The organism is Halorubellus salinus (genome assembly GCF_020567525.1).
GTDB lineage: Archaea > Halobacteriota > Halobacteria > Halobacteriales > Natrialbaceae > Halorubellus > Halorubellus salinus.
On record NZ_JAJCVI010000004.1, the window covers coordinates 496,959 to 553,321 of the forward strand.

Here is a 56,363-nt window from a genome sequence, read left to right on the forward strand (position 1 = left end):
CTCGTCGAGGTCCCGATAGCGCTCGGGTAGTTGCTCCAGGTTGTCGTACTTGAAGAGGCTCAACTCCGTCTCGAACGTCGCGGACTCCATCTGTGGCACTATCGACTCACCTGTCGTTACTAGCCGCTCGGAAGCCCATATTGAAGAACTTTTCTCTACAAAGAGCGATACCGGTGAGGTACCACCACCGAATAGCGCATCGAAGCGACAGCGAGTTGTGTGTCGGCCGTCCGCCGGTGAAGGATACCGACGATGCGCTACCGTCGACGAACCGTCGAACAGAGCGGTCGACTGGCAGGTTCAGCGGTCCTCGGACCAGGTCGCTCGCCGCCACGGCGCCGTCGGTTCCTCGTCGTCACCGCCAGCGCCGTCGCCATAGCCGCCGTCCCCGGGCGCATCGCCCGCCGGGAGGTACCTCGACTGCTCCGCGAGCGTCACCGACGCCAACAGCAGCCCGAACGCGAGCGCGGTTACCGCGACCGACGGGAGCGACGCTCCCTCGTCAGTGAGGCCAGCCGTGGGCACGACGACGGCCATCGTCCTGAGGAACCGCCGACCCCCCGGGACGTCGACCGGAACCCGCCCGTAGTGCGTGCGGTAGTACGCGAACGGCCCGAGGGAGAACAACACGAGCCACGGGACGACGTCGGGGACGGCGGGGAGTTCGCCGACGGTCAGGAACCCGGCGACGCCCGCAATCACACCGAGACACCGTGCAACCGTCCGGTTCGACCGGAGCACCGACGCCGCCCACGTCCACGCCTCGCGAGCGTGCCGCGCCGGCCACGACCGCGTGGTCCACCGCCGCAGCGAGTCCTGGCGGACCGCGAACGCCCTCGCTCGCGCCGTCGGGTCGTCGCCCTCCCCCGTCACCTCGCGCGCCGTCTCCTCCGGTTCGCGGTCCCGTCCCGCGCGAACGTCGAGGTGCGCCATCGTCGTCACCGCGATGCCCACGCCCGCGAACGAAATGACGGTCACGCCGACGGCCATCCACCCGGCGTCCCCTGGGATGAGGAAGAACACGAGGAACGGCCAGACGCTCGCGACGTCCCACGGCCGGGACTCGTCGGAGAGCACGTCCGGATGATGCGTGAGGTAGTACGTCCCCGGTCCGACGCCACCCACGAACAGGAGCGGGACGTAGTCGGGCGCGACGACGAACCGCTCGACGAGCACGCCGCCAGCGACGCCCACCAGCGCCCCCAGCCACCACGCCACCGCGGAACTCGACCGGAGCAACCCCGTGGTTCGTGCGAGGGGTGCGAACCGCTCAGTCGGCATCGACTGCGCTGGCGGTGCTCGGGCGGTTCGCGTCCTCGACGCCGTGGTCACCGTCGCCCGCGTCGTCGTCGCCGTCCGCATCGACGACGTCGACGACTGCGGTGAGGACTGCGAGGAAGATGACTCCGTACGCGGTCATGAACGAGAGGAGGTACTCGGAGAGGGGGGCGTCGTCGGAGACGAACATCATCGGGACGGAGACGATGGCGAAGTTCCGGAGGAACCCACGGACCATCGCGTCCTGCTCCCAGTCGGTCAGGTCGTAGTGTGCGAGGTAGTACGCGCTGCCGCCGACGCCGAGCGGGAGCAGGAGGTACTCGTAGAGCGAGGGGTGGGCGTAGTAATCCACCGCGAACAGCGCTGCTGCGCCGACAGCGAGGCCGGCGAGGAGTGCGAGGGCGCGGCTGGCTCGGAGTGCCCGAACCGGAGCAGCGAGCCAGCTGCGAAGGGAGGGGACCATGCGCGACAATCCTGATTCTCGACGTATATTTCTTGTGACGTGACGGGGCTACGAATCGAGTTCGGCGAGCGAGTGTCAGCGCGCGTCGTGGACGACGTCGCCGTCGACGACGGTCATCGCGACGTCGACGTCCCGGAGTCCTTCGGTGTCGACGCTCCAGGGGTCGTCGTCGAGGACGACGAGGTCGGCGTGTTTCCCGCGCTCGACGGTGCCCATGCGGTCCTCGTCGAACCCGGCGTAGGCGCCGCCGAGCGTGTACGCGCGCAGCGCCTCGGTGACGGTGAGGCGCTGGCCTTCGGCGGGTGCGTTCACGGCGTGATGCACGCCGAGCATCGGGTCCATCGGCATCACGTCCGAGGAGAACGCGAGGTCGACGCCCGCGTCGAGGAGGTCGCGGTATCGGTTCGACTGCTCGCGGCGGGTCTCGCCGAGGCGCTGGTCGTAGAGCCCGCCGGGCTGAGCCCACTGGAGGAAGTTCGGTTGGCACGACGCGACGACGCCCAGTTCGGCGAAGCGCTCGATCTGCTCGTCGGTGACGAGCTCGACGTGCTCGACGCGATGCCGGGACTCGCCGGGGGCGTCCGTGCGCTCGTACGCGTCGAGGACCGCGTCGATGGCCTCGTCGCCGATGGCGTGCGTCGTGAACTGAAGCCCGAGGTCGTCCGCGCGGTCGACGAACCCCTGGAGTTCGTCGGGGTCGACCACCCACTCGCCGCGACCGTCGCTCTCGGGGTCCGCGTCGTCCGCGTCCGCGTCCGCGTACGGCTCGCTGACCTTCGCGGTGCGGCCGCCGAACGACCCGTCCGTGAACGACTTCACCGCGCCGACCTGGACGTACTCGCTCCCGTGGTTCGACGCGAGGCCGGCGTCCTCGAGCGAATCGAGGTGGTCGGTCCAGTAGTTGATGCGGACGCGGAGGTCGAGCGCGTCGGCGAGGTCGAGCTCGCGGTACACCTTCGGCGCGGGCGACTCGCGGACCATGTCGTGCACGGCAGTGACGCCGTGGGCGTGCGCGTAGTCGCGCGCCGCGCCGAGGAGTTCGTGGGCTTCCTCGCGGTCGACCTCGGTGGCGTCCCAGAGCGGGTCGACGGCCTCCTCGACGAGGACGCCCGTCGGCTCGCCGCCCTCGGTGCGGACGTTCGAGTCAGTGGGGTCGACGTCGAGGACGTCCAGCGCGACGGAGTTCACCGCCGCGGTGTGCATGTCCACGCGCAGGGCGGCGACGGGCTGGTCGGTGCTGACGGCGTCGAGGTCCTCGCGCGTGAGGTAGCGGCCGTCGGGCCACGCCGATTCGTCCCAGCCGAACCCGAGAAGCCACTCGCGGTCGCGTGGCGCGTCCGCGTCGAGCGTCGCGACCGCGTCCTCGACGCTCTCGGCGTCGGAGAGGTCGGCGTACACCTGGTACTGGCCGAGCTGGAGCATGTGCGTGTGCGCGTCGACGAACCCGGGGAGGAGGGTGCGGCCGCCGCAGTCGACGACGTCCGTCTCCGCGCCGACGAGGAAGTCGACCTCGTACGCGCTGTCGACGCGGACGATGCGGCCGTCGCGGACGGCGACGGCCTCGTGCGTTGCGTCTGGCTCGGCGAGCGTGTGGACGTCCGCGTTCGTGAACACGCGGTCCGCAGGCGTCGTCATACCGGAATGCGACGCCCCGCGTCAGGAAAACCCTACTGCTCGTGGCGAGCGAGCGCCATCGCGTCGACCGCTCTCGCCGCGGGTTGGCGCGGTCGTTCTCACGCACCGAGCGAGCCGGCCCCATGACGAGCGTCGTCACGGCGCCCAGGACGAGCGTCGTCACGCTGCGCGGCACCGCGTCCGCGTGCCGGACGGCGATTTCCAATCCTTCCGGAGTTACTGTCAGTTACCTAATCTCCCGATGTCTGTAAATACACGACCTCTCGACGCATATTTCTCCCAACAACAGCGGTAGATTTAACATCTATTCGCCCAAACATCCGTGAAAACAGGCGTCATCATGAGTAACACAGCCAATCACAACCAACGCGACGACCGAGGCGTCTCCGAACTCGTCGGCGTCGTCCTGCTGTTCGGCATCGTCATCGCCGGGTCGGCGATGATATTCGTGTCCGGTACAGCAGTCACCGACGACGTCCGCGCGGAGGGACGCGTCGACGCCGCATCGTCAGCGATCGTCGAGATGGACAGCAGCGTCCAGTCGCTCGCACAACGCCGCGGCAACGACCAGGAGGCGGTCTCCATGGGCGCCGTCGACCCGAACAAGGCGGAGATCCGCGACACCGGCGAGTTGCAGATACAGATCAACGAAGGGCCGGAGGCGTGCAGCGCGACCATGGACCTGTCCGCGCTCGAGTACGCCGACGACGGCGGCACCACCATCGCCTACGAGGGCGGCGCCATCTGGAAGCGCACCGACGCCGGCCTCGTCACCCGGAAAGCGCCCGAGATCGGCTTCCGGGACGGCGCCCTCCAGCTTCAGGTCGTCCGCATCGACGGAGCAGTCGAGGACGACGAGATGAACATCGACTACGACCGCGCGGAATCGGTCTCCGAGACCGAAGCGATGCGCGAGGACCTGTTCGCGACCTCTAGCTGCCGTCGACCCACCGAACTCAGCGTCACCGTCAGCGACACCAGCTACTACGAGGGGTGGGCCGACCACTTCGAGGACGAGTTCGGCGCGTCGAACGTGACCGTCGACCACGACGCGCAGACGGTCACCGCCGAAGCCGAACTCGACGTGGAGTACGACGTCGTCGACTTCCCCGGCTCCGGCCCCGGCGAGATAATCGACCCGGCGACGGGCGACGACACGCTCTGGCCCGGCGGCCCTTCGCCGCTGTACGCCGGTGCGACCGCCGTCGACACGAACGAGTACCGCGGGACGGTCACGTTCCTCGGCAGCATGAACGCGAACCTCCACTCGTACACGAGCGAGGCGACGACGTGGGACAACGAGACGGTCGTCGACGACGTCACCCTCTGGAGTAACGAGAGCGTTCGGCTGTCGCTGGACGGCAGCGTCGAGTTCCAGGTGAACGACATGGAGTTCTACTGGGACAACCGCACGAAGACCGTCTGGAACAACACGACCGTCCGCAAGCGCGTGAACGGCACGCCGCCCCTCGAGGTCTCGTTCGTGCTCGACGAGTCCGGCTCGATGCAGTGGGACGGGAAGATGACGAAGGCCAAGAACGCGACCCGCGAGTTCCTGTCCGTGATGAAGGACGGCCAGGGACACCGCGTGAACGTCGTCGGGTACGACTACTGCAGCCAGGAAGTGTACTCCGAGTGGTACGACCGGTGGACGTGCTCGCGGTGGGCGACCGAACTCGACGTGAACACGTACCAGGAGTTCACGACCGACCAGAGCGCGGCGAGCGACGCCCTCTCCGAGTTCCAGGTCGGTGGTGGGACGCCCATCCCGCAGGCCATCGAGCACGCGTCCGACGAGTTCCGCGCGGACGGCAACGCGTCGAACAACCAGGTGCTCATCCTCCTGACCGACGGGAAGGACGAGGACGGCGCACCGCATCCGTACGAGACCGCGCAGGAGGAGATCCCGGACACGGTCACGGTGTACACGATCGGCGTCGGCGACGACGTGAACGAGGACGTCCTCGAGAACGTCGCGACCACCGGGAACGGCGAGGGCGAGTACATTCCGGTGACCGACGCGGACGAACTCGACTCGGTGTTCTCGGCGATCGCGCGCAACGAGACGACGGAGCTCGTTCACATCAACAAGTCGAAGAACGTCACGGTGCCCGTGAAGAAGGAGCGGACGGACCGACAGAACGTCACGATAGACCTCGACGAGGGGAGCGTGCGGCGGGACGTGAACGTCTCGCGGGACCTCGCGAACCCCGAGGACTACGAGGTCGGCGATACCGTGTGGGTGAACGGGACGCGGACCGTCGAAGCGGGCGAGACGGTGTCGGTCCAGGAGACGCTGAACCGCACGATCGAGTACGCGAACGGGACGGTCGTCACGGAGCCCGTGGTCTTCTCGACGACGGTCGAGCTCGAGTCGTCGCGGACGGTGACGGTGAACGAGTCGGTCGTGCTCGGCGAGGAACACACGCGCTGGGAGAACGAGTCGACGACGACGGAGACGACGCACAACCTCGTGCTGCGGCGGCCGATGACGCTCGAGGCGACGTACAACGGCTCCAGTCACCCGCCCTTCTGGGATGGAGGGAACGTGAACGCGTTCCGCGGTGGCGTCGAGCGCGGCGATTACGCGAACGTCGTCGTCGAGGAGGGGAAGCCGATGAAGTTCGAGCCGTCCGCGCACGAGTGCGCGACGAACACGACCCACGACGAGCAGGTGGCGATCGGTGGGGTCGACCACAACCTGACGACGTGTACGTCGAGGGGGAGCGAGACGAGTCTGAACCACGAGGTGGAGATGTACGCGAACGGGACGACGCTGCCGTCGGCGGATGCGCCGGGGTGGCAGACGAGCCTGACGGAGATGTTGACGGTGGACGGGCGCCAGTACTACGAGCGTCAGGGTGGCGACCTCGTGGCGGCGAACCTGTCGTCGAACCAGGTCATCGTCGTCGTCGAAGCGGACGACGCCGCTGGTCGCGACCGCAACAACGTGGTGTTGCTCGTCGAACTCGGCGAGTCGAAGGCGAGTGCGAGCGGGAAGCACCTCGTGAACGTCGAGGTGACTGCGGTGTCGGCCCAGAGCGGTGACGTGGACGAGGACGACGACTGACCGCGGCGAGGACGACTGACCGCGGCGAGGACGACTGACCGCGGCGACTAGAAGGGCTTTTTTCGTGCGGGTCTGTCGGTTCGTGTATGACTGACGCCGAATCTCTGGTGGCGCGAGTGCGCGACGGCGACCTGCGATTGCACGAACTGGAGGAGCACGCGGACGCTGAGACGGCGGCGACCGCGCGTCGGCTGTACGTCGAGGCGGAGGCGGGTGCGGACCTGTCGGTGACGGGCGAGTACGCGCTCGACGCGGAGCAGGCGTCGGCGTCGGCGATCGAGAACATGATCGGGGCGACGCAGGTGCCGGTGGGTGTCGCGGGGCCGGTCGTGGTCGACGGTGGGGACGCCGACGGCGAGTTCTTCCTGCCGTTGGCGACGACGGAGGGCGCGCTCCTGGCGAGCGTGAACCGCGGGCTGTCGGTGATCCGGTCGGCTGGTGGGGCGAGTGCGCGCGTGACGAAGGAGGGGATGACGCGAGCGCCGGTGTTCCGCGTGGACGGCGTCGTGGAGGCCGCGGAGACCGTGGAGTGGGTGCGCGAGCACGTCGACGACCTGCGCGAGGTGGCGGAGTCGACGACGAGTCACGGCGAGCTGTTGGACGTGACGCCGTACGTCGTCGGTGATTCGGTGTTCCTCCGGTTCCGGTACGATACGAAGGATGCGATGGGGATGAACATGGCGACGATCGCGACCGAGGAGGCGTGTGGTGTCGTCGAGGCGGAGACGCCGGCGAGTCTCGTCGCGCTGTCGGGGAACATGTGTACGGACAAGAAGCCGGCGGCGATCAACGCGGTGGAGGGTCGTGGGCGGTCGGTGACGGCGGACGTCGAGATTCCGGGCGAGGTCGTCGAGGAGCGCTTGCATACGACGGCGTCTGCGGTCGCGGAGGCGAACACGCGAAAGAACCTCGTGGGGAGTGCGAAGGCGGGGAGTCTCGGGTTCAACGCGCAGGCGGCGAACGTGGTGGCGGCGGCGTTCCTGGCGACGGGCCAGGACGAGGCCCAGGTCGTGGAGGGCGCGAACGCGATCACGACGGTGGAGGAGCGCGACGGCGACCTGTACGCGTCGGTGTCGCTCGCGAGCCTGGAGGTCGGGACGGTCGGCGGTGGGACGAAGCTGTCGACGCAGGCGGAGGCCCTGGAGGTGCTCGGGTTCGCTGGTGGTGGTGATCCGCCGGGGTCGAACGCGCGGGCGCTCGCGGAGGTCATCGCGGTCGGTGCGCTGGCGGGCGAGCTCTCCCTGCTCGCGGCGCTGGCGTCGAATCATCTGGCGTCGGCGCACGAGGACCTCGGTCGTTGACGTCGGTCGCGTCAGCGGCCGAGGACTGTGCGGACGCGGTCGAGGTCGACGCGGAGGCGCGCGCTGAGGAGGGCGACGGCGCCGGCGGCCGCGAGTGCGAGCGGGTGGGCGGTGGTGAGGGCGAGTGCGGCGGCGACGCCGAGGCCGAGTTCGCCGACGGCGGCGCTCGGGTCGACGTGGTCGGCGGTGCGGAGTGCGCCGAGGGCGGCACCGACGACGACGAGGCCGGCGCCGAGCGCGGTCGGTGGGAGGACGATGCCGGCGACTGCGACGGGGTCGGCGGTGCTCTTCGTGGCGACGAGGACGAGTGCGAGGCTGACGACGACGAGTTCACCGGCGAGCAGTGCGAGTCCGTCGCGGCGGTCGGTCACGGGTGCTGATGCGTTCGGCGTGGACAAGTAGGGTGCGTCGAGTTCGGGCGTCGTTTCGAGTACTGAGTCGGACGTGTAGAGTCACCAACCGTTTTGTGTGTGTTGGGTTCATCCAGGAGCGTATGAATAAATCGTACGTCTTCGACTTCGTCGGGACCGCCGTCGTACACGCCGTCGTCGGTGGCGCGGTGCTCGCGCCCGTCGCCGTCGTCGGTACCTCGGCGGCGTTCGACCTCGCCCGACAGTCGGTGCTGTTCTTCGTCACGTTGGGCGCGAGCGCGCTCGGCATGCTCGCGCTCTCGGTGGGCAACATGAACCTGCGAACGGGCAGCGAGTGGCGGGGCTGGGTGGTCGACGCCGACGACCCGAACCGGTTCTTCAACGATGCGAGTGCGCCCTACGGGTTCCGGATCGGGTTCGCGTTCTTCGGTGCGGGCGCGTACGCCGCGGCCGCGTTCTTCCTCCTGTAACCACGGAAGTTATCACCAGAACGACCCTCCTTCTGGTTGGATTGCTAACTGCTCGTATGGGGGTCCTCCACGCGCCAGCTCGTGACCGCGCACCTCCTCCGGCATACGCTCGTCGCCGGCATCCCCGCGTACTCGCTACTCGCGTTCGCCACCCTCACCGTCGCCTGACGACGCGGCGAACACACCGACCGACGCCGCGACGGCGGCTCAGAGCCGCCGGTACGTGCCACCGGACCGCGACACCTCTCCGGCCCGTTCGAGCTTCTCCAGCGCGCGCTCGACGTACTCGCGCTCGACGCCGTGCTCGGCGGCGTACGCGGCGACCTCGTCGAGCGTCGGCTCCTCTATCGCGCGCAGCGCCTCGAGGACTGCCTCGCGCTTGTTCGGCCCGCTCGAACTCGCACGGCCCGTGTCCGCGCGGTCCGCGGCCTCCTGCGCTGCGTCGGCGTCCACGCCACTGCGTTCGAGGAACTCGTCGTCGTCGACGACGCCCTCCGCGACGTCGGCCTCCATGTCCGCGAACGAGGCCACGTTCGCGAAGGCCTCCCCCTCGCCCTGGCGGTTCGCGAGCATCGACGCCCGCACCTCCCGCGCGTGGTCGACGTCCTCGGTCGACACGAACCGCTTGAGCTTCGAGAACTGCTTGCTCGCCCCGCAGCGCGTACAGGAACTGCGCTCCGGTCGCCCCTCGACGATGCGGAGCGCACTGCACTCGCTGCACCCGACGACGTGATACATGTCGACCCCTTCGAGCGCGTTCGCACCTAACGGTTCGGGTCGCGTCCGACCGACGAACCCGAAAGACGGTGCCGTCGTCCGGTACGCTCATACAACCTGCGTTCGTAGGACTCGTATGACCTCGCGGACGTGGTGCAGTCGATGACGACGGGCCCCGATACGTCGGACGGTACCGCCGAGGATACGGTGGACGAGGTGGATATCGCCGCGCTCGTCCCAGCGACGGACGCGTTCGACGTGCGAGCTTTCGCCGCCGAACGCGGCTGCAACGTCGTCCACGCGGGCGACCCCGACTACTCGGAGGCGGCGCGCGTCGCCGCGACCGCTGCGACGGTCATCGTGCTCGTCCCGGACCCCGAGGGTCCGAGCGCGCTCGCGGTCCTGGACGCGCTCCGCGAGCGCTCGACGCTCCCGGTCGTCCTCTACGCGGACACCGTCGCGACCGACGAGCTAGCGGCGTTCCTCGACGCGGAAGCGACCGATTACGTCCGCAAACACCCCGAGGGGAGCGAGCTCGTGCTCGAGAAGCGCCTGCGTACGGCTGCCGAGCACGCGACGCTCGTCGAATCGCACGGCCTCCTCGAGCGCGCGGTCGATCAGGCGGACATCGGCATCACCATCGCGGACACCCGCACGGACGACGAACCGCTCATCTACGTGAACGAGGGGTTCGCGCGCATGACGGGCTACCCGGTGGACGAAGCAGTCGGCCGGAACTGTCGGTTCCTCCAGGGCGAGGAGACGGACCCGGAGACGGTCGCGACGCTGCGCGCTGCCATCGAGAACGAGGAATCGGCGTCGGTCGACATCAGGAACTACCGCAAGGACGGCACGCCGTTCTGGAACCACCTCGACATCTCGCCGATATTCGACGACGACGAGCTCACGCACTACTTCGGGTTCCAGCGCGACGTCACGGAACGCAAGCGCCTCCAGGACGAGCTCCACGAGCAGAACGAGCGCCTGTCGGACTTCGCGAGCGTCCTGAGTCACGACCTCCGGAACCCGCTCGCGGTCGCGCAGGGACAACTGGATGCGGTCGACGACGCGGACGTGGCGGCGGCCGAGGAGGCGCTGGCGCGCATGGATTCGCTCATCACGGACGTCCTCGCGCTCGCGCGCGAGGGTGAGGTCGTGGAGGCGACCGAGCGCGTCTCCCTCGGTGAGGTCGGGACGTACGCGTGGTCGATGGTCGAGATCGACGGCCTCGAACTCGACGTCCCGGCGGACGTCGTCGTGCAGGCCGACCGGGAGCGACTCGTCTCCGTGCTCGAGAACCTGTTCCGGAACGTGGCCGAACACGCGCACGGCGCGTCGACGGTCACGGTGACGGCGGTCGAGGACGGGTTCGTCGTCGCGGACGACGGCCCCGGTATCCCCGAGGGGGAACGCGACAGCGCGTTCGACCGCGGGCACACGACGGACCCCGACGGCACCGGGTTCGGACTCGCCATCGTCGCCGCCATCGCCGACGCGCACGACTGGACGGTCTCGGTCGAGGAGAGCGCGGACGGCGGTGCCGCGTTCGCGTTCCACGGCGTCGACGTCGAACGGTGATCCCGACGAGCGCGCGTCGTCGACGTCGAACGGTCAACGTGAACGCTTAACCGGTTGGATGTATGCCATGCTTGCATGGCAACTGTCGACGAATCAGGGGGAACCGGTATCGTGGGGATGGCCGAGCGCGCGAACCCGGCGTTCGCCGCCGGTGCCGTCACCGTCCCGATACTCGCACTGGCGGTCGCGCTCGCGACCGGGAACGTCCGCTATCTCTTCTACGTACACGTCATGGCCGGCGCGCTCTGGACGGGCGTCGACGTCTTCATGGGCGCGGTCCTCGGGCCCGTCCTCGGCGGCCTCGACGTCGACGAACGCGCGAGCGTCTTCGAGCGGTTCACCCCGAAGATGACGTTCCTCATGCCCGTGCTCGCCGCCGTCACCATCACCGCCGGCGTCGAACTCGCCGTCACGCTCGATGGCGGCCTCGGCGCGTTCTGGATACAGGTCGCGCTCGGCGTCGCCGTCCTCCTCTCGATCATCGGGTTCGGCGTCATCCTTCCGGGCGAGGTCGCCATCTACCGCGAGCTCGTCTCCGGCGACCCCGACAAGGAACGCATCAGCACCATCGGGATGCGGAACGCGAAGCTCGGCGGCCTCCAGGGACTCCTCCAGCTCGGCATCATCTTCGTGATGATGCAACTCCGGTTCCTCTGACGGCGCCGCAGCACGAGTCGGTGTCCCACGGCGACCCCCGGCGAGCGCGACGCCGACGCGTCGTCGACGCCGACGACCGGAACTGGCACGCTCAAGTACGCCCGGCGCCTCTAGCCGTCCGTGAAAACGCGCGCCGTCGGCTTCGACCTCGACCACACGCTCGCGGTCCCCGACCGGGACCGCCACCGCATCCTCGCCGCGGCCGTCGACGACGTCGGCGCGCCGGAGATCACGCGCGAGGCCTACCTCAGCGCGCACCGGGCGGACCACGCCGCCGTCACGCGCTCGCCGATCTTCGAGAGCGTGCTCCCCGACGACGCCGGCGTCTCGCCGGACGCGCTCGCGAGCGCGTACCGCCGACGGATCGCCGAGGCCGTCGCGCCCGTCGACGGCGCACGCGACCTCCTCTCCGCGCTCCGCGCGGACTACCCGGTCGGGCTCCTGACGAACGGCCCCGTGAAGGCCCAGGGCGACAAGCTCGACGAACTCGGCTGGTGGACGGCGTTCGACGCGACGCTCGTCACCGGCCAGCTCCCCGCGGGCAAACCAGACCGGCGGGCGTTCGACGCGCTCGCTGGCGCGCTCGGCGTCGCCGTCGAGGACCTCGTGTACGTCGGCGACGAACCGGTCGCGGACGTCGAGGGGGCGACGAACGCCGGCGCACGCGCTATCCAGGTCGTGTGGCCCGACGGTCCCGACCCGCACCCGGCCGCGGCCGCGGTCGTCGACCGCGAGCACCTCGCTCGCGACCTCGGCGACGTCATCCGCGACCTCGACTGAGCGGGAGCGACGGGGAGAGGAGGCGGCTACGAGTCCTCGAGTAACGCAGTGACGACGGTGCTCGCGACGTCCACGGCGTCCTTGACGGCGGCGCCGGATTCGACGAACGCGAGCGTCCGCGGTGGCGTCGTCGCCTTCGGCCGGACGCGGAGGCGCGTCCCCTCGGCCGCCTCGACGGCGACGTCGACGCCGGCGTGGAACTCGATGCGCGCACGGTCCGGGTGGACGAACACGGACGCGAGGCGTTCCCCGTCGGCCTCGCCGACGTCGACCTCGAGGACCGCGACGTCCTGCTCGGGTTCGTCGACGAGCGCCTCGGGCGACCAGACCACGTCGTACGCCCGCACTCCCTCCGCGGTCGGCGTCACGTCCGCGACCGCGTCCGTCACCGCGACGTGCGCGAGCACGCCGTCCGTTCGGCCGTGTAGCTCCGAGGACAGCAACTCGGCGATGCGGACGCCGTCAGTGACGCGACGCTCCGTCATTGCTCGCCCCCACGATGGCGCCGCGGGCTACGCATCATTCCTCGTCGCCCTCCAGTTCCGTCATCGCTCTCGTCGCCGCGTCCGCGACGTCGACGCCCTCGCGGCGACCGTAGACGACCGCTGCCGCCGCGACCGTCACGCCCAGGCGCTGCTGGAGTTCGTTGATCGATGCGACCGCCTCGTGCTTCTCGGCACCAGCGTCCACGAGCGCGTCCAGCACGCGCTCGAACGTCGACCGCTCCCTGAGGACGTCGTCGTCGGGCACGAACCCGTCTGGGACTTCGACGCCGCTCGTGTCGAACGACGGCGACAGCCCACCGTCGTCGACGCGCTCCAGGAGACCCTCGCCGGTCGCGACGTCCACGAGACGTTTGGCCTGGTCGGGCGAGAACCAGTCCCGGTCCAGGGACAACGCCACGACGAACTCGCTCTCGGCGAGCGTATCGGTGCCGCGCTGGCGGAACGGCGCGGCGACGGCGACGCGTAGACTCACGCCGAACCGTCGCCCGCGACGGCGCGTAAAGACTACGATTCACGGTCGCTCGGGGCGCGCTCGCCGACGGTGCAGCGACCGCTCGACGCATCGGCGTCCACGGGCGGCAAGGGCCGCGAGCGACCGCCAGACCGCCGTCGGGGCGTTCCGAGCCTTTCAAGTAGTTGCTGGGGCTTCTTCGAGGTATGCAAGACCAGGGTCCGTCGCCGCGCAAGCGTACCGGCGGTCGACGCCGTCGCCAGAACAAGCGAAAGAAGCACCAGCTCGGTCGCCTCCCGACCGAGACCCAGCTCGGCGAGCCGCGGTTCCGCGTCATCGAGACGCGCGGGAACACCCAGAAGACGCGTGCGCTCGCGACGAACGTCGCGAGCGTCGCTGACGGCGGCGACACCGTCGAGGCCGAGATCGAGGACGTCGTCGAGAACCCCGCGAACCCGAACTACGTTCGCCGGAACATCATCACGAAGGGCGCGCTCGTCGAGACGAGCGAGGGCACGGCTCGCGTCACCTCCCGTCCGGGGCAGACCGGACAGGTGAACGCGGTCCTCGTCGAGTAACCACGCGATTCCTTCTCGCGTTCGCTATCCCGTCAGCGACCGCGTTCGCGGTCGTTCGTCCGCGCATCGCTCGGCGTCGTATGAACGGATTGACGTCTTCTGGGGAGTTGGCCCGTGTCGCGGCCGCGAACGGCGGTTTTAACTCGTGTATGTTTAAGTGCAAACCGCCACGATATGACGTGTATGAGGACACTCCTAGGCGTGCTCGTCGTCGCGGTCTGCCTGGCACCGGTCGCTGGAGCCGCTCCGGTCGCGTCCGGAGCGGCACCAGGGCCGAGCGAGGCCGGCGCGACGGCGTCCGGGTCGACGGCGCAAGCGGTGACGATCACGGTGAGCGTGGTCGACGCGGACGGACAAGCTGTCGGCGGCGCGAACGTCACCGTCACGTACGACGGCGAGACGAAGACCGGTGAGACGTTCGCGAACGGCAAGGCGTTCTTCGACGTCCCCGAGGGCGCGGACGTCTCCGTCGACGTCTCGGCGCCGGACCTGGCGTTGAACCGCCCGAAGACCGTGTCGAACGTCGACGCGGAGACGACGGTGAACGTCACGATGTATCCGGCGGCGACCGCGCTGGTGACGGTGCGGACGCCGAGCGGACAGGCCGTCGAGGGCGCGCAGGTTCGCTTGCGGAAGGCCGGCGCGGTCCTGACGTCGGTGTCCGGTGAGACGCCGTCGAACGGGACGTTCGTCGCGAGCGACGTCGAGCGCGGGAACTACACGACGACGGTGACGGCGGACGGCTACTACTCGACGTCGTCGTCGTTCGTCGTCGCGAACCGCGCCGGGAAGACGGTCACGCTGGAACCGGGGACGGTGGCGGTGGAGTTCGCGACGGTCGACGGGCACTTCGCGGACGACCGGCCGGTAACGGCGACCGTCGAACTGTACGACGGCAACCAGTTCGTGTCGAACATCTCGACTGGTGAGTCCGGCCTGCGGACGGTGAGTCTCGACGTGAACACCCAGTATCGCGTCGTCGTGAAGAAGAACGGCTATCAGCGCGCGAACCAGGTGTTGTCGGTCAGCGAGTCGGACGTCTCGGTGCAGTACGCGATCAATCGGACGCCGTCGCTGTCGGTGACGGCGGCGAACACGCAGGTCGTCACCGGGCAGACGGTCCGGGTGTCGGTGACGGACGAGTACGACGAGGCGGTCTCGAACGCGTCGGTCCGCGTCGGCGGGGAGGCGGTCGCGGAGACGGACGCGGCCGGTGAGGCAGTCGTGCCGATAGAGACCGCTGGGACCGTGGAGATCGTGGCGACGAAAGGCGACCTGTCGTCGACGACGACCGTCGAGGGCGTGTCGCCGTCGACGGAGCCGGCGACGACGACGGCGACGACGACGGCGGCGACGACGGCGGGGACGACTGCGGCGACGACGGCGACGATGTCGGCGACGCCGACGTCCCAGAACGAACTCGACGGGCTGCCGACGCCGGGCTTCGGTGGGCTCGCGGGACTGCTGGCGGTCGTGCTCTCGGTGGTCGTCCTCGTCCGCCGCCAGAAATGATACGCTAACGGACACCGAATCACTCGCGTCTATCGTTCCCAGATTTCTCGCCCTCAGCGTCTCTAACCCGGAGAAACGTGCAAAGCTTTAGGTGTAGTTGATGCGTATACATAAATATCTATTAATGAGTAACCAAGGCCAACCAACTGACCCTAACTCCAGCGGGACGGACGACATCTTCACCGACGGCCCCAGCGGCGACTCTGGAGACGTCCTGGACGTCGCAACCGACGGACCGACCGACGTCGACCGCGTCTCCTTCGCCGACGCCACCCGCGACCACGCGACCGAGACCGACGTCTTCACCGCCGACGAATTCGACCCCGCAGACGAACCCGCCAGCGACGACGCCGACACGACCAGCACCGACGAACTCGCCAGCGACGACGCCGACACGACCAGCACCGACGAACTCGCCAGCGACGACGCCGACACGACCAGCACCGACGAACTCGCCAGCGACGACGCCGACACGACCGGCACAGACGGCGGACAACCCACCAGTTCGAACTCGTCGATGTCCACGAATGAGCTCGTCCGACGCATCGAGAGCCGCGACGACGACGAGGTCGTCGACGTCCTCGACACCGTTCTCGACGCGAGTGACGCCGGGACCGCGGTCAGCGAGGAGCTCGTCCGTCGCGACCCCGACGCCGACACCGAAGACGTCGACGCAACCGACGTCGACGAACTCGGCGAGGACGACCTCGTCCTCTGGGTCGAAGCCCAGGAGACGCCCGAACCCGAGGACGTCCGCGACGCCATCATCCGCGAGGTGAAAGAGTACTACGACAGCGTCGACCTCGACGTGGAGTTCGCCGAACGCCCCAGCGACGAGTTCATCGAGACCCGCTGGTTCGACTTCTCGTACCTCGACGACGTCGTACAGATCGAGCGACACTGGGTGAACCGGCCGTACGCGTACGTCTCCATCCTCTTCGACACGAAGGCCAAGGAGTTCCGGTACCACGTCAACGAGGTCACGCTCGACGGGTTCGAATCGTACGTCCGCGAGGACCTGACGCGGATCCTCCGGAACAGCCTCATGTACCAGGACATCGACGCGGACGCCGGCCGCGAGGTCGTGTTCGAGGAGCGCTCCAAGGAGGAGATCGCCGAGCACGCCGCGACCGTCGAGGACGGCTCGATCTACAAGCTCCTCTACTACCTGCTCCGGGACTTCCTCGCGTTCGGGAAGATAGACCCCCTCATGCGCGACGAAGCGCTCGAGGACATCTCCTGTGACGGCATCGACGTTCCCGTGTTCGTCTACCATCGCGCGTACCGCGACCTGCGGTCGAACGTCGTCTTCCCGAGCGACATGCTCGCGTCGTTCGTCGTCCAGCTCGCGCAACGTGCGGGCAAGCACATCTCCGTGAGCGACCCGCTCGTCGACGCGAGCCTCCCGGACGGCTCCCGTATCCAGCTGACGCTCGGCGGCGAGATCGCCACCCGCGGGTCGAACTTCACGGTCCGCAAGTTCGCGGACGTGCCGTACACGCCCGTCGACCTCATCAAGTGGAACACGTTCGACGTCGACCAGATGGCGTACTTCTGGCTCGCGATCGAGAACAACAAGAGCCTCGTGTTCGCCGGCGGTACCGGGAGTGGGAAGACGACGTCGATGAACGCCATCGGGTTCTTCATCCCGCACAACTCGAAGGTCGTCTCCATCGAGGACACTCGCGAGATGACGCTCCCCCACGACAACTGGATCCAGAGCGTGACGCGCGAATCCGTCATGGAGGGTGGCCGCGGCGAGGTCTCGATGTACGAGCTCCTGCAGGCCGCACTCCGCCAGCGCCCCGAGTACCTCCTCGTCGGCGAGGTCCGAACCGAGCAACGCGTCGGGTTGACGTTCTTCAACGCGATCGCGACCGGGCACACGAGCTACACGACCATCCACGCCGACAGCGTCGACGGGGCGCTCGGCCGGCTCGCGAACCCGCCGCTGTCGATCCCCGCACAGCTCGTGCAGGACCTCGACGTCATCGCCATCCAGAAGCAGATCTTCCAGGACGACGAACGCGTCCGCCGGAACCAGGAGATCGCGGAGATCCTCCCGACCGAGGACTTCAGTGACGTCTCCTACCAGACGGTGTTCGACTGGGACCCCCGCGAGGACGTCTACGTGCAGGTGAACGACTCGCACCTCCTCGCGGAGATCGCGGAGGAACGCGGCTGGAGTACCGACGGCGTGCAGGCGGAACTGGCGGCGCGCCGCGACGTCCTCGCAGCGCTCGTCGACGCCGACGTCACCGACTACGACGACGTGACGACGATCATCCACGACTTCGCGAAGGACCGCGACGCGGTCCTCGACGCGGTCGACACGGACGGTCTCGACGCGTACCTCGGGAACGAGTCGGACGTCGAGGACCGCTTCGACGACGCGGTCGAAGCGAACGCGACCACGAGCGACGCTGACGACGCCGACAACGCAGACGTCGACGACGCTGACGTCGACGACGCTGACGTCGACGACGCTGACGTCGACGACGGCGTGGAGACGACCACGGCCGACGCCGACGACAGCGTCGATTCGGAGGCGCGATGAGCACGCCCGGGGCCACGGGCGAGACGACGTCGACGCCGATGCCGGACTACGAAGTGAGCCAGTACTTCCCGCGGTCGCGGGACATGACGCCCGAGGAACGGCGCGAACTCCGCGAGCAGTACGGCGTCACTCGCGCGTACTTCAAGGCTCGCCCCGAGGAGTACCGCGACGTCCAGCGATGGCTGAACCAGGCGCGCATCGGGACGACGTACGACATCTACCTGTCCCGAAGCGTCATCCTCGCGCTCGTCGCGGGCGTCCTCGCCGCACTGCTCGGCGTGGTACTGTCCGTCGTCCTCTCGAACGTCGGGGTGCTCGGCGGCCTCCAGTCGCCGTTCTCGTTCCCCGCGGGCATCGCCGGGTACATCGAAGCGAACAAACTGCTGTTCACCGGCGGGGCACTGACGCTCGGACTCGGTATCGCCGCGGCCGCGACCACGTGGTTCGTCCGGTACTACTACCCGCGGAACATCGTCGACACGCGCGAACGCGCTATCAACGTCATGCTGCCCCACGCCATCACGTACATGTACGCGATGAGTTACGGTGGCACGAACCTCGTCGAGGTGTTCCGGTCGCTCTCGCAAGCCGAGGACACGTACGGCGAGGTCGCCGCCGAGTTCGACATGATCGTCCGCGACATGGAGCTGTTCGGGAACGACATGTTCACCGCGCTCCGGAACGCGCGGAACCTCACGCCGAGCGGGAACCTCGAGCGGTTCCTCGACGACCTCGTGAGCGTCGTCGACTCCGGCGGGGACGTCACGACGTTCTTCGAGGACCAGGCCGCACGGTACGCCGAAACCGCGAACGAGGAGCAAGAGGACTTCCTCGAGACGCTCAGCGTGCTCTCCGAGATCTTCATCGTCGGGTTCGTCGCCGCGCCGTTGTTCCTCATCGTGACCCTGATGGTCATCTCGTTCCTCGGCGGGTCGACGGTCAACCAGATGGCCGTCCTCGTCTACGCGGGCCTGCCCCTCGGGATGCTCGGGTTCCTGGTGTTCCTCGACGTCCTCTCGGCACCGTTCGTCCAGCCGGCAGCGGACGAACTCGAAGACGGTCGCTCGGCACCGCTGACGCCCGACGACGTCGACGACGACGACGAGCGGTTCGAGGCGTACGCGAAGGACCGACAGTACGAGCGCTACTACGCGATCGCTCGCGACCCGCTCGCCGCGGTCCGCGACCACCCGCTGTACACGCTCGGCGTGACGGTCCCCCTCGCGGTCGTGTACCTGGCGGTCGTCAGCGCACTCCAGGTGGTGCCCCTGTCGTTCGCGGCGTTCACGACGACGCCCGTGATGACGACGACCGTCGCGGTCGTCGCACCGCTCCTGCTCGTGCTCGTGCCGTTGTCGTACTTCCACGAGGGGAAGCGTCGCCGGGAGAACGCGATGGTCCGCCGGTTCCCCGAGGTCCTCAACGTGTTGTCCTCGGCGAACTACATGGGTATCCCGTTCGTTGACGCACTCGGCCTGGTGTCGCGGTGGTCGAAGGGCGCGCTCGCGGAGGACCTGCGCGCGCTCCGGAACGACATCGAGTGGAACTACGACGTCACCGCGGCGCTGCTCGCGTTCGGGAACCGCATGCACGTCCCGTACCTCACGCGGACGGTCAAGCTCATCGCGGAAGGTGGACGGACGAGCGGCGACATGTCCCGTATCCTCGCCATCGCGGCGGAGGACACGCGCGCTCGCTACCGCATCGAGCGGGCGCGACGTCGCGCGATGGGGTCGTACATCGCCATCGTCGTCATCGGGTACCTCGTGTACCTGATGGTTATCGTGCTGGTGGCGGCGAGCTTCCTCGGCCCGATCGCCGAGGCGGCGAGCGCGCCGACGGCGTCGAACGTCCCCCAGAGCGGGCTACCGGTGTCGTTCACGAACATCCCCCTGGACACGTACCGGGCGTTGTTCTACCACTCGGTGCTCGTGATGGCGGTCGGCAGTGGCCTGCTCGCGGGGAAGCTCGCGGACAACTCGACGCTGTCGGGCCTGAAGTACAGCATCCTCATGATCGTCCTCGGCGTCGCGGCGTTCATGCTCGTCTGAACGCGCGGGCGTCACACCGGGGGCGGGTCGAGACCGAGATGGCCATCGCGGCCACCGCCACTCCCGAACGATTCTCGCACTGGTAGGTGGGTACTTGCCGTTTGGGGCCGTTCTACAGCCGTATACTCACAGATAAGTACTTATACTCGCTCATCGTATTATCTGTATGACATTCTTCGCCGAGGAGAGGGCAGTCTCCCCCGTCCTGGGAGGCATCCTGATGTTCGGGCTCGCGATGAGCCTCCTCATCCTCACCCAGGTCAGCGTCGTCCCGGCCGCCAACCAACAGCTCGAGTTCGAGCACAACCAGGGCGTCCAGAAGGACTTCGAGCGCTTCGGCAGCTCCACGACGCGCGTCGCCGGAAGCGGCGCGACCGAGACCGTCGACGTCGACCTCGGCGTCCGCTACCCGAACCGGTTCTTCCTCGTGAATCCCGGCCCGGCGAGCGGATCGCTGTCCACTGACGCCGCGACGTTCGCAATCGAGAACGTCACCAGCACGACCCCCGAGACCGCCGAGTACTACGACTCGCTCGGGAACGACGTCACGTACCAGACCACGCGCCTCGTCTACGACCCCACCTACCGCCAGTACGCGAACGCACCGCGGACGTTCTACGAGAACGGCGTCGTCTTCAACGAGTACGACGGCGACGTCACGCTCGTCACCTCCCGAACCCCCATCGTGAGCGACGGCGACATCACCCTCGTCCTCTTCGACGGCAACGTCCAAGAGCAGACGACCGGCACGACGAGCCTCACGCTCCAGGCCGCGAGCGCACCCGCCAAACGCATCGCGGTCACGGACGACGGCGAACCCATCACGCTCCGGATCGCGACGCTCGTCCCCGAGAGCGACTGGCAGGAGTACGCCGACGGCGAGAGCGCCGTCACGCTCCACACGTACGTGGACGCGGACGCCGACCCGCGGACGCCCAACGAGGTCGTGCTCCGGCTCGACGACACGCGCGACTACACGCTCCGCGTCGCTCGCGTCACCCTCAACGGCAACGCGATAACCGACCTTCCCGCGTACGTCACGACCGTCGGCTCGTACGCGAGCTCCGTGCCCGCGAACACCTCGATGACGTACACCGCCGAGGTCCGCGACGCCCAGAACAACCCCATCAGTGGCGGTGAAGTCACCGCGACCATCGACGGGCCCGCCAAGTTCTCGAACGGGAACAAGGCGATCAACGCGAGCGTCGACGAGGACGGCCGTGCATCCGTCACCGTCACCGGGAACACGGACGCACTCGGGACCATCACGGTCGACGTCGGCCGCGACAGCGACGCTGACGACGACCTCTCGGACGAAGACGGCCACAAGTACGTCACGTACAGCTTCGAGCTCGTGACGACCGACGTCACGAAGGTCGAGCGCGACGCCGACATCGGGAACGTGATCAACCCCGGGAACGCGACCGCTGGCGACCTCAGCCTCGAATCCGTCGGGGCAGACCAGGTCCAGTTCAAGAACCTCGGAACGGTGCCGAAGTCCATCGAACAGGTTCGCGTCAACTTCGTGAAGGCAGACGGCCAGGGGAGTGCGCCGGTGTATCAGGTCACGTCGGTCGACCTCACGGCGCTGCGAGTTGCCGGGACGTCGACCGGTGGGAGTTTCGACACGCAGTACGCGACTACGTTCACCGTCGGCGGGAACTACGAATCGATCACGAACGGGCCAGTCGTCGTCGGCGACGGCGAGTACGTAACGTTCGCGCTCGAGTTCGACGGCGCGAAGCAGGACGAACTCAGTCCGGGTGACTTCTACGTCATCTCGATCCGGTTTGCGGACGGGACTTCGGCGACGTACTTCGCCGGCGTCGTGTAAGCCGACACTGGCTCAGATCCGGGTACCGACGTCGCGGCCGTTCTCGAACGCTCGATGCACGCGGCCTTCGCCGACGACCCAGTCGCCAGCGCAGTAGAGTCCAGCGGCTTCGCCGGCCTGCACGTCGTCATCGACGGCGCCATTCTCCGGAAGTGCGTACCGCCAGCCCTGGCTGTCGACCCAGTCGGGGTTCGCGTAGCGGTCGTCGTCGAGGAGGTCGGCGACGAGCGCGGCGGCGTCGCTGGCGGCGGACTTGGTCTCTTCGTCGTAGCGTTCGACGGACCACTCCGGGCTCATCTGGGCGACGAGGAGGCTCTCGCCGTCGGGGACGTGCCCCGGTTTGCACTCCTCGCGAGCGAGCCACCCGACGGGATGGGCCTGCTCGGGGTCGAGGAGCGCGTACCACGGGTGGTCCTCGCGGAAGTCGTAGTGGAGGACGATGGTGCGGATGGTGCGGTAGTCGACTGCTGCCGCCGCGCTCTCGACGCGCTCGCGTCGCTCGTCCTCCCAGTCGGTCGCCGCGAGAAGTTCCGTGGTCTGGGGCGCCGGTGGCGTGAGCACCACGGCGTCGAACCCGTCGTACGTCGTGCCGTCGACGTCGACGAGCGACCACGGTTGGTCGTTGCCGTCCTCGCGCTCGAGCCGCTCGATGTGCGTCTCCAGGGTGACCGTGGCGTCGGTCGCGTCGAGCACGCGCTTGGCGAACTGCGTGATGCCGGCCTCGTACGTCCACTTGTGCTCGTCGCTGTCGCGGCCCTCCTGGACGTGGCCGTCGGCGTCGTGCACCCAGATGGGTTCCTCGATGTCGTGCATGCCGTCGTCGCCGAACGACTCGAGGACCTCGCTGAACCGGTCGTCGTCGCCGGGTTTGACGTAGTTCGCGCCGTGGTCGTACCGACAGTCGTGCTTGCGGCGCGTCGCGGCGCGGCCGCTGACGCCGCGGGCCTTGTCGAACAGCGTCACCTGGCGGTCCGTGTCGTCGAGCACGTCGGCGACGCCGCACGCTGCCGCGCCGGTGCCGACGATCGCGACTCGGTCGGTCATACGCGACGCTACCCGCGGGAGGAGTAAGTACGGCTAGGTCGCGGCACCCGAACGAGACGCTCCCGGTCGTCGCCGTGGCCCCCGTGGCGTGATGGTTGAGGGAGCGTTCGTGGCGTGATGGTTGAGGGAGCGTTCGTGGCGTGGTGGCGAGCAGGGAGCGCGTGCCGCGGCTGGGACGTCGGCGCGCTCCGCTCCGGCCTGGACCGACGCCCCCTGGGTGTGGGGGAATCGTCGACCGTGGCCGCGGCTTCCCTGAAGAACCCTCGGCTACGTGGGCGTGGTTCGTGCGTCGGCGCGTCGACGTTCGCAGATGGCGGCGGCCATCCCGCAGCTGCGGGCGAGGGCCTCAAGGTGCTCGCCGACGTCGGGATTCCGGAAGTGCGCGTCCTCTCGAAGGCCCTGGACGAGCGTCCCGGCGGTCTCGAAGGCGTCGGCGGCGTCCGCGTGTCGGTTCGCCGCGAGCGCGCTCCGTGCGGTCTCGAGGTCGTCGGCCACGACGAACCCGCCGCCGGCGAGCTTCTCCCGGAGGAATCGGACGGCGACGAACCGTCGGCCCGCACCGACGACGTAGAGGCCGGCTCCGACGACGGGCACCAGCCAGGTGGCCACGAGGAGGAGTTCGTATCGCTTCGGTCGCCAGCCGCGTCTGAACGTCTGTCCGGGGCCTCGAGCGAGTGCGACGAGGAGTCCGCCGACTGCCACGGCGACCGCGGGCGCAACCGTGAGCGCGAGGAACGCGGGGACGCCCTCCGGATAGACGCCGACCGCAGTCGCGGCCGTCTCGCGGAGTGCTCCGGGCAGGGGGAGCCCGAATCCGAGGAGTGCGACCTGCGTCAGACCGAGTGCGACCGCGAGTGCGGGGAGGACGCCGGCCCAGAACGCCGAGTACCCGAACGCCTCACGGAGCCGGTCACCGGGGTGGGCGTCCGCGAGGTGTAGTGGGAACCGCTCGCGTCCGGTCTCCGTCTCGCAGACGGGACACTGCACGCGCTCGTTCACATACAGGAAACGACAGGTCGGCGTGAAAAAGGAACCGGTCGTGGGCGGTTCAGCTCGTCGTGACGAGCTCGACGACGTCCCGGTGCTCGAGTTCGTGACGCGTCGATATCTGGCGGCCGCTCCGGCAGTCCATCGCGTGCAGCAGGCCGTCGCCGATGTCGCTGTGCAGGTGGTACGCGAGGTCCTCGGTCGTCGCGTCCTCGGGGAGGATCCAGCAGTCCCGCATCACGCGGCCCTGGTCGTCCCCCATCGCGTCCGCGCCACCCGGGAACACGGCCTTCGTGCCGAGTTCGTCGAACAGCGCGGTCTCGATGGCGTCCTGGACGCCCGTGCCGTCGAACGCGGCGACGAACTCGCGGATCTGCTCCAGGCCGGCCTCCTGCTCGTCGCTGACGTCGCCGACGATGTCGAACGCGCCCTCGCCGGGCGTGTAGTCGACGACGCCCGCTTCGTTCGCGCTCTTCAGGGCTTTCTCGGCGTGCGCGCTCACCGGCACGACCGTGAGGTGCTCGTACTCGGGGTCGCTCGTGATGTCGTCGTAGTTCGCCTGCGCTTCGGGCGTGTCCATCTTGTTCGCCGCGACCACCATCGGTTTCGTGCGCTTGCGGAGTTCGCGAGCGAGCGCCTCGCGGTCCGCTTCGTCCCACGCGTCCGGGTCGAGTTCGAGGTCCAGCGCGAGGATGACCTGCTTGATCTCGTCCTTGTTCGTCCCGAACGCGTTCATCTGCTCGGCGAGGTCCACCTCGATGTCGCCCTCGTTCCCGTGGTAGCCCGAGCGATAGCGCTCGATGCCCTTCTCGAGGACGTCGACGTACCACTGGTCGAGTTCCGCCTCGAGGAACGCGATGTCCTCGCGGGGGTCGTGGCCCTCCGTGGGTTCGCCCTCGAGGTCGGTCTCGCCGGAGAAGTCGACGACGTGCACGAGCACGTCCGCCTCGTTCAGGTCGCTGAGGAACTGGTTCCCGAGGCCCTTCCCTTCGTGCGCGCCGGGGACGAGACCGGCGACGTCGACGAGTTTCGTGGGCACGAACCGTTCGCCGCCCTCGCAGAATCCGGTGTCGGGCGTGCACGTCTCGTCGAAGTCGGGCGCCGCGCACTCGACGCGAACGTACGCCTCGCCGACGCTCGGGTCGATGGTCGTGAAGGGATACGCGCCCTCGGGGACGTCGTTCATCGTCGCGGCGTTGAACAGCGTCGACTTCCCCACGCTGGGCTTGCCGACGAGACCGATCTTGTAAGTCATTGCACAGTCACAGGCCGTGGGCGGGCTTGAAAATTGATACTCGCCGCCGCTCCGTCACGCGAATGCATGGCACGGTGCGGGCTCGCGCTCGATGGCGCTACGCCTCGAGGACGTCGAGGGCGACGTCGACGGCCGCGGACTCGTAGTCGGCGCGTGCGATGGCGTACCGGTGGAGGTTCACGGGGTCGTCGCCGTGCGGTCGAAGGTGCCGGAAGTAGCCGTCGTGACTACCGCCCCAGCGCTCGACGTATTTCTCGATGGCGCTGACGGAGCGGTCGTTGTCGTCGACGACGGTGACGGTCACGGCGTCGAGGTCGAGGCGGTCGAACGCGAGTTCGACGAACGCGTCCGCTCGCTCGCCCGAGTACCCGCGCCCCCAGAACGGCTTGCGGAGCCAGATACCGAGTTCGGCGGTCCGCCGGTCCCAGTCGGAACCGATGCCAGCGTTCCCCGCGAACTCGCCGCTCCGCGGTTCCCCGGCTTTCGGGTAGAGCGCGTAGTTCCCGCTCTCGGCCGCGTCGTTCGTCTCGCCGACGTGCTGGACGTACTCGAACGTCTCCTTCGGGTGCGGGTGGGGGTCCCACGTCATGAACCGGGTGGCGTCGGCGATGCCGGATTCGGTGGAGACGTGCGGGTACAGTTCGCGCGCGTCGAGCGTCTCCGGGTGGATGCGCTCGAACCGCAAGCGCTCCGTCTCGAAGACGCGCGGGAACAGGTCCGTCACGCGCCATCACCGCCGTCAGCGCGCTCCTCGACGAACTCGCAGTCGGGACGCTCGCCGCTCGCCTCGTAGTCGGCCTTCGACACCTCGTACCGGACGACGTCCCGGGGCTCGCCGTCGATGACGTGCTGGTTCCGGAACCGACCGACGCGCTCGCCGTCGAACCGGTCGACGTACTTCCCGATGGCGCGCCGCGAGTTCTCGTTCCCGACGAGGTGCGTGACCGAGACGAGTTCGACGCCCAATCGCTCGAACGCCAACCGGAGCAGGGCGGCGGCGCGTTCGCCCGAGTACCCGCGTCCCCAGAAGCGCTTCCGGAGGCCGAACGTCATGAACGCCGTCCGCTCGTCCCAGACCGCGAACAGCTCGGCCTCGCCAGCGGGGTACCCGGCGCCGTCCTCGCCGTCACGCGGCCGGACGACGTACGTGCCGGCGTCGCCCGACTCCATCCGGTCCTCGCGCTGGGCGACGAAATCGCGGGCCTCCTGGAGGTGCTCGAACGGCTCGATGGGGACGTACGCGAGTTCGCCGTCCTCGATGGCGGTCTCGTTCATCGACGCGTAGCGCTCCCCGAGGTCGGCGTCCGCGACCGACTCGCACTCGAGGCGCAACCGCTCGGTCCGGACCTCCTCGGGGAAGAGGTCGCTCACGCACCGTCACCTCCGTCGTTCGCGCGGTCGAGGTCGGTCGGCTCGGACGTCGGTTCCGGGACGTTCTCGGGGTCGAGTTCGACCTCGGGCGCGCCGCCAGCGTCGCGGTAGTCGGCGGCGGTGATGCTGTACGACCGGAGGTTCCACGGTTCGGCGTCGCCGTCGTCCCTGGGCACCGCGTTCCGGATGTAGGCGTCTTCGCGACCACCGAAGTCCTCGACCCACCCCTCCATCTGGCGCTTCGAGTTCTCGTTGCCCTCGAAGTGCGCGACGGATGCGACGTCGAGGTCGAGGCGGTCGAAGGTCACCGAAAGCAGCGCTCGGGCGCGTTCGCCGGCGTACCCACGCCCCCAGTACGGTCGGTACAGCGAGACGCCCGTGTGGACGCGCCGGTTCTCCCAGAGGCAGTCGAGGTTCGCGACGCCGACGTGCACGCGGTCGCCCGTCGAGCGGACGGAGTCCGCTCGACTGTCCGAGGCGCGTGGCGCCTCGCTCGCCTCGACGGGATCGCCGTTCGCGTCGGGTTCGCCGGGCCGCAGGAAGATCGCCCAGTTCGCGGTCTCGGCGTCCGCGAAGGCCTCGCCCCACGACGCGAGCTCGTCGCTCGTGGCCTTCGGGTGCGGGTCCGGTGTCTGCGTGACGTATCTGGTCTCGCGTTCGCGAGCCGGACGGCTCGCTCGCGTTCAGTCGTAGCGCTCGAACGCGTCGAGCGCGTCGTCGACGCGCTCGTATCGCAGGCGCGGCGTCCGCATCGTCTCCGGGAACAGCGTCGTCGGGTCGTCCACCGGCATCGCTACTCGAGGGTCTCCTCGACGTGGAGGTCGACGTCGACGTCGGCGGCGTCGTACTCGTCGCGGCTGATGGTGTAACGGTGGAGGTCCCGCGGGTCGTCGTCGAGCACCACCCAGTTCCGGAGGACGCCCTCGTAGCGGCCGCCCCAGCGGTCGACGTACTTCTCGATGGCCTTCCGCGAGGCGTCGTTCGCGTCCGTGTGGCCGGCGGCGACCATCTCGAGGTCGAGCCGGTCGAACGCGAGCGCGACGAGGGCGTCGGCGCGCTCGCCGGCGAACCCGCGGCCGTGGTAGTCCTCCATGAGCCAGACCCCGAGGCGTGCGGTCCGGCGGTCCCACAGCGGGATGAGGGAGGCGACGCCCGCGAACTCGGCTGTCCTTGCTTCGTCTTCCTTCGGGAACATCGCGTAGTTCGCGCGGTCGCCGTCCGTCCACTGCTCGGCGCTCTCCTCGAGGTAGTCGAGCGCGTCCTTCGGGTGGTGGTGGCGGCTCTTCGAGATGTGCTCGCTGATGCGCTCGAACTCGTCGGTGCCCGTGTACTCGTAGAGCTCGAGCGCGTCCAGTGCGGCGTCGAGGCGTTCGTACCGCAGTCGTTCGGTCTCGAACGCGGCGGGGAACAGGTCCATACGCCGTCATCCCCGGCGGTCGACGTAAGGATTCGGTCGGTGTGTCAATCCGTGCAACGGCGCCGTTACGCGTCGTCGACCTCGCCGCGCGCGACGTCGACGGCGTGTTCGAGCGCGCTCTCGGTCGCGCACGCTCGGATCCAGTCGAGGTCGACGCGGTCGGTCGCGTCGAGCGCGTCGAGGGCGTACACGGCCTCGCGGACGACGTACTGGGGGTATCGCGACGGGTCCGCGTACTGGACGGCGCGGTCGGCCGCGACGGCACGCGGGACGCTCCCGCCGGGGAGGACGGCGAGCGCGCACGACGCCGGGACGCTCGCCGGGTCCTCGGTGCGTGCGGCGAGGAAGTCAAGGCCTGCGGTCGCGTCCACGCCCACCTCCGGGTAGCGCGCGCTCAACCCCGCCACGGCGACCGCGGCGTACAACCGGGTTCTCGCGTGCGTGGCTTCCAGGTGCGAGCCGAGCTCGGCCGCGAGCGGATACACCGCGTTCGGGTGCGTCCTGGCGAACTCCCGGAGCGCACCGAGCGCGTGCTCGCGCGAGTCCGCGTCGCCCTCCGCGACCATCGCCGCGAGCTCCCGGACGACCAGCGGCGCCTCGTCCACGGGGTCGGTGTCGTCGCCGAACACCTGCTTGAGGTACCCCGTCGGGACGGCGTCGTCGCCGACCGCGAGGAGGCTCTCCGGGCGCTCCCACGCGAGACTCGCGACCGCCGCCGCACTCGCCTGTCGGATGCGGGCGTCGTCGTCCGCGAGCGACCGGACGAGCCGCACGCGCACCGAGCCGTCGACGAGCCCGAGGTGCGTGAGCGCTCGCGCGAGCTCGCGGAGGTAGTCGACGTTCACGAGGTCCGCGCCGCGCTGGGATTCGAACTCGGCGAGCACCTTGTCGACGACCGGGCGGACCGCGTGCGGGTCGTACGCGGCGACGTCCGCGAGCTCCGCGGCGGCGTCGATCGCGAGTGCCTCGGCTTCGAGTCGGTTCGCGAGGTCGAACGCGTCGGCCGGCGTCGGGTGGTCGGGCGCTCGAGTGGCGTCGACGTACTCGCGGTGGAGTTCGCGGTGATGGCGCTCGCAGCACTCGTAGACGGTCGCGGCCGCGCCGTCGGCGTCGGTGCTGACGGTCTCGACCCTGCACTCTGGGCACTCGCTCGCGGTCTCGGTCGCCTGGTCGCGGAGCGCGTCGTCGTCCTGGTAGCTCTCGACGGTCGCGCCGGGGCCGCCCAGGTGCGCGTCGGCGGCGGCGAGCGCACGGAGCAGTCGCGTCAGGTCCCGGAACTCCATGGGGTCTCGCGGCCGGTCGTAGCGATGCCCCCACGTCGGATGCCACTCCTTGGAGGCGAGCCGGCCGGCGGCCGCGGCGAGCGCGCTCGCGTCCGCGTCGTCGGCGGCGTCGAACCCGACCTCCGACTGGAGGAACGTCCGGTACGCCGGATCCAGGTCGCCGTCGACCGTCGCGACCGACAGCGGCGCGTCGAACGCGACGAACGCCGACGCCGGGAGCGTCCACCGGATGGGCTGGTCCATGTCGACTCCACATGGTGTACGACGTAATAAACCCGCACCAAGGCGGTCCCGGGTCGACCACCGACGCCGTCTACGCGCTGGCGAGCATCCCAGTCGCGGTGGTGGTACTGGTCGCGGCGGTGGTACTGGTCGCGGCGGTCGGTCAGTTGCTCTCGGGCGGGTCTGCGGGCTCGACGTGCTCGCGGACGAACGCGGCTGCGGCTGCGACGACGTCGGGGTCGGTGCCCGTTACCTTCACGCGACCGGGCGCGTCCTCGCTCCGCGGGTAGCTCCCGACGCGGACGTCGAAGCGCTCGCGGACGCCGTCGATGACGTCGAGGAGTGCGCCCTCGGGCGTCCACGTCGGGACGACCTCGCTCGTCGCGTCGCCCGCGAACGCGTCCGCGACGACGTCGAACATCGCGCGCATCTCACTGGGGATGCCGGGGAGGACGTACACGTTCTCGACGCGACAGCCGGGCGACCAGGACTCCTCGGTCGTGATGGCTTGCGCGCCCTCGGGGAGTGTCGCGGCGGCGTCGAGGTTCAGCTGGAAGTCGTAGCGGTCGGTCAGCTCGGGGTTCGCGTCCCGGAACGCCTTCGCGCGTGCTTCGATGCGCTCGCGCTGGGCGGGGTCGACGACGAGGTCGCGCCCGAGCGCGTCCGCGACCGCTTCGACCGTGACGTCGTCGGGCGTCCCACCGATACCGCCCGTGCAGACGACGGCGTCGAACGCGTCGGCGTACTCGCGAACTTCGTCCGCGATGACCGCGCGGTCGTCGGGGACGGTCAGGATGCGAGCGACGAGCGCACCACGGTCGGCGAGCTCGCCGGCGAGCCAGTTCGCGTTCGTGTTCACGGTATCGCCCGCGAGCACCTCGTCGCCCACGGTCACGATGACGACCTCCACGGTCAGTCGCGGCGCTGGAGTTCGCGCTTCCCGCTCGCGTCGCTCGCGTCGAGTCGATAGAACGCGAACGTCGTCTCGCGCGGCCGTCGCTCGAACACGTCGAACAGCGGTATCTCGACGCGCGAGATGCCGTCGAGGATCTCGCCGGCGACGTCGGCTTGCTCGATGGAGTCGAGGGTGCCCTGGGCGACGACGCTCTCGTAGCCGTCCTCGCCCTCGTGGTGGACGGTGAACGACACCGGGTTGTCGAGGAGGTCGCTCTTGCTGGAATCCCCGCCGGTCGCGAGCCGGAAGTACAGCGACGCGGTGTCGGCGTCGTACCCGTAGGAGACGGGCAGGGAGTGCGGCGGCTCGTCGCTGGCGGTGGTGAACGCGAGGACGCCGACGCCGCCGGTCCCGAGGACGGCATCACGTCCGTCGGCGTCGAGCTGGTGAGGGTCAGTATCTTCCATGTGTTACTAGTCAGTACGGACCACGAAAAGCGTGCCGTCGGTTCTCGGGGACCGACCGGGTGGTGGGTCGCCCAAAGAGCTACCCGGCGGGCGCTCGCAGACCGACGTATGCAGGTGGATACGTTCGGCGAGGGCCGGGACCTCGTCTGGGTGATGGGGTGGGGGAACGTCGTCGACAGCCGACACGAACGCTGGTTCGTCGACCGGCTGGTCGACGCTGACTACCGGGTGCACGCGCTCGAACTGCCGACGACGACGCCGGACTTCCAGCGCGATTGCGTCGCGCCCGTCCGCGAGTACCTCGACGACCTCGCGACGAGCGAGGACGCGACCGACGAGTACGCGGTCCTCGCGCACTCGATGGGGGGGCTCGCGCTCGCTCACGCCGACCCTGACCCGAAGGCGGTCTACCTGAGTCCGTGGTGGGGGATGCACGACGTCCCCATCGTCCTCGAACCCCTGCTCGCGCTGCCCGTGACGCGACCGATACTGCCGTTCACGGTCGCACCCGAGGACCTCGGGGAACTCGCGACGAGCGAGGACGCGACCGCGCCCTCGCGCATCGCGCCGAAGTGGATCCAGACGATCAGGGCGGCCCAGCGGTCGCTCCCCGCGCTCGACGACGCCGACCACGTGTTCTATACGCCCGACGACGACGTCGTCGACCCACGCGCCATCGAGCAACACGCGCCGGAGTCCCAGCGCACGACGTACGACGGCGGCCACGAGCTCTTCAGCTCCGAGGGCCGCGACGAGTACGTCCAGTGGGTCCTCGAGGAACTCCCCGGACCGAACTGACCGTCAGCCGTCACTCCCCCAACTTCGATGACAGAAGTTCTATGCTACTCTGTCGCATACCTTGGGGTATGGTTCAGGAGAGCGTCGAGTCCGCCCGCACCACCTGCAAGCACTGCGGTTTCAGCGCACCCGTCGGCGCCGACGTCTGGGACACGGCGACGCACCCGACGCTCGGCGACCTCATGCAGTGCCCCGACTGCGGGAGCACAGACACGACCAGCGGCGGCTGACCGAACCCGGACCCGCCCGAAAGAACCGGATTCGGCCGTTCGAGCCGCGTGAGAAACTCCTCGCGACGCGTCGCGAGTCAGCTCACGACGCGTCGACCGACCGGTCCTCGTGCCCGCCGTGCTCGCCGCCACCGGCGGCGTCGCCCGCGGACTCACCGGCGGTCATCGACCCCAGGAGTCGTGCGAGGAGCGCGACGCTCGCGACCGTCAACGCCCCGAAGACGACGACCTGCTCGAACGGCGCCGGCGCCCCGTCGGCCGCCATCACGACCACCATCGAGAGGATGGCGGCGCCGAGCGTTGCGACCTTCGCGAGCAACACGACCGCGAGCGCGTACCCCCACGGCCGGCGGTGGTGGAGCCAGTACGCGGCGACCACGAACCCGGGGAGGAGCACGCCGAGGTCGAGCGAGTGGATGACGTTCACCGGGATGTTTGCGTCCGCGGCGCTCGCGGGCGTCGTCCTGGAGAGCGTCGCGGGCACGATCTCGGCGAGCCACGCGAACCCGACGAGCGCGACGACGAGGATCTCGAACGCCACGACCGCGCGCAACCGGCGGCCGTCGAGCGCGCGCTTCACCTGCGTCGCGTCCAGGCGCAGTATCCCGGCGACGAACGCGCCGAGCGAGAGCGCCAGGAGCGCGACGTACGCGAGGTACAGCGGGTTGAACGTCGTCATGAACGCGTACGACGCGTACGTGTACAGCAGGTACCCGAGGACGCCGAGCCAGACGAGGTACCCGCGGAGGGACCCGCGACGCGCCGCGACGACCGACGCCAGGAGCGCGGGAACGGCGACGGCGAGCGTGAGGAGGTCCTGGCCGCGCGCCTGCGAGACGAGCGTCGGCGCGTCCCGATAGAAGTCGGGGACGAGGAGGCCGACCGCGGCCGCCGCCGCCGCCAGCGCCGCGATCACCGTCGACGCGAGGACGAGCGCTCGGGACGGCGGCGCGTGCCGGAGCGTGCTGCCCTGCACCGTCGCATCGCCGTCGCTGGTCGGGCCGACGGACGCGCTCATGAGCGGGGTCCCTCCACTCGGCGGTCCGATTCCGCGACGGCGTCGCGGTCGACGAGGGCGTCGACGGCGTGGACGAACGACGCGACGTCCTCCCAGTCCGTGTACTCGTAGTCCTTCGACGCGTCCGTGTCACCGGTCGCGTCCTTCGCGATGCGCTTCATCATGAACCGCTTCAGGAACCCGTACTCGGAGTACCGGATGGCGCCGGCGAACCCACCGACGACGTCGGGATTCCAGCCGGTCGTCTCCCGGAACTCGTCGACGTACCGCGCCGCGTCCGCCTGCTGCTCCGGGTCGGTCGACGCCGACGAGAGCGACACCTGGAAGAACGCGCTCGGACGCGTCGCGAGGCCGTCCCGCCACTCCCTCGCGAAGTCGACGACGACGTCCTGGTGCGCGCCCATGTGGATGGACGCACCGACGACGACCGCGTCGAACGCATCGACAGCCGGCACGTCACCGGGTTCGCCGAGGTCTCGCGTCGTCACCTCGTGCCCGCGCGCCGCCAGTTCCGTCGCGACGTAGTCCGCGACCTTCGCGGTCTGTCCCTCGCCCGTTCCGTACGCGATGAAGATAGTGCTCATACCTATAGAGACGCGACGAACGCGGATATACGACGTTCACGACTCTCTGAACCCGAGAACGAGCGGGCGAAGCAACCGTCAGTCGGCGGTCACGCCGACCTCCAGTAACTGTTGGCGTCAGTCTGTGGCGTCGACGACCTCGCAGCCACTGTCGGCGTCAGTCGGCGGCGTCGACGACCTCGTAACTGATGTTCGCGTCCCGGAGGCGGTCGGTGTGCGCGCTCAGCTCGTTCGTCGACGCGAGGACGAGCACGGAGAGGCCTTTGGTCGCCGCCTCCTGGACGGCTGCGGGGGTGCCGAAGCGAACGTCCGGCGTCAGCTCGCAGCGCTCCGCGGCGACGAACGCCTCGGTGCCCGCGGTCGCGAGGAGGTCGTGCTCGCTCGCGAGCGCAGCGATACGCTCGGGGTCGACCGCGCGACTCCCACCGTCCTGTACGCGCGGCACGCTCACGACCGTCACCGACCCGAGCTCGTAGTCGACGACGCCCTCGAAGTTCGTCACGCCGACGTCCTCGCCCTCGGCGGCGTCCGTCACCGCAACCGCAGTTGCACTCCCCGCGTCGCCGGCTATCGCGCAGAGGACGCCGTCGCGCATCGTCACCGACACCGTCTCGCCCTCCGCGACGTCCGTGCGTGCGACCGCCGTCTCCACCTCCACCTGTCCGATGACGTCGCTCGCGACGTGACTCACGTACTCCTGGAGGCCGTCGGTCTGCCCGATGAGCCAGTCGACGCCCTCCTTCGTCACCTCGTACCGGCCGCGGCCCTCCTTCACGACGAACCCCTCCTCGACGAGGCCCTGCAGGTAGTCGCTGACGGCCTGGGCGGTGACGCCGATCTCGTCGGCGATCTCCTGCTGGCTCACCGCCGGCTGGCGCTCCGCGATCTGTACGAGTATCTGATAGCGGGTCGCCGAACGCTTGCTCCGGAGGACGTCCGCGTCCGACTGCGAATGGTCGGCCATCGTCGACGGTACGTGGTGCGAAGACAAGTACCTTTGCGATAACACCGGCAGAGTTGTCCTCTTCCGTCTGATACGCGCGACTTCGGCAAGCTGACTTGATGTCGGGCGCCGATGGCTCGTGTGGAAGCCCAGCGGCGCGTCTCGTGCTAGCATGAATCACGTATCGTCTTGTGGACGGGCGACGCAGTGTCGCGCGATGACTGACCGACGCTTCCACACCGTCGACGTGTTCGCTCCCGAGCGGTACGCCGGCAACCAGCTCGCGGTCTTCCACGACACCGCCGACCTCGCGACGGCGGAGCTGCTCGCGCTCACCCGCGAGACGAACTACTCCGAGGCGACGTTCGTCGAGGACGAGTCGCCCGACGACGGCCGGTATCCCGTCCGCATCTTCGACCCCGCCGAGGAGCTCCCCTTCGCCGGTCACCCGACCATCGGGACCGCCGCGGTCATCAGGGAGTTCGTCCGCGACGACGACCCCGACGAACTCGTGCTCGACCTCGGCGTCGGCGACGTCCGCGTCTGGGTTGAGACCGACGCCGACGGCACCGAACGCTACTGGATGCAGCAGGTCGCGCCCGAGTTCGCCGCCGGCCTCGACCGCGACGCTGCCGCGAGCGTCCTCGGCCTCGACTCGAGCGACGTCCGGAACGCCCCAATCGACGTCGTCTCCACGGGCCTCCCGACGCTCGTCGTCCCCCTCCGCGACCTCGACGCCGCCGAGCGCGCCGCCACCCAACCCGAGGCGTACCAGCGCGAGGTCGTCGACGGTCTCGGTGGCGTGAACGTCCTCGTCGTCGCCCCCGAAACGGTCGACCCGGACGCCGACCTCCACGCTCGCGTGTTCGCGGACTGGGCGGGCGTCCCCGAGGACCCCGCCACCGGCTCCGCCGCCGGCTGCCTCGCCGCGTACCTCGCACGGCACGACGCCGACGCTCGCAGCATGGGGCTCGACGTCCCCGAGGGCGGCCGCGAGCGCGCGGACGGCCGCGACGCCGTCGACTTCGTCGTGGAACAGGGCATCGAGATGGGACGCCCCTCGCGACTCCGCCTCCGCGCGAGCGCCAGCGACGGCGAGGACCCCGACGACGAAGACCGCACCGACGTCCGCGTCGGCGGCCGCGTGATACCGGTCTCCGAAGGCCACCTCCTGTAGGTCCGGGAGCTACCTCCGCACTGTTCCGTGTGGTCGAACCGGCGACGTCCGCACTGTTCCGTGTGGTCGAACCGGCGACGTCCGCAACCACTAAACGCGCCACGCGCCTGACTTCGGGTAATGACCGACTGGACGGAGAAGTACCGCCCGACGACGCTGTCGGCGGTCCGCGGGAACGACAAGGCCCGGGACGCGTTCGAGAAGTGGGCGCGGACGTGGGACGAGCACCGCGAGGCCGTCATCCTCCACGGGAGTCCCGGGGTCGGGAAGACGTCGGCGGCGCACGCGCTCGCGAACGACATGGGGTGGGGCGTGATGGAGTTGAACGCGAGCGACTCGCGGACGGCGGACGTCGTGGAGAAGGTCGCGGGCGAGGCGGCGAAGTCCGGGACGCTCACGGAGGGCGGGGCGGGCCGGCGACTCGTGGTGCTGGACGAGGCGGACAACTTCCACGGGAACGCGGACTACGGTGGCTCGCGGGAGGTGACGCGGGTCGTGAAGGACGCGAACCAGCCGATCGTCCTCATCGCGAACGAGTTCTACGACATGAGCAACGGCCTCCGGAACGCGTGCCAGGACGTCGAGTTCCGGGACGTCTCGAAGCGGTCCATCGTCCCCGTCCTCAGGGACATCTGTCGGCAGGAGGGCATCGAGTACGAGGACGCGGCGCTGGATGCGATAGCGGAGGAGACGAGCGGGGACCTGCGGTCGGCGGTGAACGACCTGCAGGCGCTCGCCGAGCAGACGGCGGTCCTCACCGCCGAGGACGTCGTGACGAGCGAACGCGACCGCACGGAGGGTATCTTCGACTTCCTCGACGACGTCATCAAGCACGCGGACGCCGAGACCGCGCTCAAGCAGTCCTATGACGTCGACGAGACGCCGGACGAACTCCTGAACTGGGTGGAGGACAACGTCCCGAAGGACTACTACGGCGACGAGCTCGCGGACGCGTACGAGTTCCTGTCGAACGCCGACCGGTGGCTCGGGCGGGTGCGAGCGACGCAGAACTACTCGTACTGGCGGTACGCGGGCGACAACGTCGCGGCGGGGATTCCGGCGGCACGCCAGCACGACCACGGCGGGTGGACGCGGTACGGGCCGCCGAGTTACTGGTCGAAGCTCGGGCGGACGAAGGGGAAACGCAAGCAGCGGGACGCCATCGCCCGCAAGATCGCCGAACGCAGTGGGACGAGCATCGGGACGGCGCGCAGGCGCATCCTCCCGTACCTCTCGACGATGATCCATCACTGCAAGCCCCGCGAGCTGACGCTCGCGATCGCGGCGACCTACGAGTTCGATGCGAGCGACCTCGCGTACGTCACGGGGAGCGGCGAGTCGACGAACAAGGTCCAGTCCATCGTCGAGGACGCCGAAGAACGCCGCGAGCAGGCGGCGGTCGAGCACTCCGGCGGCGCGTTCGCGGGTGGACGCGCGAGCGACTCCGACGCGGACGAGCCCGACGGCTCGGAGGGGAGCGACGGCGATGGCGGTGGCGATGGGCAGGCGACGCTCGGCGCGGTCGCGAGCGAGGAGGCGGCGGGCGAGGAGTCGATGGGCGAGGAGGCGGACGCGACCGCGGCTGACGACGCCGACGGCGACGACGCTGAGGGGGAGACGCAGGACGTCGACGACCGGGCGGCAGACGCCGAGGAGGACGACGGGCAGTCGGGGCTCGCCGACTTCCTCTGACCGCCCGGCGCGGTCGACGCCCTTGGGGCCCTCCCACGCCGAATCAAGCGCGGAGGGCATCACCACCCGAGATAACCGATAGCGGCCACCTCAGACAACTTGCAGCGCGTTTCGCGTGAATTCATACCGCAACAGTTAATGCCAGAAACTCCCCTGTTCGAGATAGTTTTTGATGACGAACCGAACGCTCATCGCCCTGGTCCTCGCGGCGACGATGGTCCTCGCCGGCTGTAGCGGTGGGACTGCCACGGAGACCACGGCACCGACCGACGACACGACCGTCGAGGAGACGACGGTCGCGACGACGACCGAGAGCACAGACGACACGACCAGCGAACCGACGACGACCGAGGGCGAGGACTACCCGAAGGTCAAGACCGAGAACTGCAAGTACAGCGGCGAGGGCGACGACGACATCGTCCGCGAGTCCGGCGCGTGCCTGCCGTTCGACGCGGACGAGGTCTACCGGAACGTCGCCGACATGGCGGGCGTCGACATCGACAAAGGCCCGAGCGTGAACTCCATCCCGGCACGCGGCACCTCCCGCTACGAGTTCAGCTTCTCGAACAACACGTTCGGCGCGACGATGGGTATCGCGCCCGACGGACAGCCGAGCGTCTTCGTCCCCGGGTACGCGCAGCCGAACCAGAACCCCGACGGGACCGTCTCGCCCGCGGTGACGATGCGGTACATCGGCCTCTGGAACGACAGCGCGCTCCAGGAGGACCTCGGCATCCGCTACACCGCCGAGGACGCCGAGGTCACGGCCGCGCACGAGTTCCTCCACGTCATCCAGTTCTATCAAGGGAGCCAGGAACGCCTCGCGCAGAACCTGACGAGCGAGGGCGTGAACGTCAACGACGTCGAACTCGCGATGATCGAGGGGTCGGCGTCGTTCTTCGAGAGCCAGTACCAGCGCGAGTACATGGGCAACCCGAACGCGATGCGGAACTTCTCCGCGTGGTCGAACTCGAACGCGTACGCGATGAAGCAACTCGGACCGTACGTGGCCGGGTCGCACTACACGCGCTGGTACCTGAACGGCTCCACGGAGAACTTCGAGAAGATCTACGACAACCCGCCGGTCTCCATGGAGCAGATCCTCCACAAGTACGAGCCCGACGAGGAACTCCCGAAGAACCTCACGGTCGACGGCGAGGTATCCTCGGACTGGGCGACGCCGTCGTCGTCGAAGACGAAGGGCGAGCTGTTCCTCCGGTCGGCACTCCGCTCGGCGGTCAGCGGTGACGAGGCCGCCCGTGGCGCGGCCGGCTGGGGGCAGGACGGCGTCATCACGTTCCAGAACACGTCGTACTCCGCAGCGGGCAACTACAAGACCGGCTACGGGTGGGCGATCCGCTTCGACAACGCCACCGAGGCCGCGGAGTTCGAGTCCATCTTCGGCGAGTGGCTCGAAGCGCAGGGCCCGCAGAACAACGGCGTCTACGGCGAGTCGACCGAGGAGACGTTCCGGATGGTCGAGGTCTCCGAGGAGACCGTCGTCGTGCTCGCGGGTCACGAGGACTTCACGAGCCAGGCGACCGTGAGCGGGAACACGACCGAGGTCGTCATCGAGCACACGGGTGAGGACGAGACCCAGAGCGACTCCGTCGAGGACGACGACGCCGACGCGTTCGTCGCCGGCTCCGGGTTCGTTCGCGCGCAAGCCTAGACGACGCGCAACCGACTGCTTCGGTTCTTCGAAGCGAGTAGCGACGCCGCGAGCGACGCTCGACGTGATTCAGTGCCGTGGGGCGACGCTGCCGGGGAGGACGCTCACGGGGCGGTGTTCGCTGACGCCCGTGACCGCACTGGTGGGGTCGTCGTCGACGCGGCGTCGTCGCCGGGTATCCTCACAGGACCCCGAGTTCCTCGCCGGCGTCCTTGAACGCGAGGATGCAGTCCTCGATGTCGACGCGGTCGTGGGTCGCCATCGGCGCGACGCGAACCCGACTCGCGCCCTCGGGGACCGCCGGCGGGCGGACTGGCGAGGTGAACACGCCACGGTCGCGGACCGCGTCCGCGAGGTCCGTCGCGTCCCGCGGGTCGCCGACCAGCACGGGGAGTATCTGGGAGTTCCCCCGGACGTCGAACCCGACGTCCGTGAGGCCCTCGCGGAGGTGCGCGACGTTCTCCCAGAGCCGCGAGCGGATGGCGCCGTGCCGCGCGATGTGCAGCGCCTCGCTCGCCACTGCCGCCGCCGTCGGCGTCAACCCCGTCGAGCGCCCGAACGACCGCGCCTCGTTCACGAGGAGTTCGACGAGCTCGTCGCTTCCCGCGACGTACCCGCCCTGGCTCGCGAGCGCCTTCGAGAGCGCGCCGAGCTGGACGTCCACGCGGTCCGCGAGCCCGTCCCGCTGCACGATGCCGCCGCCGTCGTCGTAGACGCCGGTCGCGTGCGCCTCGTCGACCATCACCCACGCGCCGTGGCGCTCTGCGGCGTCACAGAGCGCCGCGAGCGGCGCGACGGCGCCGTCCTTCGGGAAGACGGTCTCGGTGACGACGACCCACGACCCCGGCGTGTCACAGCTCGCCAGCTTCGCGCGGAGGTCGTCGGCGTCGCAGTGGTCGTAGGTGACGACCTCGGCGTCGCTCAGTCGACAGCCGTCGACGATGCTCGCGTGATTCAGTTCGTCCGAGAACACGACGTCCGGGTCGAGCGCGCTGATGGTGCCGACGTTCGCCGCGTACCCCGACGAGAATGCGAGCGCACGGTCGGTGCCTTTCGTCTCCGCGAGTCGCGCCTCGAGGTCCCGGTGCACGAGCGTGTCGCCGGTGACGAGGCGGCTCGCGCCCGCGCCCGTGCCGACCGTCTCGGCGGCCTCCCTGGCTGCTTGCTGCACGCGCTCGTCCTGGGTCAGGCCGAGGTAGTTGTTCGACGCGAACACGAGCTCGCGCTCGCCGGCGAGGACCGGCAGGTCCCCGCCGGGGTCGGGCGCGAAGTACGCCGTCGAGTCGACGGCGTCGGTCGGCTGGAGGTCGCGGTACAGGTCCGCTTCGCGGATGCGAGCCACGCGTCGCGCGACGTCGAACCCGTGGTCGGACGTCCCCCCTTCGACGCCAGCGTCGTCGTCCGTCCCACTCATCTACCCCAGTAACTCGAATCCGATGTGATAGGTTTCCCGGTATCGCACGCGTCGACCGATGATCCATCTCCGTCCGCGAACGACCGCTCGTGGACGCCACCGCGCGAACGCGCGCATCACCGCCAGAACCCGGGCATCGGTCAGAACCCGGGCATCGGTCTCGCGGACCGGTACAGGATGGAGCGCCCGCCGCGCAACGCGCCAGGCAGCCGCGTCCTCGAGTCTCGCCCACGAACGCCGCGGGGCGTCATCGGGTGGCGGTGGCGAACGCCCAGGGGTCGAGTCTCGTGGCCGTCGCGTCAGTACGGGATGATGCGGAAGCCTTCGGGGAGCAGGAACCCGAACAGCACGAACAGGACCGCGGCGCCGCCGGCCGTGACGAGCGCGTACGGGACCTGCGTGCGGACGTGGGTGATGTGGTCGCTCCCGCTCGTCGAGGACGCGACCACGGTCCAGAGCGACGACGGAGAACGAGAGGAACTGGCGGAGGGGGACCGGTCGATAGTTCGGCCGCGGAGCGATGGGGCCGGTCGGTGACTCAGGCGGCGGTGGCGCGTGCGCCGGGCGCGACCCGGTAGGCGACGAGTGCCGCGCCGACGGCGAGCACGAACACGAGCCCGATGGCGATGGCGTGCGCGGCGAGTATCGTTCCGCTGGCGCCGCCCACGGCGACGCGACCGAACGCGATCTGGACGGGGAACGCGGCGAGAGCGCCGGCGGCGAGCCAGCGAGCGCGCGCGTCCAGCACGCGCCAGCCGCCGACGACTGCGAACACGAGCGCCGCGAGGATGGTCAGCGACACCGCGTAATGGGCGGTCTGCACGGGCGGCGTGTACCGCGACAGCACCTGCGCGCCGAACAGCACGAGCACGGGCTGGGCGACCGCGGCGACCGCGAGCGCGCGCCGGAACGCGCCCTCGTTCACGACGTCGCGGAGGACGAGCGCGGTCGCGACGACCACGCCCGCGAAGATGCTCATCGCCGTCCAGTAGTGCAGGAACAGGACGGGGCCCGTGAACTCGAGGACGGTCTGCCGGCCGAGGAAGACCTGCAGCGGCAGCAGGACGATGGCGGCCGTCGCCGCCAGCCGGACGCCGCGGCTGTGATCGTCGACCCACGCGAGGACCGCGGTCGCGAGGATGAACGGCCCGGTGAGCCCCGCGACCACGCGATGAATCATCTCGAAGCTACTCGGCACGGACTGCGGGAACAGGTTCAGGAACCCGCCGTCGCAGACCGGCCAGCGTGCCTGGCACGCCAGCCCCGCGCCGGTCGCTTTCGTCGACACGCCCAGCAGGATGGTGAGGAACGTGGCGCCAACCGTCAGTGCGGCGAGTCGCCGGAACCCGCGCGTGGACAGGTAGCCGTCGCGCTCGTCGTTCATACGCGCGTCTTCGGAGGGGACGTACTTACGTCGCTCGCAATCGGACCATCGTTCGAGTGGCGGACCAACCCGACTGCTCGGCTTCGGTCGAGTGGCGGACCAACCCGACTGCTCGGCTTCGGTCGAGTCGTTGGCTGCCGCGGCCGGCGACTGCTTATTGTCCTCGGACACCTACCAGCGGGCATGAGCGAATCAGATGCGAGCGAGCGCGACGTCCCTCAGACAGACGACGAGTGGCGCGAGAAACTCGACGACGAGTCCTACCACGTGATGCGCGAAGCCGGCACCGAAGCGCGATTCAGTGGTGACTACGTCGACCACTTCGAGGACGGCAAGTACCGCTGCAAGGGCTGTGGCGAGGTCCTGTTCGACTCGTCGACGAAGTTCGACCACGGCTGCGGGTGGCCGTCGTTCTACGCAGCTGAGGACGCCAACATCGAGAAACGCGAGGACCTCTCCCACGGCATGAAGCGTATCGAGGTCGTGTGCGCGAACTGCGACAGCCACCTCGGCCACGTCTTCGACGACGGCCCCGAGCCGACCGGGAAGCGCTTCTGCATCAACTCGGTCAGCATCGAGTTCGACGACGAATAGTCAGCACACCGACCGCGTTCGTCTCGGAGCGTTTCTCCCGGAAACCCCGTTCCGTGAGCCTGCGAACCGACCAGCTGACTCAGTGCTGTTGATCGAAACGGCGGAGATACCAACGCACTATGTCGCCGACGTGGTAGCGTGCTACACCCAATCTTCGGGGAGTTCGTCCTCGTTATCGGCGAGGAGCTCCAGTAGTGGTCGGATCTCCTCGAAATTCGGTCCCTTCGAGACGTGGTTCGTGTCCTGATTCCAGCTGATGAACCCGTACTCCTCCAGCTTCGGGAGGTGGACGTGTTTCATCTCAACGAGTCGCGTGAGTTCTTCGTCAACGGATTCGTCCGCATCGATGACGACCGACTCGTCGTCCTGGGGGTTGTGAACCAGCAATGCAAGCAGCAGCTTCCGACGCTGGATGTGGCTCAGGGCGTCCAGCATCTCGTCGGGTGTGCGCTGCTTGGCATCGTTCTCCATACGAACCGTAGGCGAGCCAAATATAAGGATTGTCCATATTTTCACGCTCGTTGTCTCTTTTGAGCAAGTGAGTGACTTCGACGATAGCGTCTGCTCGCCCTCTCAGTTTTCGCGGTCGAAGATCGGAAGAGAGACGCGCACCGAGACGGGTGCGTCGCGGTGTCGGGTGGTCGGTTCAGGCGACGCGGGCGAACGCGAGGTCGCCGCTGACGGACTCGATGTACGCGTCGACGACCTGGCCTTCGCGAGCGCCGGAGACGAAGATGGTGTAGCCGTTCTTCTTCGCGACGCCGTCGCCCTTGCGGCCGGTGCCGGTGATCTTGACCTGGTACGTGCGGCCGGACTCGACGTCCTCCGTGACGTTCGCGCTCTGCTTCTTCGAGGACTTCGCGACGGGCCGGAACGCACCACAGGCCTCGCAGCGGAGCATGTCGACGCCGTCCTCGGTGACGAGGCGCGTGTCGGGGAGGCCACACTCCGAGCACGTGACGAACTCGGTGACGTACGCGTCGATGGCGGCCTGGAAGTCCGCGATGTCGAACGACCCGCTGTAGCGGGCGGTGGAACCGTCGAACTGACCGCTCGTCCCGAGGTCGCGCTGGATGGAGCGGTGGAGGTGGTCGGCGTCGCGACTGAGGGCCTTCGCGATCGCTTCGAGGTTCGTCAGGCGCGTGAACGCACCGTCGGTCTGGCCCTCGGGGTCGGGGACCTGCAGACGGTCACCGCCTTCTCGCGGTGTCTCGGGCAGCACGTCGTAGGCTCTGTCGAGCGCTGTAGCGTATTCCATACCTACGTGACGACGCGGGGACGTAAAGCCCCTCCGAGACGAGCGTGGACGCGTCGCACGCCCCCCGCGCGCTCGACGGGAAGCCGCTCAGGCGTGCGGGGAGGCCGGTCTGGCGGTGGCGGGGATGGGGGTCAGTCGGTGGCGGGGATGGGGGTCAGTCGGTGGCGGGGATGGGGGTCAGTCAGTACGGCGACGCCAGTCCTCGAGCGTGTACCCGTCGTGTTCGGTCGCCTCGACGAGCTCCCAGTCGTCCTCGTCGAACTCCGGGTAGTACGCGTCGCCGTCGTACTCGCCGTGGACGCGACTCAACAGCTGGCGGTCGGCGACGTCGAGGAAGAGGCCGTAGATGGCGCTGCCGCCGAGGACGTAGAGGACGTCGCCGTCGAGGCGTTCCGCGACTGCGACGGCGTCCTCGACGTCGCTCGCGTGGTGGGCGGTGTCCTGGGGCCAGTCGCGTTCGGTCCGCGAGAGGACTATCTGTGCGCGGCCGGGGAGGTAGTCGAACAGCTCGAACGTGTGGCGCCCGAGCGCGACGACGTCGTCGGCGACGTGCTCGCGGTACCGCTTCGATTCGTGGGGGAGGTGCCAGGGGAGCGAGTTCCCCTGGCCGATGACGCCGTTCTCGGCGACGGCTGCGACGGAGACGATCTGCATACCGCTCGCTACGGTGTCGAGCGTCGTGAACGTCCCGGCTTCGGAAGGACGCGGCCGTCGGACTGTCGCGACGTTAGCGACGGTGGAGACGGCGGCGTCGGCCGGTTCGACGGCTGACCTGCCACCGTGAGGGGTGTTGGCATGCCAATCAACATACTTAAGTCTATCCCTCACCACTACAGATTGTGAGTGAAAATACTGGGCGGAAGAACCTCCGAATGCCCAACGACGACGAAGTGTTCGCCGTAGTGACAGAGCACAACGGCGGCAACCACGTGCAACTCCGCTGCGCCGACGGCGAGGACCGCATGGGCCGCATCCCCGGCCGCATGAAGTACCGCGTCTGGATCAACGAGGGCGACGTGGTCATCGCGGAACCGTGGGACTGGCAGGACGAGAAGGCGAACGTCGAGTGGCGGTACACCGACGAGGACGCCGACCAGCTGCGCGCGGAAGGACACATCGACTGATATCTCTTAGCTGACCGCAGGACGGCGGCGCGACGAGCGATTGCTCGCGGCCGAGTACCTTCGGATTCACGTCTCGCAGGCACCCGGAGTGACGACACCACCGACCACACCATCGACGCCGCTCGGGGCGAGCGGTCAGTCGGTGAGCGTCGCGAACGCGAAGAGGCTCTTCGTGCCGAGCGGGTCGTCGGCGGTGACGCGACGGACGTCCCCGAACCCGGCTGCTTCGAGCTGTTCGACGGTCGCGCGTTCACCGGGGGCGGAGAAGAACATCCGGCCGCCCATCCAGCCCTCGCGGACGGTCTCGAACCGCCCCGTGGGCAGGGTCATGAGGAGGTGACCGCCTGGTTTGCAGACGCGAGCGAACTCCCGGTAGACTGCGGGATGGTCGTCGCGTGAGACGTGGAAGACGGCGTGGTACGCGGTGATGGCGTCGACGCTGTCGTCGACCAGCGGGAGCTGAGTCATGTCGGCCTGTACGAGTCTCGCCCCGGGGACGGTCTCGGTCGCGAGCTCGAGCGCGCGCCGGGAGACGTCCACGCCGATGGCGTCCGCGGGGAGGTTCGCGAGCGTCCGCGCGCCGTCACCGCACCCGACGTCGAGGACGACCGGGTCCGCTGGCAGGTACTCGCGGAGATCGTCGACGAGGTCGGCGTCGCTCCCGGTCGGGTCCCGGGACCGAGCGTACGTCTCGGCGACGTCGTCCCAGGCGCGTTGCACGTCCTTACGGTCCATACGGACGGTACGGGCCGGAGCGAGAAAGAGACCAGGCCTGACGCACTCCCCGTCCTTCGTGCGAGCAGCCCGCACGCAACCGGGCCGCGTGAACGGTCCGGTAACCGACTGGTCGGAACGTGAAGCGTCTGAAACGTCGGCGGCCGTCTCGCACGTCGAGACCGACCAGCGGCTCCGACTCCCGGAACCTCCTCGTTTCACGCCGTTTCACGCCAACAGCGCCCTACGGTCGCTGAACGATACGAACTGTCCCCACCGGTTCGAGATAACCCGACCGTTGTCCGCGCTACCGTCCAAATAACGAATCCGGTTCGCGGAGAGGACTCCAGTGATGACACGACGCGAACCAACTCGACGCCGACTCGTCACAGGACTCGCAGCCGTCGTTACCGTCGGTCTCGCGGGCTGTGCGAACCCAGAAGAGGACGGCGGAACCAACGAGACAGATCCACTCGACGGAACCGGAACCGAGGGCGAGACCGAGACGGAGATGGAGACCGAGACGGAGATGGAGACCGAGACGGAGATGGAGACAGAGACTGAGTCGGAGACAGAGACAGAGACCGAGACGGAGTCCGAGACTGAGACGGAGACAGAGGCTGGGACGGAGACGGGTACCGGGACGGAGACTGAGGCGGGAACCGGGACGGAGACGGGGACGGCGGCGTCGATGGGGAACGCCGGCTAGTACCTGCAGGGGTGGCGTGGGCGCCTGGGGATGGATGGAGTGACACCGGCCGCGCGCGACCGCCGACGCGATTCCTACGACCCGTCTGGGCGGTCCGGGACGTCGCCCGGGTTCGTCCCGTAACGCGCTGGCACCCACCGCTGGTCGTCGATCGGCGGCCGGTACGCGGAATCGTCCGGACGCTCGGGGAGGTCGACGGGGTCGGGCGTGTAATCGGGATAGTCGAACTGATCGAGGAGGTGACTGATGCAGTTCAGGCGCGCGTGCTTCTTCACGTCGGCGTGCACGACGTGCCAGGGGGCGTGCGCGGTGTCCGTGTGGTCGAACATCTCGTCCTTCGCTCGCGAGTACTCCGCCCAGCGCTCGCGCGCCTCGAGGTCCATCGGACTGAGCTTCCATCGCCGCTTCGGGTCCTCGTTGCGCTTCTCGAACCGCCGCTCTTGCTCCTCGTCGCTCACGGAGAACCAGTACTTGATGAGGGTCATCCCCGATCGAACCAGCATCCGCTCGAACTCGGGCGCTGACAGGAGGAACTCGTCGTACTCCTCGTCCGTACAGAACCCCATGACGCGCTCGACGCCGGCGCGATTGTACCACGACCGGTCGAACAACACCATCTCGCCGGCGGTCGGCAGCTGTTCGGCGTACCGCTGGAAGTACCACTGGCCTTGCTCGCGCTCCGTCGGTCTCCCGAGCGCCACGACGCGCGCGACCCGTGGATTCAGGCGTCGCGTGATGCGTTTGATCGCGCCGCCCTTCCCGGCCGCGTCCCGGCCTTCGAACACCACGCACACCTGGAGGTCCTCCTCCTGGATGTGGTACTGGAGTTTCACCAGCTCTTCCTGGAGTCGTCCCAGCTCGCGCTTGTAGTGCTTCTTCTTCAGGACGCCGCTGTCCTTGTATCGGTCGGGGTACTCTTCGGGGTTCACGGGGAACTCACGTACCGATAGACGCTATCAGGGACCATATGCTCTCGTGCGGACGGTTGCCGGGTCGTCGCGCCCGTCTCGGATCGCTCGAGTCGCTGTCGCGCGTAGCCCCGCTGACGACCCCTTCCGGAACGGGACGCCCTCGACGCCGTCTGGCGTCCTCGACCGGGAGGAGTGATGCTCCGGCGCGGACGTTCTCGGGTGACTGGTCTGCTACGGGAGCGGCCGGGAGTGGGCAGGTTCGGTCACGGGCCGAACGCTCAAGACGCCGGTGGCCGTCCGCACGAACATGACCGTCGCACGCCCCATCGAACTCGAAGGGCACGTCATCGACTCCGGCACGCTCCAGCGATGCATGACGACCATCATGGACATGGGCGGGGACTTCGACGTGGAACAGTTCGACGTCGGCCGCCACAAGCTCGCGGAATCGTACTGTCGGATGCTCGTGGAGGCAGACGACGAGGCGACCCTGCACGAGATACTGCACGAACTCCATCAGACGGGCGCGACCGTCACGGACCCCCACGACGCCCAGCTGGAACCCGCGCCCGGCGACCAGGTCGTGCCGACGGGATTCTACTCGACGACGAACCACCCGACGGAGGTCCGTCACGACGGCGACTGGCTGCCCGTGGAGAACATCGAGATGGATTGCGCGATCGTCGTCGAACCCGACGCCGAGGACGGGCCGCGAGCGTACACGAAGGTCCTGAACGCCATCCGCGAGGGCGACCTCGTCGTCACCGACGAGTTCGGCGTGCGCGTCGACCCGCCGGACCGGCCGCGCGGCGACAGCGGCCCGTTCGGGTTCATGCAGGGTGGCGTCTCCCCCGAGCGCCCGAGCGAGAGCCTCATCGAGGAGGTCGCGGACGTCATCCGCGAGGCGAAGGCCGACGGCGGGAGCGTGCTCGCGGTCACGGGCCCCGCCCTCCTGCACTCGGGGGCTGGCCCGGCGTTCGCGCGCCTCGTCCGCGAGGGCTACGTGGACGCGTTGTCGACGGGGAACGGGTTCGCGGTGCACGACATGGAGCGCTCGATGTACGGGACGAGCCTCGGGATGAACGTCGAGACCATGGAGAGCCCGCGGAAGGGTCACAAGCACCACATCTACACGATAAGCGAGGTCATCCGAGCGGGCGGCATCGAGGCGGCCATCGAACAGGGGCTCGTCGACTCTGGCGTCATGTACGAGTGCATCCAGCACGACGTCGACTACGTGCTCGCGGGCAGCATCCGCGACGATGGCCCGCTCCCGGACACCATCACGGACGCCGTCGAGGCGCAGAACGCCATCCGCGAGCAAGCCCACGACGCCGACGTCGTCCTCATGCTCTCCACGCTCCTCCACTCGGTCGCCGTCGGGAACTGCCTGCCGTCGACGACGCCGGTGGTGTGCGTGGACATCGACCCGGCGACGGTCACGCAACTCCTCGACCGCGGGAGCGCGCAAGCGGTCGGGATGGTCACCGACGTCGGCACGTTCGTCCCGACGCTCGCGGACAAACTCCTGGACGAACCGGCCGCCGACTGCGAGGAACGCGACGAGACCGAAGAATAACCTCGCGCGCGCCGCTCAGAGCGCGTCGAGGACGTTCAGATAGCCGCTCCCGTAGAACTCCTTTCCGTAGCCCGAGGGCACGTCGGCGGCGCGCTTCAGCGCGCTCTCGACCTGGTTCGCGTTGTAGTTCGGGTTCGCGGACTTGACGAGCGCCGCCGCGCCAGCGACGTTCGGCGCCGCCATCGACGTCCCCGCCTTCCAGCCGTAGCCGGGGACCTGCGTGTCCGGCTCGTCGTCGCCGTCGGTGTCCTCGTACGTGAACACGGTGTTGAAGACGAGGTCGTTGAACCAGGGAACGCCCGTGCCGATCGCATCGAGGTCGGCGTCGCCGCCGGGCGCGCCGAGCGTGATGGCGTTCGTCCCGTAGTTCGTGTAGAATGCAGGACTCTCTGGTGGGGACTCGTCGCCGGCGTCCCACCCGTACCCGATGGGGCCGGTTGCGGCGACGGAGACGGCCTGTGCGCCCTCGTTCGGGAGACTGACGAGGTTCCCGTCGTGCTGGAGGTCCGCGCTGTCGTTCCCGGCAGCGATGGCGAGGAGCGTGCCCTCCTTGTTCGCGTACGTCATCGTGCTGTTGAGCACCTTCCCGTAGAACGACCCTTGTCCCTGCCGGGGGACGGGGTACGCGCCCAGCGAGAGGTTCGCGACGTCCGCGCCGACGTTCACGCTGTAGACGATGGCGGCGAGGATGTCCGCGAACGACGCGGTCGGGCCGGAGAACACGCGGCAGTCGACGAGGTCGGTCTTCGGCGCGGTGCCGTTCACGCCGATGCCGCCGCCGTTGTCTGCGGCGACGATGCCGGCGACGTGCGTGCCGTGGTCGTCGCCGCCGACGGGGTTGTGGTCGCCGCCGTCGTCGGTGAAGTTCCGCGAGAGGTCGAGGTTGAGCGGCCCGGCGAGGTCGGGGTGCGTTTCGAGGACGCCGGAGTCGATGACGGAGACGCGCGTTCCCTCGCCCTCGGTCGTCTCGTGCGCTTCCGGCACGTTCAGGTCGGCCTTGTCCCACTGGAGGAAGTCACCGGGTAGGCCCTCGTAGTCGCTGGCGTCGCTCGGGTCGAACGTCGGCGCTTGCGCGTTCGTCTCGGGTTCGTTCAGCGTGATCTCCACGTCGGGTTCGAAGGCCTTCACCGCCTTCGACCGTCGGAGTTCGTTCTCGCTCGCCTCGACGACGGCGAAGTTCACGCCGGGCATCTCGTGGACGACGTCCAGTCCGCGGAGCTTTCCTTTGCCCTTCGTCTGGACGATGAAGCGGTCCGTTCGCGTCGCCGCCGTCACCGTCGCCCCGGTCGCGATACCGCCGAGTACTGCGCCACTGACTGTCAGGAACGTCCGCCTGTTTACGTCTGGCATGCAGATTCACGTCCGGTCGGTGTCGCCATTGGTATAACACACCTACCGACTCCACGAAGGTGGCCACGGAACCCCGACGTATGGTGAAAAATGCGTTTGGTGATTGGTATTGGTTCTTTACCGGCCTGAGGCGCTGATTCCCGACACCAACGCGTCGCAGCGCCGAGCGAGGTATAGCGCTCGAACGCGTACACGACAGGGAAGATGCACGAGGGCACGCGACGGGTGATGGATGGCGACCGCTAGCGACCGCGACGACGCGTCGTCGTTCGCGAGCGACGGCGGGTCGATGTGGCGACTCTACGGCGAGTACGGCCGCGGGAACCTCTCGCTCGCCGGCGTCGGCACCGTCATGGCGGTCCTCTCGCGGGTCGTCGGCCTCCTGCCCGCGCTCCTGCTCGGGCTCGCCATCGACGCCATCCTCCTCGCCGACCGCCCGTACGCGCTCCCGCTCGTCCCCGACGCCTGGATCCCTGAGAATGCGCCCGGGCAGGTCTGGTTCACCGTCGGCCTCCTCGTCGCCGCGACCGCGGTCGGCGCGATAGCGAGCTACCTCCAGAACTACGGTTGGAACCGGTTCGCGCAGAACATCCAGCACGCGCTCCGCGTCGACGCCTACGAGTCGATGCAGGCGCTCGACCGGTCGTTCTTCGACCGGACGCGAACGGGCGAACTCCTCGCGGTCCTCAACAATGACGTCAACCAACTGGAGTCGTTCCTGACCGACGGCGTCAGCTCGACGCTCCGCTTGCTCGCGCTCGTCCTCGGCGTCGGCGCCATCATGCTCGTCCTCAACCCCGTGCTCGCGCTCGCCGCGCTCGTCGCCGTCCCCGTCCTCGGCGCGTTCACGGTCGCGTTCGTCCGCCGCGTCCAACCGAAGTACGCGACGATGCGCGCGAGCGTCGGGTCGCTGAACGCCCGGTTGGAGAACAACGTCGGCGGGATCGAGGTCATCAAGACCGAGCACGCGGAGGCGTACGAGGCCGACCGCGTCCGCGAGGCCTCCCGCGAGTACTACGACGCGAACTGGGACGCCATCCGCACCCGCATCACGTTCTTCCCCGGACTCAGCGTCATCTCCGGGCTGAGCTTCGCGCTCACGTTCGTCGTCGGCGCGTTCTGGGTGCTCAACGGTCCACCGGCAGTCCTCGCCGCCGTCCCGGAGACCGCGCTCGGCGTGCGCCTCGGCGTCGCCGACGCGGTCACGCCCGGCGAGTTCGTGACGTTCATGCTCTACACCCAGCAGTTCGTGTGGCCGCTCGCGCAGTTCGGCCAGATCGTGAACAGCTACCAGCGCGCGAAAGCCTCCAGTGAGCGCGTGTACGGCGTCCTCACCGCCGACGACGTCACGACCGACCCGGACGACCCCGTGCCGTTCGACGGCGTCGACGGACGCGTGGAGTACGACGACGTGACGTTCGCGTACCCCCGCGGGCCGGACCTCGTCGGGGACGGTGGGGGCGAGGCCGCCGACAGCGACGGCGACGACCGTGACGATGCGGTCGCCGACGCGACCGAGTCCGTCGACCCCGAACCCGTCCTCCGCGACGTGTCCTTCAACGTCGCCCCCGGCGAGACGGTGGGCATCGTCGGGCCGACGGGGAGCGGGAAGTCCACGCTCGTGAAACTGCTCGTCCGACTCTACGACCCCGACGACGGCGAGGTCCGCGTCGACGACGTGGACGTGCGCGACCGGTCGCTCGCCGACCTCCGGCGGGCCGTCGGGTACGTCGCCCAGGAACCGTTCCTGTTCTACGGGACCATCCGGGAGAACATCGCGTACGGGACGTTCGACGCGACCGACGCCGACGTCGAAGCCGCTGCGAGACGCGCGGCGGCCCACGAGTTCGTCGCGAACCTCCCGGACGGCTACGACAGCGTCGTCGGCGAACGCGGCGTCCGCCTCTCAGGCGGGCAGCGCCAGCGCGTCGCGCTCGCCCGAACGATCCTCAAGGACCCAGCGATACTCGTGCTCGACGAGGCGACGAGTCACGTCGACACCGAGACCGAGGCCATCATCCAGCGGAGCCTCGCGGAGCTCGCGACCGACCGCACCACCATCGCGATCGCCCACCGGCTGTCGACCGTGAAGACAGCCGACCAGATACTCGTCCTCGAAGGCGGCCGCATCGTCGAGGCCGGGACGCACGACGCGCTCGTCGCCGAGGACGGCCTGTACGCGAACCTCTGGCGCGTCCAGGCCGGCGACATCGACGACCTCCCCGCGTCGTTCTTCGAGGCCGCCATCGAGCGGCGCGCCGCCATCGAGGGCGGCGAGGACGACTGAGCGACCGCACCTCGTGGCCGTCGCTCGGCGTTCAAAGGTCCCGCAGGAGTTCGCGTCGCCGTCGTTCAGGCGCTCGCGTCGTAGCCAGCGTCCTCGACGGCGGCGACGAGCGCGTCGACGTCCGCGTCCCCGTCGACGGTGACGGTATCGGTCTCGTTGTCCGCGCTCGCGTCGGTGACGCCTTCGACCTCGGCGAGCGCGTCCTCGACGCTCTCCTCGCAGTGTCCACAGGACATCCCCGTGACGGTGAGTTCAGTCGTCATACCCGTTCGGTGGGTATCGAGCGTGAAACGAGTGACGAAAGACGGGAGCGTCGGGCGACGACCGGGAGCCGTCGCTCTCGACCGCTGCACGTCGCCGTCGGTCGACGACGCGAGCGCTCTTGGGTGGTTGTGTTCTGAGAGAATCGAGGTCTGAAACGTCGCCGTCAGGCGACGGCGTGGACCTTGGTTAGACGCGAAGAACGTTCTTCGCACGCGGGCCCTTGGGGGCCTGCTCGATGTCGAATTCGATCTCGGTGCCTTCCGTCAGGTCCTCGCCGCCAACGTCCTCCATGTGGAAGAAAACGTCGTCGTCGCTGTCCTCGGTGGAGATGAAACCGTAGCCGCCTGTGTCGTTGAAGAAATCAACCTTACCGTTTGCCATTGCAACTTAACGAAAGCCGACAGCACGGATAAGGGTTGTGTATCTGTTTTCTATGAGCGCAGAATAGAATACGAGTGTCCGCAAAGAAGCCACAATTCTGGATATCTGTTTCGGATGGGGTGGGTTCGCTCGGGATCGGTGACCGTTCAGTCACGACGGGGGCGAACTATCGACGCATCCACAGTTCGCGCCCCGGCTGCCATCCATTCCCACGCACTGGGGCTCCGTGGTGCGGTTCGACGACTGACGGCATCGACCGGCACGGCACGTGCTCGCACGGTCGTCGGGGTGGTCGCGTGGCTCGCGACGAGGGCGGTCACTCCCGCGCGTCGTACTCCTGGTAGATGACCTCGCCACAGGCCTTGCAGTGCGAGGCGTCCCGGTCGTGGTTCGACAGCCCGCAGTTCGGGCACGTCACGTCCACGGTGTCCTTCGACGCCCACTCGCGGACGATCTTGCTCGCCTGCCAGGGGATGAGGATGATGCCCGCGATGATGGTCGCGACCGTGATCCAGCGCCCGGCCCGCGTCATCGGCACGATGTCGCCGAACCCGACCGTCGACACGGTCACGACCGTGTAGTAGAACGCGTCCCCGAAGTTCCCGACCGTCGCGTTCACCTCGTGCTCGACGCTGTAGAACAACCCCGCGGACACGAAGAAGATCACGAGCACCGTCAGCAGGAGCTTCACCGCCCGGAGCGTGTTGTCCGACACCGTCCCGAAGAAGAACTCCGCGTCGCTCGTGAACCGATAGAACCGCAGGACGCGCACCACCCGAATCACGCGGAGGAACCCGAACTCCAGGGTCACCGCCGGTACCGGCGCGACGAGCACGAGCAGCGTCGGGAGGATCGCGAGCAGGTCCACCATCGTGTACCCGCTCGTCGCCTCCGCGAACCGGTCCTCGGCGCCGTACAACCGCAGCACGTACTCGCCGAGGAACACGAGCCCGATGCCGACCTCGAGGTCCCAGAGGAGCGCGTCCGTCGTCGCCGACGTCGGGTACGTCTCCGCGACGAAGATCGCGACGAACACGAGGTTCAGGACCATCAACGCGATGTCGATGGCCTTCCCGAGCCACGTCCGATGGTCGAGGAGGTAGAACCGGACGGTGTCGCGTAACTCCCGGCCGGTGTCGTCCGGCGTCGACGCCGTCCCCATACCCCCACCCAGCGCGTCGACGAACGTAGGTTCTCGGGTTCGGTCCCACCACCGGCTCGTCGTTCCACGTGGCGTCGTGAGCGGGGCGTGCCCCAGTTCTCGGGTCGTCAGTCGACCGCGACGCCCCGTTCGCACGAAGCATTATATTGTCTGTTATCGTGTACTTAAGCGGTATGTCCGCCCGTCCCACGCCCGACAGCACCGATACGTCGACCGCAGAACCGACTGCAGAACTGTCGTCGCTCCCGCGGTACAAGCGTCTCCGACGCTGGAACGCCGTCATGGCAGTCCTCCACTTCGTCCAGGGGGCCGCGATGGTCGCCATCGCCGAATCGGTCCAGTGGCCGCTCACGTACACGCGGTACGAACTGAACCCCGCAACCGACGCCATCGCCCCGGCGAGCGCCCTCTGGACGGAGATAACGCTCCCCCTCCTCGTCGCCGGGTTCCTCCTCCTCTCCGCGCTCGCCCACGCTCTCATCGCGACCGTCCTCTACGACCGCTACGTCGCGTACCTCGACCGCGGCATGAACCCCTACCGGTGGTACGAGTACGCCGTGAGCGCGTCGCTCATGATCGTCGTCATCGGGATGCTCGCCGGCATCTGGGACGTCGGCACGCTCGCCGCGCTCTTCGGGCTCGTCGCCGTGATGAACCTCTGCGGGCTCGCGATGGAACGCCACAACCAGACCACCGACCGTACCGACTGGACGACGTACCTCATCGGGACGCTCGCCGGCATCGTCCCGTGGGTCGTCATCGGCATCGCACTCGGCGGCTCGATCGTCGCGAGCAACGGCCAGGTCCCCGACTTCGTCATCGCGATCTACGTCTCGATCTTCGTGTTCTTCAACCTCTTCGGCATCAACATGATCCTCCAGTACCGCGAGACCTGGAAGTGGGAGGACTACCTGTTCGGCGAGCGCACGTACATCGTGCTCAGCCTCGTCGCGAAGTCGCTGCTCGCGTGGCAGGTGTACTTCGGCACCGTGAACTCCCCGATCTGAGCGCGGCACGCGCGACCCCACCTCCGGCTGTACCTTTACCCTTCTCGCGGTCCAACGCTCACGGGTGACGTCGTCGACGTACACCTGCCAGTGCGGTGCGCGCCTCCGGTACAGGCAGGACATGGAGCGGCGGCCGGGTGGCCGGCACGCGAACTGGGTGTGCGGCGACTGCGGGCTCCCCGTCCCGGGGGGCGTCGCACAGCGACTCCGGCACCAGCACCCGTCCTGAGTCGACCCGTCGCGGGACGCCACGTCCGGCCACGCTCGCGCAGGGGCTCGAAGCCCAGAACTATTGCGGTCGAGACGGTTAGGGTACGGTATCTTGGCGCCAGTCCAGTTCCAGACGCGTATGTGCCGCGCGAACGCCCCGTCGACGCGGCCGCCAGCGAGGACGATGCGATGACCGACGAGAACAAGGGCGTCGTCGGGCGACGAGCCGTGCTCGCGGCAGCCGCGACCACCGGGGCGACGTCGCTCGCAGGCTGTGGATTCCTCGACGCCGGCGACGACGGCGAGAGCACGACCGTTGACGACGACCGGGCTCGCGACCTCGCAGCGCAGTTCACGCCGACGCTCGTCTTCGACCGCCGCGAGCGCTGGTTCCCGACCGACCCCCGCCAGTTCGAGTCCGAGCGCGACGGCGACACGGTCGTCGACGGGTTCGACGCGCTCAACGGCTACGTCGCCGCCGGCGGGCACGCCGACCCGCCCGAGCCGCGCGTATTCTACAACGTCCGCGAGTACGCCGACTCGCCGCTCGCGGTCGTCCAGTACTGGTTCTACTCGGCGTTCGACCAGTTCACGACGAACTTCCACTGGCACGACTGGGAGCTCCTCCAGGTCTTCGTCGACACGGACACCGAGGAGCCCCAGTTGTACGTCGCGAGCTCGCACTCGCGGAAGGTCCCGAACAACGAGTTCCTCGACCCCGACCGGCGTCCGCGCGTGCTCTCCGAGCTCGGCTCGCACTCCAGCGGCCTGTCCGTGAACGCCGACGAGGAGCGCTTCCAGCGGTTCCCCATCGAGGACGACGTCGCCGACGTCACGAACAGCGTCATCGACAGCGTCGAGGACGCTGCCGCCATCCCGCTTGCGTACGGCCTGCCGCGCGACGAAGGGTTCGCGCTTCCCTTCGCGGTCCCGGAACTCGACGGGACGCCCGTCTACGACCACGAACGCCTCCCGGACGTGACCGGATCGGACTTCGTTCCCGACGACGTCACGATCCGGTCCTTCGACGCGCTCGATTCGCCGCCCGAGGACCTGCCGGCGCGCGAGAACGGCCTCGTCTTCGAGCACGAGGCCCGCGACGACGGGAGCGCGGACGAGACGTACGACCTCGTCCCCACGGCCGAACTGGA

Annotated in this window: 56 protein-coding genes and 1 pseudogene (2 of these 57 cut by a window edge); 24 read left to right on the plus strand and 33 right to left on the minus strand. The window is 68.6% G+C overall.

Annotation, left to right across the window (positions count from 1 at the left end):
- From nadA to LI336_RS13805, 4 genes are all read right to left on the minus strand, one after another.
- A protein-coding gene (gene nadA, locus LI336_RS13790) for a quinolinate synthase NadA (RefSeq protein WP_368408381.1) crosses the window boundary here: on the minus strand, window positions 1-99 show its beginning. It extends 1,035 nt beyond the left edge of the window; only the first 99 of its 1,134 coding nucleotides appear in the window; its start codon is at window positions 97-99; the stop codon falls past the left edge of the window.
- A gap of 201 nt (window positions 100-300) precedes the next feature.
- Window positions 301-1,281 carry a hypothetical protein gene (locus tag LI336_RS13795; protein WP_227133711.1) on the minus strand — a complete coding sequence of 327 codons (981 nt, stop codon included), beginning with the start codon at window positions 1,279-1,281 and terminating at the stop codon, window positions 301-303.
- The gene (locus tag LI336_RS13800; protein WP_227133712.1) at window positions 1,271-1,741 is read right to left on the minus strand and encodes a hypothetical protein; all 471 of its coding nucleotides are present in this window, start codon (window positions 1,739-1,741) and stop codon (window positions 1,271-1,273) included. The genes LI336_RS13795 and LI336_RS13800 overlap by 11 nt, the downstream gene beginning before the upstream one ends.
- A gap of 75 nt (window positions 1,742-1,816) precedes the next feature.
- Window positions 1,817-3,376 carry an amidohydrolase gene (locus tag LI336_RS13805; protein WP_227133713.1) on the minus strand — a complete coding sequence of 520 codons (1,560 nt, stop codon included), beginning with the start codon at window positions 3,374-3,376 and terminating at the stop codon, window positions 1,817-1,819.
- A gap of 340 nt (window positions 3,377-3,716) precedes the next feature.
- Between LI336_RS13805 and LI336_RS13810 the strand changes: the two genes are divergently transcribed.
- Together LI336_RS13810 and hmgA are read left to right on the plus strand one after the other, a co-directional pair.
- Entirely contained in the window at window positions 3,717-6,446 is a 2,730-nt protein-coding gene (locus LI336_RS13810) for a vWA domain-containing protein (protein WP_227133714.1), read from the plus strand.
- 86 nt (window positions 6,447-6,532) lie between these two features.
- Window positions 6,533-7,747, plus strand: coding sequence for a hydroxymethylglutaryl-CoA reductase (NADPH) (gene hmgA, locus LI336_RS13815; protein ID WP_227133715.1), 1,215 nt, complete (start codon window positions 6,533-6,535; stop codon window positions 7,745-7,747).
- 11 nt (window positions 7,748-7,758) lie between these two features.
- Here the strand turns inward: hmgA and LI336_RS13820 are convergent, their stop codons facing one another.
- On the minus strand, window positions 7,759-8,118 hold the full coding sequence (locus LI336_RS13820; protein WP_227133716.1) for a hypothetical protein: 360 nt from the start codon (window positions 8,116-8,118) through the stop codon (window positions 7,759-7,761).
- Window positions 8,119-8,240: 122 nt separating this feature from the next.
- Between LI336_RS13820 and LI336_RS13825 the strand changes: the two genes are divergently transcribed.
- Entirely contained in the window at window positions 8,241-8,588 is a 348-nt protein-coding gene (locus LI336_RS13825) for a hypothetical protein (protein ID WP_227133717.1), read from the plus strand.
- 207 nt (window positions 8,589-8,795) lie between these two features.
- Here LI336_RS13825 and LI336_RS13830 read toward each other — a convergent pair whose 3' ends face one another.
- Window positions 8,796-9,326, minus strand: coding sequence for a DUF5817 domain-containing protein (locus tag LI336_RS13830; RefSeq protein ID WP_227133718.1), 531 nt, complete (start codon window positions 9,324-9,326; stop codon window positions 8,796-8,798).
- 141 nt (window positions 9,327-9,467) lie between these two features.
- On the opposite strand from LI336_RS13830, the gene LI336_RS13835 reads away from it, so the two are divergent.
- The 3 genes from LI336_RS13835 to LI336_RS13845 all read left to right on the plus strand — a co-directional run bounded on the left by LI336_RS13835 (window position 9,468) and on the right by LI336_RS13845 (window position 12,320).
- Window positions 9,468-10,883 (plus strand): receiver/sensor box histidine kinase, encoded by a 1,416-nt coding sequence (locus LI336_RS13835; protein WP_227133719.1) that lies wholly within the window; start codon window positions 9,468-9,470, stop codon window positions 10,881-10,883.
- Window positions 10,884-10,958: 75 nt separating this feature from the next.
- Window positions 10,959-11,540 (plus strand): hypothetical protein, encoded by a 582-nt coding sequence (locus LI336_RS13840; protein WP_227133720.1) that lies wholly within the window; start codon window positions 10,959-10,961, stop codon window positions 11,538-11,540.
- A 120-nt stretch (window positions 11,541-11,660) separates the two neighbouring features.
- Window positions 11,661-12,320 (plus strand): HAD family hydrolase, encoded by a 660-nt coding sequence (locus tag LI336_RS13845; protein WP_227133721.1) that lies wholly within the window; start codon window positions 11,661-11,663, stop codon window positions 12,318-12,320.
- A gap of 26 nt (window positions 12,321-12,346) precedes the next feature.
- On the opposite strand, the gene LI336_RS13850 is transcribed toward LI336_RS13845, so the two are convergent.
- Both LI336_RS13850 and LI336_RS13855 read right to left on the minus strand, forming a co-directional pair.
- Complete coding sequence (locus LI336_RS13850) at window positions 12,347-12,805, minus strand: DUF7993 family protein (protein ID WP_227133722.1); 459 nt, start codon at window positions 12,803-12,805, stop codon at window positions 12,347-12,349.
- A gap of 34 nt (window positions 12,806-12,839) precedes the next feature.
- Window positions 12,840-13,298, minus strand: a complete 459-nt coding sequence (locus tag LI336_RS13855) for a DUF2240 family protein (protein ID WP_227133723.1) — start codon at window positions 13,296-13,298, stop codon at window positions 12,840-12,842.
- 185 nt (window positions 13,299-13,483) lie between these two features.
- Here LI336_RS13855 and LI336_RS13860 point away from each other — a divergent pair, with 185 nt between their 5' ends.
- The 5 genes from LI336_RS13860 (at window position 13,484) to LI336_RS13880 (ending at window position 21,809) form a co-directional block, all read left to right on the plus strand.
- Window positions 13,484-13,855, plus strand: a complete 372-nt coding sequence (locus LI336_RS13860; protein WP_227133724.1) for a 30S ribosomal protein S8e — start codon at window positions 13,484-13,486, stop codon at window positions 13,853-13,855.
- Window positions 13,856-14,038: 183 nt separating this feature from the next.
- Entirely contained in the window at window positions 14,039-15,367 is a 1,329-nt protein-coding gene (locus LI336_RS13865; RefSeq protein ID WP_227133725.1) for a carboxypeptidase-like regulatory domain-containing protein, read from the plus strand.
- Between the two features lie 124 nt (window positions 15,368-15,491).
- The gene (locus LI336_RS13870) at window positions 15,492-17,924 is read left to right on the plus strand and encodes an ATPase, T2SS/T4P/T4SS family (protein WP_227133726.1); all 2,433 of its coding nucleotides are present in this window, start codon (window positions 15,492-15,494) and stop codon (window positions 17,922-17,924) included.
- Window positions 17,921-19,975 carry a type II secretion system F family protein gene (locus LI336_RS13875; RefSeq protein ID WP_227133727.1) on the plus strand — a complete coding sequence of 685 codons (2,055 nt, stop codon included), beginning with the start codon at window positions 17,921-17,923 and terminating at the stop codon, window positions 19,973-19,975. Before LI336_RS13870 ends, LI336_RS13875 begins: the two co-directional genes overlap by 4 nt.
- 166 nt (window positions 19,976-20,141) lie before the next feature.
- Complete coding sequence (locus LI336_RS13880; protein ID WP_227133728.1) at window positions 20,142-21,809, plus strand: Ig-like domain-containing protein; 1,668 nt, start codon at window positions 20,142-20,144, stop codon at window positions 21,807-21,809.
- Between the two features lie 12 nt (window positions 21,810-21,821).
- Here the strand turns inward: LI336_RS13880 and LI336_RS13885 are convergent, their stop codons facing one another.
- The 10 genes and pseudogenes from LI336_RS13885 to LI336_RS13930 all read right to left on the minus strand — a co-directional run bounded on the left by LI336_RS13885 (window position 21,822) and on the right by LI336_RS13930 (window position 30,750).
- Window positions 21,822-22,853 (minus strand): NAD(P)/FAD-dependent oxidoreductase, encoded by a 1,032-nt coding sequence (locus LI336_RS13885; protein WP_227133729.1) that lies wholly within the window; start codon window positions 22,851-22,853, stop codon window positions 21,822-21,824.
- A 267-nt stretch (window positions 22,854-23,120) separates the two neighbouring features.
- Entirely contained in the window at window positions 23,121-23,852 is a 732-nt protein-coding gene (locus LI336_RS13890) for a hypothetical protein (protein ID WP_227133730.1), read from the minus strand.
- 49 nt (window positions 23,853-23,901) lie between these two features.
- Complete coding sequence (locus LI336_RS13895) at window positions 23,902-25,095, minus strand: redox-regulated ATPase YchF (protein ID WP_227133731.1); 1,194 nt, start codon at window positions 25,093-25,095, stop codon at window positions 23,902-23,904.
- Between the two features lie 97 nt (window positions 25,096-25,192).
- A complete protein-coding gene (locus tag LI336_RS13900) occupies window positions 25,193-25,819 on the minus strand; it encodes a GNAT family N-acetyltransferase (protein WP_227133732.1) in 627 nt (208 codons plus the stop codon).
- Window positions 25,816-26,466 (minus strand): GNAT family N-acetyltransferase, encoded by a 651-nt coding sequence (locus LI336_RS13905; protein WP_227133733.1) that lies wholly within the window; start codon window positions 26,464-26,466, stop codon window positions 25,816-25,818. Before LI336_RS13905 ends, LI336_RS13900 begins: the two co-directional genes overlap by 4 nt.
- Window positions 26,463-27,077 (minus strand): annotated as a pseudogene (locus LI336_RS13910) (GNAT family N-acetyltransferase); the annotation flags it as partial. The pseudogene LI336_RS13910 and the gene LI336_RS13905, both read right to left, overlap by 4 nt.
- Before the next feature lie 182 nt (window positions 27,078-27,259).
- Complete coding sequence (locus LI336_RS13915; protein ID WP_227133734.1) at window positions 27,260-27,883, minus strand: GNAT family N-acetyltransferase; 624 nt, start codon at window positions 27,881-27,883, stop codon at window positions 27,260-27,262.
- A gap of 65 nt (window positions 27,884-27,948) precedes the next feature.
- Window positions 27,949-29,409, minus strand: coding sequence for a hypothetical protein (locus tag LI336_RS13920; RefSeq protein WP_227133735.1), 1,461 nt, complete (start codon window positions 29,407-29,409; stop codon window positions 27,949-27,951).
- 142 nt (window positions 29,410-29,551) lie between these two features.
- Window positions 29,552-30,298, minus strand: a complete 747-nt coding sequence (locus LI336_RS13925; protein ID WP_227133736.1) for a competence/damage-inducible protein A — start codon at window positions 30,296-30,298, stop codon at window positions 29,552-29,554.
- 2 nt (window positions 30,299-30,300) lie between these two features.
- Window positions 30,301-30,750 (minus strand): pyridoxamine 5'-phosphate oxidase family protein, encoded by a 450-nt coding sequence (locus LI336_RS13930; protein ID WP_227133737.1) that lies wholly within the window; start codon window positions 30,748-30,750, stop codon window positions 30,301-30,303.
- A gap of 108 nt (window positions 30,751-30,858) precedes the next feature.
- Here LI336_RS13930 and LI336_RS13935 point away from each other — a divergent pair, with 108 nt between their 5' ends.
- Together LI336_RS13935 and LI336_RS13940 are read left to right on the plus strand one after the other, a co-directional pair.
- Entirely contained in the window at window positions 30,859-31,548 is a 690-nt protein-coding gene (locus tag LI336_RS13935; RefSeq protein ID WP_227133738.1) for an alpha/beta fold hydrolase, read from the plus strand.
- A gap of 68 nt (window positions 31,549-31,616) precedes the next feature.
- Window positions 31,617-31,778, plus strand: a complete 162-nt coding sequence (locus LI336_RS13940) for a hypothetical protein (protein ID WP_227133739.1) — start codon at window positions 31,617-31,619, stop codon at window positions 31,776-31,778.
- 82 nt (window positions 31,779-31,860) lie between these two features.
- Here the strand turns inward: LI336_RS13940 and LI336_RS13945 are convergent, their stop codons facing one another.
- From LI336_RS13945 to LI336_RS13955, 3 genes are all read right to left on the minus strand, one after another.
- Entirely contained in the window at window positions 31,861-32,796 is a 936-nt protein-coding gene (locus LI336_RS13945; RefSeq protein WP_227133740.1) for a hypothetical protein, read from the minus strand.
- Complete coding sequence (locus LI336_RS13950) at window positions 32,793-33,380, minus strand: flavodoxin domain-containing protein (protein ID WP_227133741.1); 588 nt, start codon at window positions 33,378-33,380, stop codon at window positions 32,793-32,795. Before LI336_RS13950 ends, LI336_RS13945 begins: the two co-directional genes overlap by 4 nt.
- Before the next feature lie 157 nt (window positions 33,381-33,537).
- Window positions 33,538-34,344 carry a DUF7839 domain-containing protein gene (locus tag LI336_RS13955; protein WP_227133742.1) on the minus strand — a complete coding sequence of 269 codons (807 nt, stop codon included), beginning with the start codon at window positions 34,342-34,344 and terminating at the stop codon, window positions 33,538-33,540.
- Between the two features lie 196 nt (window positions 34,345-34,540).
- Between LI336_RS13955 and LI336_RS13960 the strand changes: the two genes are divergently transcribed.
- The 3 genes from LI336_RS13960 to LI336_RS13970 all read left to right on the plus strand — a co-directional run bounded on the left by LI336_RS13960 (window position 34,541) and on the right by LI336_RS13970 (window position 38,864).
- Window positions 34,541-35,500 (plus strand): PhzF family phenazine biosynthesis protein, encoded by a 960-nt coding sequence (locus LI336_RS13960; RefSeq protein ID WP_227133743.1) that lies wholly within the window; start codon window positions 34,541-34,543, stop codon window positions 35,498-35,500.
- Window positions 35,501-35,620: 120 nt separating this feature from the next.
- Window positions 35,621-37,192, plus strand: a complete 1,572-nt coding sequence (locus LI336_RS13965) for a replication factor C large subunit (protein ID WP_227133744.1) — start codon at window positions 35,621-35,623, stop codon at window positions 37,190-37,192.
- Window positions 37,193-37,364: 172 nt separating this feature from the next.
- Complete coding sequence (locus tag LI336_RS13970; protein WP_227133745.1) at window positions 37,365-38,864, plus strand: hypothetical protein; 1,500 nt, start codon at window positions 37,365-37,367, stop codon at window positions 38,862-38,864.
- Between the two features lie 181 nt (window positions 38,865-39,045).
- Here LI336_RS13970 and LI336_RS13975 read toward each other — a convergent pair whose 3' ends face one another.
- From LI336_RS13975 to LI336_RS13985, 3 genes are all read right to left on the minus strand, one after another.
- Entirely contained in the window at window positions 39,046-40,278 is a 1,233-nt protein-coding gene (locus LI336_RS13975; RefSeq protein WP_227133746.1) for an aminotransferase class I/II-fold pyridoxal phosphate-dependent enzyme, read from the minus strand.
- Window positions 40,279-40,577: 299 nt separating this feature from the next.
- Window positions 40,578-40,820 (minus strand): Na+/H+ antiporter NhaC family protein, encoded by a 243-nt coding sequence (locus LI336_RS13980; protein ID WP_227133799.1) that lies wholly within the window; start codon window positions 40,818-40,820, stop codon window positions 40,578-40,580.
- Complete coding sequence (locus LI336_RS13985) at window positions 40,817-41,662, minus strand: COX15/CtaA family protein (RefSeq protein ID WP_227133747.1); 846 nt, start codon at window positions 41,660-41,662, stop codon at window positions 40,817-40,819. Before LI336_RS13985 ends, LI336_RS13980 begins: the two co-directional genes overlap by 4 nt.
- Window positions 41,663-41,845: 183 nt before the next feature.
- Between LI336_RS13985 and msrB the strand changes: the two genes are divergently transcribed.
- A complete protein-coding gene (gene msrB / locus LI336_RS13990) occupies window positions 41,846-42,256 on the plus strand; it encodes a peptide-methionine (R)-S-oxide reductase MsrB (RefSeq protein WP_227133748.1) in 411 nt (136 codons plus the stop codon).
- A gap of 141 nt (window positions 42,257-42,397) precedes the next feature.
- Here msrB and LI336_RS13995 read toward each other — a convergent pair whose 3' ends face one another.
- The 3 genes from LI336_RS13995 to LI336_RS14005 all read right to left on the minus strand — a co-directional run bounded on the left by LI336_RS13995 (window position 42,398) and on the right by LI336_RS14005 (window position 44,168).
- Window positions 42,398-42,727, minus strand: a complete 330-nt coding sequence (locus LI336_RS13995; RefSeq protein WP_227133749.1) for a transcriptional regulator — start codon at window positions 42,725-42,727, stop codon at window positions 42,398-42,400.
- Between the two features lie 175 nt (window positions 42,728-42,902).
- Window positions 42,903-43,514, minus strand: a complete 612-nt coding sequence (locus LI336_RS14000; protein WP_227133750.1) for a translation initiation factor IF-2 subunit beta — start codon at window positions 43,512-43,514, stop codon at window positions 42,903-42,905.
- A 177-nt stretch (window positions 43,515-43,691) separates the two neighbouring features.
- Window positions 43,692-44,168: a dihydrofolate reductase gene (locus LI336_RS14005; RefSeq protein WP_227133751.1), complete on the minus strand. Its 477-nt coding sequence runs from the start codon at window positions 44,166-44,168 to the stop codon at window positions 43,692-43,694.
- Window positions 44,169-44,353: 185 nt separating this feature from the next.
- On the opposite strand from LI336_RS14005, the gene LI336_RS14010 reads away from it, so the two are divergent.
- On the plus strand, window positions 44,354-44,638 hold the full coding sequence (locus LI336_RS14010; protein ID WP_227133752.1) for a translation initiation factor eIF-1A: 285 nt from the start codon (window positions 44,354-44,356) through the stop codon (window positions 44,636-44,638).
- Window positions 44,639-44,773: 135 nt separating this feature from the next.
- On the opposite strand, the gene LI336_RS14015 is transcribed toward LI336_RS14010, so the two are convergent.
- Window positions 44,774-45,373, minus strand: a complete 600-nt coding sequence (locus tag LI336_RS14015) for a class I SAM-dependent methyltransferase (RefSeq protein WP_227133753.1) — start codon at window positions 45,371-45,373, stop codon at window positions 44,774-44,776.
- A gap of 331 nt (window positions 45,374-45,704) precedes the next feature.
- On the opposite strand from LI336_RS14015, the gene LI336_RS14020 reads away from it, so the two are divergent.
- Window positions 45,705-46,061, plus strand: a complete 357-nt coding sequence (locus LI336_RS14020) for a hypothetical protein (protein ID WP_227133754.1) — start codon at window positions 45,705-45,707, stop codon at window positions 46,059-46,061.
- Between the two features lie 74 nt (window positions 46,062-46,135).
- Here LI336_RS14020 and ppk2 read toward each other — a convergent pair whose 3' ends face one another.
- Window positions 46,136-46,990 (minus strand): polyphosphate kinase 2, encoded by an 855-nt coding sequence (gene ppk2, locus LI336_RS14025; protein ID WP_227133755.1) that lies wholly within the window; start codon window positions 46,988-46,990, stop codon window positions 46,136-46,138.
- 289 nt (window positions 46,991-47,279) lie between these two features.
- Here ppk2 and LI336_RS14030 point away from each other — a divergent pair, with 289 nt between their 5' ends.
- Window positions 47,280-48,551: an ornithine cyclodeaminase, nickel-pincer nucleotide-dependent gene (locus tag LI336_RS14030; RefSeq protein WP_227133756.1), complete on the plus strand. Its 1,272-nt coding sequence runs from the start codon at window positions 47,280-47,282 to the stop codon at window positions 48,549-48,551.
- 15 nt (window positions 48,552-48,566) lie between these two features.
- On the opposite strand, the gene LI336_RS14035 is transcribed toward LI336_RS14030, so the two are convergent.
- The gene (locus LI336_RS14035) at window positions 48,567-49,901 is read right to left on the minus strand and encodes a S8 family serine peptidase (protein ID WP_303646371.1); all 1,335 of its coding nucleotides are present in this window, start codon (window positions 49,899-49,901) and stop codon (window positions 48,567-48,569) included.
- Between the two features lie 232 nt (window positions 49,902-50,133).
- Between LI336_RS14035 and LI336_RS14040 the strand changes: the two genes are divergently transcribed.
- Entirely contained in the window at window positions 50,134-52,188 is a 2,055-nt protein-coding gene (locus LI336_RS14040) for an ABC transporter ATP-binding protein (RefSeq protein WP_227133757.1), read from the plus strand.
- Window positions 52,189-52,253: 65 nt separating this feature from the next.
- Here the strand turns inward: LI336_RS14040 and LI336_RS14045 are convergent, their stop codons facing one another.
- The 3 genes from LI336_RS14045 to LI336_RS14055 all read right to left on the minus strand — a co-directional run bounded on the left by LI336_RS14045 (window position 52,254) and on the right by LI336_RS14055 (window position 53,995).
- Window positions 52,254-52,451, minus strand: coding sequence for a heavy-metal-associated domain-containing protein (locus LI336_RS14045; RefSeq protein WP_227133758.1), 198 nt, complete (start codon window positions 52,449-52,451; stop codon window positions 52,254-52,256).
- A 187-nt stretch (window positions 52,452-52,638) separates the two neighbouring features.
- Complete coding sequence (locus LI336_RS14050) at window positions 52,639-52,833, minus strand: cold-shock protein (protein ID WP_227133759.1); 195 nt, start codon at window positions 52,831-52,833, stop codon at window positions 52,639-52,641.
- Between the two features lie 316 nt (window positions 52,834-53,149).
- Window positions 53,150-53,995: an ion transporter gene (locus LI336_RS14055; RefSeq protein ID WP_227133760.1), complete on the minus strand. Its 846-nt coding sequence runs from the start codon at window positions 53,993-53,995 to the stop codon at window positions 53,150-53,152.
- Between the two features lie 173 nt (window positions 53,996-54,168).
- Here LI336_RS14055 and heR point away from each other — a divergent pair, with 173 nt between their 5' ends.
- From heR to LI336_RS14070, 3 genes are all read left to right on the plus strand, one after another.
- Window positions 54,169-55,002 (plus strand): heliorhodopsin HeR, encoded by an 834-nt coding sequence (heR, locus tag LI336_RS14060; RefSeq protein ID WP_227133761.1) that lies wholly within the window; start codon window positions 54,169-54,171, stop codon window positions 55,000-55,002.
- 64 nt (window positions 55,003-55,066) lie between these two features.
- Window positions 55,067-55,231 (plus strand): hypothetical protein, encoded by a 165-nt coding sequence (locus tag LI336_RS14065; protein ID WP_227133762.1) that lies wholly within the window; start codon window positions 55,067-55,069, stop codon window positions 55,229-55,231.
- 170 nt (window positions 55,232-55,401) lie between these two features.
- Window positions 55,402-56,363, plus strand: partial view of a hypothetical protein gene (locus LI336_RS14070; protein WP_227133800.1) — the 5' end (the start) only. Its footprint extends 1,198 nt past the window's final position; the window shows 962 of its 2,160 coding nt (coding positions 1-962); it begins with the start codon at window positions 55,402-55,404; its stop codon lies off the right edge, out of view.

Bases quoted from the DNA above. Each gene is read 5' to 3' on its own strand.
- LI336_RS13860 (WP_227133724.1), top strand. From the start codon at position 13,484: ATGCAAGACCAGGGTCCGTCGCCGCGCAAGCGTACCGGCGGTCGACGC.
- LI336_RS13880 (WP_227133728.1), top strand. From the start codon at position 20,142: ATGACATTCTTCGCCGAGGAGAGGGCAGTCTCCCCCGTCCTGGGAGGC.
- LI336_RS13940 (WP_227133739.1), top strand. From the start codon at position 31,617: ATGGTTCAGGAGAGCGTCGAGTCCGCCCGCACCACCTGCAAGCACTGC.
- LI336_RS14015 (WP_227133753.1), bottom strand. From the start codon at position 45,373: ATGGACCGTAAGGACGTGCAACGCGCCTGGGACGACGTCGCCGAGACG.
- LI336_RS14000 (WP_227133750.1), bottom strand. From the start codon at position 43,514: ATGGAATACGCTACAGCGCTCGACAGAGCCTACGACGTGCTGCCCGAG.
- LI336_RS13865 (WP_227133725.1), top strand. From the start codon at position 14,039: ATGAGGACACTCCTAGGCGTGCTCGTCGTCGCGGTCTGCCTGGCACCG.
- LI336_RS13885 (WP_227133729.1), bottom strand. From the start codon at position 22,853: ATGACCGACCGAGTCGCGATCGTCGGCACCGGCGCGGCAGCGTGCGGC.
- LI336_RS14005 (WP_227133751.1), bottom strand. From the start codon at position 44,168: ATGCAGATCGTCTCCGTCGCAGCCGTCGCCGAGAACGGCGTCATCGGC.
- LI336_RS13895 (WP_227133731.1), bottom strand. From the start codon at position 25,095: ATGACTTACAAGATCGGTCTCGTCGGCAAGCCCAGCGTGGGGAAGTCG.
- LI336_RS13960 (WP_227133743.1), top strand. From the start codon at position 34,541: ATGACTGACCGACGCTTCCACACCGTCGACGTGTTCGCTCCCGAGCGG.
- LI336_RS14055 (WP_227133760.1), bottom strand. From the start codon at position 53,995: ATGGGGACGGCGTCGACGCCGGACGACACCGGCCGGGAGTTACGCGAC.
- LI336_RS14045 (WP_227133758.1), bottom strand. From the start codon at position 52,451: ATGACGACTGAACTCACCGTCACGGGGATGTCCTGTGGACACTGCGAG.
- LI336_RS13795 (WP_227133711.1), bottom strand. From the start codon at position 1,281: ATGCCGACTGAGCGGTTCGCACCCCTCGCACGAACCACGGGGTTGCTC.
- LI336_RS13915 (WP_227133734.1), bottom strand. From the start codon at position 27,883: ATGGACCTGTTCCCCGCCGCGTTCGAGACCGAACGACTGCGGTACGAA.
- LI336_RS13840 (WP_227133720.1), top strand. From the start codon at position 10,959: ATGGCAACTGTCGACGAATCAGGGGGAACCGGTATCGTGGGGATGGCC.
- LI336_RS13805 (WP_227133713.1), bottom strand. From the start codon at position 3,376: ATGACGACGCCTGCGGACCGCGTGTTCACGAACGCGGACGTCCACACG.
- LI336_RS14040 (WP_227133757.1), top strand. From the start codon at position 50,134: ATGGCGACCGCTAGCGACCGCGACGACGCGTCGTCGTTCGCGAGCGAC.
- LI336_RS14030 (WP_227133756.1), top strand. From the start codon at position 47,280: ATGACCGTCGCACGCCCCATCGAACTCGAAGGGCACGTCATCGACTCC.
- LI336_RS14035 (WP_303646371.1), bottom strand. From the start codon at position 49,901: ATGCCAGACGTAAACAGGCGGACGTTCCTGACAGTCAGTGGCGCAGTA.
- LI336_RS13830 (WP_227133718.1), bottom strand. From the start codon at position 9,326: ATGTATCACGTCGTCGGGTGCAGCGAGTGCAGTGCGCTCCGCATCGTC.
- LI336_RS13995 (WP_227133749.1), bottom strand. From the start codon at position 42,727: ATGGAGAACGATGCCAAGCAGCGCACACCCGACGAGATGCTGGACGCC.
- LI336_RS13935 (WP_227133738.1), top strand. From the start codon at position 30,859: ATGCAGGTGGATACGTTCGGCGAGGGCCGGGACCTCGTCTGGGTGATG.
- LI336_RS13975 (WP_227133746.1), bottom strand. From the start codon at position 40,278: ATGAGTGGGACGGACGACGACGCTGGCGTCGAAGGGGGGACGTCCGAC.
- LI336_RS13800 (WP_227133712.1), bottom strand. From the start codon at position 1,741: ATGGTCCCCTCCCTTCGCAGCTGGCTCGCTGCTCCGGTTCGGGCACTC.
- LI336_RS13985 (WP_227133747.1), bottom strand. From the start codon at position 41,662: ATGAACGACGAGCGCGACGGCTACCTGTCCACGCGCGGGTTCCGGCGA.
- LI336_RS13950 (WP_227133741.1), bottom strand. From the start codon at position 33,380: ATGAGCACTATCTTCATCGCGTACGGAACGGGCGAGGGACAGACCGCG.
- LI336_RS13965 (WP_227133744.1), top strand. From the start codon at position 35,621: ATGACCGACTGGACGGAGAAGTACCGCCCGACGACGCTGTCGGCGGTC.
- hmgA (WP_227133715.1), top strand. From the start codon at position 6,533: ATGACTGACGCCGAATCTCTGGTGGCGCGAGTGCGCGACGGCGACCTG.
- LI336_RS13825 (WP_227133717.1), top strand. From the start codon at position 8,241: ATGAATAAATCGTACGTCTTCGACTTCGTCGGGACCGCCGTCGTACAC.
- LI336_RS13875 (WP_227133727.1), top strand. From the start codon at position 17,921: ATGAGCACGCCCGGGGCCACGGGCGAGACGACGTCGACGCCGATGCCG.
- LI336_RS13850 (WP_227133722.1), bottom strand. From the start codon at position 12,805: ATGACGGAGCGTCGCGTCACTGACGGCGTCCGCATCGCCGAGTTGCTG.
- heR (WP_227133761.1), top strand. From the start codon at position 54,169: ATGTCCGCCCGTCCCACGCCCGACAGCACCGATACGTCGACCGCAGAA.
- msrB (WP_227133748.1), top strand. From the start codon at position 41,846: ATGAGCGAATCAGATGCGAGCGAGCGCGACGTCCCTCAGACAGACGAC.
- LI336_RS13920 (WP_227133735.1), bottom strand. From the start codon at position 29,409: ATGGACCAGCCCATCCGGTGGACGCTCCCGGCGTCGGCGTTCGTCGCG.
- LI336_RS13870 (WP_227133726.1), top strand. From the start codon at position 15,492: ATGAGTAACCAAGGCCAACCAACTGACCCTAACTCCAGCGGGACGGAC.
- LI336_RS14050 (WP_227133759.1), bottom strand. From the start codon at position 52,833: ATGGCAAACGGTAAGGTTGATTTCTTCAACGACACAGGCGGCTACGGT.
- LI336_RS14020 (WP_227133754.1), top strand. From the start codon at position 45,705: ATGACACGACGCGAACCAACTCGACGCCGACTCGTCACAGGACTCGCA.
- LI336_RS13955 (WP_227133742.1), bottom strand. From the start codon at position 34,344: ATGGCCGACCATTCGCAGTCGGACGCGGACGTCCTCCGGAGCAAGCGT.
- LI336_RS13945 (WP_227133740.1), bottom strand. From the start codon at position 32,796: ATGAGCGCGTCCGTCGGCCCGACCAGCGACGGCGATGCGACGGTGCAG.
- LI336_RS13835 (WP_227133719.1), top strand. From the start codon at position 9,468: ATGACGACGGGCCCCGATACGTCGGACGGTACCGCCGAGGATACGGTG.
- LI336_RS13970 (WP_227133745.1), top strand. From the start codon at position 37,365: ATGACGAACCGAACGCTCATCGCCCTGGTCCTCGCGGCGACGATGGTC.
- LI336_RS13930 (WP_227133737.1), bottom strand. From the start codon at position 30,750: ATGGAAGATACTGACCCTCACCAGCTCGACGCCGACGGACGTGATGCC.
- LI336_RS13810 (WP_227133714.1), top strand. From the start codon at position 3,717: ATGAGTAACACAGCCAATCACAACCAACGCGACGACCGAGGCGTCTCC.